Raw genomic sequence first — 56,615 nt, forward strand, 5'->3', positions numbered from 1 at the left:
CGCGGCTGGCTCGAACAAGGGTTGCGCTGGTATCACGGCGCCGGTTCGGTCACCGCCCGCGGCCCGCTCGACACCGACCTGCGCGGCCTGCCTCCGATGCTCGTCCAGGCCGGCGACCAGGAGGTGCTGCTGTCGGATGCGCAGCGGCTGGCCCGTCATGCGCGGGCCTGCGGCGTGCCGTGCCGGCTGGAGGTTCATGCGGCGCGCTGGCATGTGTTTCATCTGCAGGCGTTTTACCTGCGGTCGGCGCGGGATGCTTTGCGGACGCTCGCGGGGTTTGCGGCGCAACGGGTGGCGATGACGGCGTGACGACGAAGCAGTCACGCGCCGCGATCGCGGCCGTGGTTCGCGGCCTCCCCGGTCGGGTGCGCAGTGCATGCGCCGTCACCGGACCCGTTTGCCACGAAGCGACGTCGTCTTGCAAAAACCGGCCGTTTATTTTTTTCCGTCGCAGGCGGCCGTCATGATCTCCCGCAAGCCCCGGCGCGCCGCCGGGGTTCCCCACCCTCGCGGAGACATCATGAAAAGAAGGCACACCCTCAACACGCTGGCACTGCTTTGTTGCGTCGGCATCCAGTGCGCGACGTCTGCATTCGCCGACGAGCCGAAGAAGGTCGCGTTCGTCGACACCGGCAACACCGGGCGCAGCGTGATGGCCGAAGCGATCGCCGGCCAGTTGATCGCGCAGCGCCACGCGCAGATCGCGGTGATTTCACGTGCGGTCGACGAAGATCCGTATGACGAAAAGCCCGAAGAAAACGGCGTGATCCTGATGAAGCGCCGCGGCATCGACACGTCCGCGCACCGTTCGGTGCAGTTGAACGCGAACGACATCAAGCATTCCGATGTCATCCTGACGATGACCGACAAACACAAGGAGAAGGTGCTCGCGCTCTATCCGTCGGCCGCCGGCAAGGTGTTCACGCTGGCCGAGTATGCGTCCGGGAAGCACGTCGACGTGCCCGACGCGTGGGGCAAGCCGATCGATTTCTACGAATCGGTCACGGCGCAGCTCGACACGTACATCCCGGCGGCGCTCGACAAGATCGCGACGGCCGCGCCGGCGAAGCAGTAATGTCAGGAGGCCTGTCGGCTCGCCAGGCGCGACGCGCCGGCGCCGACAGGTTTGCTGTTCACATACCGCCTCCTTACCCCATTTTGTAACTTATAAGCTACAATTGCGACCAAGGTCGAACTGGACACGGAGGTAAGCATGAAGCGGGTCAAATCTGCGGTATCGCACCACGACGCGGAAGTCGCCGAACTCGGCGCCGACCGCGAACTCGCGGTGGCCTATCTGCGCGTCGCGATGGAATCTCTCGACGATCCCGACAACCGCGCGGCCGGCCTGCTCGCGCTGCGTACGGTCGCGGAAGCGTATGGCGGCCTCGGCGCCGTCGCGGCCGAAGCCGGCATCAGCCGCGAATCGCTGTATCGCACGCTCTCGCCCAACGGCAACCCGACACTGAAAACCCTGCTCGCGGTGCTCAAGACCGTCGGCCTGCGCCTGTCCGTCGTCCCTGCACAGCCGGTGCACGCGTAAGCGGCACACCGCCCGCTCACGGCCGCACCATCCACACCAGCAGCATCTCCGCCGGCGCGTTCGCCATCCCCGCCGGCGGATGCTCGATCGCCGGCTCGACCGCCAGCGCCTTCGCCATCGTCGCCGCATCGTCGATCGTCGTCGTGCGCACGATCGTCATCAGTCGCGCCGGCCGATGCAGCGTCTCGCGATACAGCGCGCCGTACCACAGCGGCCGCGTGCCGAGCGCGTCCTGCAGCACGTACGGATAACGCCACAGCCGCAGCACGAGGCGGCTGGCCGGCTGCCCCGGATCGACGCGCACGAACACGCGGCGCGTACTTTCGCCGTGCGTGTAGCGCGGCAGCACCGGCAGCGCATCGGCCGGCGCCTGCGGCAGCAGCCAGCGCAGCGCGGTGGCCGGCGACCACGGCGTCGCGCGCTGCCAGCCCGCCTGCGCGAGATGCCGGTCGAGCGTGTCCGACGTCGCGCTCCATTGCAGCGGCAGATATTCCTCGCGGTCGCCGCCGATCTCGGTGCGCCGCACCGGCACACGCTGCCACCCGCCGCGCAGCCACTGGTCGACGGTCATCGCGACCACGTCGCCGACATGCGGGCGCGCCGCGCGGTCGAGCTGCCATTGCGCGGGCACCGTCCAGACGCCAGCCGTCGCGAGCACCACCGTCACCGCAACGAGCGCGCCCCTCGGCTGCACGTGCTCGCGCACGCGCCAGTACGCATACGCGCCGGCCAGCAACGCGAACCAGGCGAGCCCGAGACTCCAGCCGCCCAGCAGGCCCGACAGCCACGTGTCGCCCACATACAGCCGCGCGAAGCCGCCGAGCACGATCCACAACACCACCGCCGTCACGACCGGGATTTGCCACCGCGCGGGCCGGTCACGCGCGAGCACCCAGCCGAGGCCGCTGCTCGCGAGAATCGCGAACGCCGCTTCGGCATCGGGCAGCGGCACGTGCGGCGCACCGGGCGGCAGGCTCGCGGGCGTCGCGCCGGGTATGCCCGCGCCGAACACGGGCCCGAGCACGACGGCGACGCCGACCGTCGCGAGCCACCACGCGGCCGTCAGCCAGCAGCGATGGATCATCAGCCAGACGAGAAACGCGGCCGCGACGATCAGCCCCGTATCGTGCCCGTGCAGCACGGCAAGCGCGCGCATCGTGGCGTCCACCGGTGGCGTGCGCAGGTTCTGCAGGAACGCGTACAGCGCGATGTCCGCGTGCATCAGCGGATCGTTCGCGACGACATCCTGCACGAGGCCCGCGAACAGCCACACGCAGCCGATGAACAGCAGCGCGAGCACGGGCACCGCGCCGGGCAGGCCGCGCACGTAAGCGATCGCGTCGTGCAGCCGCGCACCGAACCGCGGCCAGCGGCGCGCGCAGGCGTGCACGCCTTCAACGAGCGCACGGCGCAGCAGCGGCCAGCCGCGCCGCAACGCGACCCGCACGCCGATCCACACGAGCGCGACGAGCGCCGCGACGACCAGCAGGATCACGGCGACCCGCACGCTGATCGCCGCGGCCAGCGCGGCCGACGCGCCGAACAGGATGCCCGGCGCGACGTGCACGGGCGCCCAGATGAGCGCCGAGACGACGTTGACCGGATAGAACGACCGGCGCGGCAGCGTCGCGCAGCCGACCACGACCGGCACGACCGCGCGCACCGGCGCAAGAAAACGCGCGAGCACGATGCTCTTCATGCCATGGCGCAGCACGAACTCCTCGCCGCGCGCGAAGGCGGCCGCATAGCCGAAGCGCGCCCATGCGTTGCGGATCACGCCGCGGTAGTGCCGCCCGAGTTCATAGCTGATCCCGTCGCCGATCACGGCGCCGGCCGCCGCGACACCGATGGTCGTCCAGGCGTCGAGCGCGCCCGCGCCGATCAGCGCACCGGCCGCGAACATCACGGCGCCGGCCGGCACGACCGTGCCGATCAGCGCGATCGCCTCGGCGCAGGCCGCCATGAACACGATCGCGAGCACGAGCAGCGGATGTGCGCCGATCGCGCCGATCCATGCGTGGATCGTGCCGCTCATCGCGCGCGCCTCGGCGGAGCGCCCCGGTGTGCGAACACCGGGCCGGTGGTGGCAGCGTGAAGGTTCATCGGGCGGTGCGCGCGGTCGCGCCGGCGGGGCGGGTCAATCGAACTCGTGCTGCCGCGCGTCGGCCTCGAGCGGCGCGTCGTGGTAGCCGACTGTCGCGATCTCCTGCAGATAGCGCGCGAGAAACGCGCCGATCGAGCCGGCAGCCTCGTACTGATGCACGTGGCGGAATTCGTGGGTCAGCAGGCGGCGCGTGTCCTGCCCGCGCAGCACGTACACCGCATGGCCGAGCGTGAGCCCGATCGTCCCCGGCGCCAGGAGCCCCGAGTCGCGGGCGATCGCGGCCAGCGACGGCACCTCGGGGAACGGCATGCGCTCGACGATCACCACGCGGATCCGCTCCGGCTGGGCGACGCCCACCGTGCGCGCGTCGTCGGCTTGCTCGGGCGTCAGCGGCGCCCCCTGCGCGATCCCGCGCGCCGCCTCGGCTTCCGCCCATGCAACGGCAGCGGGCAGTGCGGACGGCAGGATATCGGCAAGATCGATCATCGCGGGGCTCCTCGGGGGGTGTAGTGGCATCGGGCACCAGTTTAGTCCCGAATCGGGAGGGTTCGCGGGGTGGTTCGCGACGCGCCGCGCCGCCTCTTCACCGTCTCAATAATAATCAGGGAATACCCTGAATCCCGCCTGCTCTGACACGTACTTTCTCCCTGGGATTGTTTCGTTTCAGTACACATTCCACGTTCGGCTATCTCGAAAATTTCCCGGATGTGTATCGTTTTCGGATTCGGCGGAATATATTGGTCAGAAGAACAGTCGCGGCGAACACCGGACAACAGTGCGCGGCGTCATCCCGAAGAGGATCGCTAGATGATCAGGGTAATTCTGGCTGACGATCACGCAGTCATGCGGGACGGACTGCGTCACATCCTGGAAACGGCCGGCGGTTTCGAAATCGTCGGCGAGGCGAGCGACGGCTCGGCCACGCTTGCGCTCGTCGAGCGCGGCGCCGCGGACGTGCTGCTGCTCGACCTGTCGATGCCCGCGCCGACCGGCATCGAGCTGATCCGGCTGGTGAAACACCACGCGCCGTCGCTGCGCACGCTGGTGCTGACGATGCATGCGGAGGCGCAGTACGCGGCGCGCGCGTTCAAGGCCGGCGCGACCGGCTACCTGACGAAGGACAGCGCGACCGCCGAGCTTGTCGAGGCGGTCGGCAAGGTGGCCGCGGGCGGCGTCTACGTGAGCCCGTCGGCGGCCGAGAGTCTCGCGCTCACGCTGCGCACACCGGCCGCCGCGCTGCCGCACGAGCGGCTGTCCGCGCGCGAGTTCGACGTGATGCGCCGCATCGTCGCGGGCCAGACCGTCACGCAGATCGCGACCGAACTCGCGCTCAGCGCGAAAACGGTCAGCACCTACAAGACGCGGATCCTCGAGAAGATGGACCTACCGCACGAAGCCGCGCTGGTCCGCTACGCGGTGCGCCACGAACTCGACCCCGGCGGCGACGCATGACCGCCGCCTTCCGCGTCCCGCCCTCATCCCCGCCCTCGCCCTCACCCGCAGACGACGACCCGGACGCGTCGCGCCTGTTCATGTCGTCGCTGCCGCCGGGCCGGCGCGAACGGCGGCTCGCGCTCGCGACCGTACTCATCTCCGCAGTGATCTTCACCGCGCTTGCGCCGTTCGCGGGCAGGCCGCTTGCGCCGGGCTGGGCGTTCATCCCCGTGTACCAGTCGGCGATCGTCGTCAACGACATGGTGACGGCCGGCCTGCTGCTCGGCCAGTACGCGATCCTGCGCCAGCGGCCGCTGCTCGTGCTCGCGGGCGGCTACCTGTTCACGGGTTTCATGGCCGGCACCCACATGCTGACCTTTCCCGGGCTGTTCGCACCGACCGGCCTGCTCGGCGGCGGCGACCAGACCACCGCCTGGCTGTACCTGTTCTGGCACGGCGGCTTTCCGCTGGCAGTCGCCGCGTACGCGCTGCTGCGCGCGAAATCGCGTGCGCCGGGGCCGATCCCGGCCCCGCAGCGCCGCGCGGCGATTCCTGTCGGGCTGTGCATCGCGGCCGCGATCGGCGCGACGGTCGCGCTCGCGCTGCTTGCCACGGCCGGCCACGACCTGCTGCCGCGCATCATGAACGGCAACCGGATGGCCGCGACGATGACGTACGCGATCACGGTCGTCTGGGGGCTGAACCTGGTCGCGCTGATGCTGATGTGGCAGCGGCGGCGGCGCCATTCCGTGCTCGACCTGTGGGTGATGACGGTGCTCGTCGCGTGGCTGTTCGACATCGCGCTGTCGTCGATGCTGAATCACGGGCGCTACGACCTCGGCTTCTACGCGGGGCGCGCGTACGGCCTCGTCGCGTCCGGTGTCGTGCTGTTCGCGATGCTGTTCGAGAACGGCCGGCTGCATGCGCAGACGGTGCGCGCGCTGGCCGGCGCGCGCTACCAGCATCTGCTCGTCGTGCAGAAGAGCGCGCAGCTGAACGACGCGAACGAACGGCTCGAACAACGCGTCGCCGCGCGCACCGCGCAACTGAGCGCGTCGAACCGCGACCTGCGGCGCGAAGTCGAGGACCGCGTACGGGCCGAGCGGGCGCTGCAGGCGTCGCGCGAGGAGTTGCGCGAGATCGCCGCGATCAGCGCGAGCGCACGCGAAGCCGAGCAGCGCCGCATCGCACGCGAGCTGCACGACGAACTCGCGCAGACGCTCGCGACGCTGAAGAACGATCTCGAATGGCTGCTCGACCGCGTGCCGCAGGACGATGCGCATTTGGCGCGCAAGATCGCGGCGATGCACGCGCTGGCGCGCGGCGCGGTGGCCGCGACGCGCCGCATCGCGTCGGACCTGCGCCCGCTGATGCTCGACGATCTCGGCTTCGCCGCGGCGATGCAGTGGCTCGTGGAGGATTTCCGGCACCGTCATGGCATCGCATGCACGCTGCGCGTCGAGCCGCCCGAGCTGCAGCTCGACGAGCCTTACGCGACGGCGGTGTTCCGCATCGCGCAGGAGGCGCTCGCGAACGTCGCACGGCACGCGGCCGCGTCGCACGCGAACGTCGAACTCGTGCATGCGAACCATGCGATCGAGCTGACGATTCGCGACGACGGCGCGGGGTTCGATCCCGGCGTGCCGCGCAAGTCGGGATCGTTCGGGCTGGTCGGGTTACGCGAGCGCGCGTATCTCGTCGGCGGCACGCTGCAGATCGCGACGACGCTCGGCGAAGGGACAACGGTCGAGGTCGAGATTCCGCTGGCGCCTGCGCAGGTGACGGTCGCGCATGGCGGGGATGGGGCGCCGCGCGGGTAGGTTCCCGGCGAAGGCGGTGGTGCGTTCGTCGGAAACTCGTCGATGAGGCGATAACACCGCGCCCCCTCACGCGCGCGCCGCCACCATCCCCCGTTCCGAGCGCGTCCACGCGACCAGCGCGCCGATCCCGAGCAGCGCGAGACACACGATCGGCACGATCATCGGGCCGAACGCCGTGCCCGTCACCTTGCCGGCAAACGGCATCAGGTTCTGGCTGAAGAAACCGCCGAGGTTGCCGATCGAGTTGATCGCCGCGACGCTCGCCGCCGCCCGCGCACCGGTGAAGTAGCGCGGCGGCATCGACCAGAAGCACGGGTACAGCAGCGGGATGCATGCGCCACCGAGCACCAGCGCGATGAAGCGCAGCGGCGTCGACGGCAGCACGAGGCTCAGCAGGAAGCCAAGCGCACCGAGCGCGGCAACGATCGCGATCGTGCGCAGGATGCTCTTCGCGCGACGCAGTTTCGCCGGCAGCCACAGCAGCAGCAACACCGCGAGCGCCCACGGCAGCATGCTCAGGAAGCCGTTCATGCTGCTCGACACGCCGAACGATTTCACGAGCGTCGGCAACCAGTACGTCACGCCGTACAGCGACGTCGACATCAGCATGTAGGTGGCCGCGAACAGCATCACGCGCGGATCGAGCAGCGCCTTCCACGGCTGCCCGTGCTCGGCCCGCGCGGGCTTCTCGCGTTCGAGCGCGGCCTCGACGATCTGCTTCTCGCGGTCGTCGAGGAAACGAGCGTCGCGCACCGACGCGGGCAGCACGCGGAACACGACGACCGCGACGATCACCGCCGGGATGCCCGTCGCCACGAACACCCACTGCCAGCCCGCCAGCCCCCACACGCCGTTCAGGCTCAGCAACACGCCGCCAACCAGCGAGCCGAGCATGTTCGCGAGCGCGCTGCCGAGCGTGAAGATGCCGAGCACCTTCGCGCGATAGCTCTGCGGGAACCACAGCGTCAGGTAGTAGATCACGCCCGGATAGAAACCGGCCTCGGCGATGCCGAGCACGAAGCGCAGCGCGCAGAACGCGGGCATCGACGTCGTGAAGCCCATCAGCACGGTGATGAGCCCCCACGTCAGCATGATCCGCGCGAGCCACACGCGTGCGCCGTAGCGATGCAGCGCGAGCGTGCTCGGCACCTCGAACAGCAGGTAGCCGATGAAGAACAGCGACGACGCGAGCCCGAACGCGGCCTCCGTCATCCCGAGGCTGTGCACCATCTGCAGCTTCGCGAAGCCGACGTTCTGCCGGTCGATGAACGCGATCAGGAACATCACGACGAGGATGGGCAGCAGGCGCCGCGCCATCTTCGACATGATGCGCTGCTCTTCGGCGGACGCGGGGTCCAGGGTTTCAGTGGCGTTCACTTGAGGCTCCTTGCGTGAAACGGTTGCATAGCGGTTGCGTATCGGTTGAATCGGCGCTGCGCGCGACAAGCGCACGGGCACAAGGTGTTTCGATGAAAGGGCGCGGCGGCATCAACCCGATCGATAGTCGTCGAGCATCGGCGCGAACATCTCGTGCCACGCACGCGGCTTCGCCTTGATCGTGCCGGCGAGGTACAGGAATTCGACGTAGTCCATCAGCTGGTTCGGCAGCACCGAGAAGCGCGTGTCCGGTGCGGCGAGCATCCGCATCACGTCGTCGTGCGACACGCCGACGCCCGACGACGCAGCATAGAGCGCGGCCGCCGCGCGCGGGTCCTGCGCGATCAGGCGGTTCGCTTCGTCGAGCGCGCCGAGAAACGCGACGGCCAGCGCCGGCTCCGTATCGACGAGCCGCTTCGGCGCGAACACGACATCGAGCGTCAGCGGGCCGAGCACGTCGACCGAACTCACGACGCGGTGGATGCCCGGCTGCCGCAGCTCGAGCGTCGAGAACGGCGGCGACGTGAAGTGCGCGGTGACGCCGTTCTCGCGGCGGATCAGCGCCTGCATCGCCTGCGGGTGCGGCAGGTTCACGGTGATCGAATCGAGCTGCGCGAAATGCTTCGGGCCGAGCTGCCGGCTCGCGACCATCTGCAGCACGACCGCCGACAACGACGTGCGGATGCCCGGCACCGCGATCCGGTCGGCCGGCGTGAAGTCGCGCAACGACACGAGCGCCGGCCGGTTCGCGTTCAGCGACAGCGACGTGGTCGACAGCCCGCTGATACCGATCACCTCGACGTTCGGAATACCGCGCGCCCGTGCCCACAGCTCGATGAAACCCGGCGCGCCGGCCCCGGCGAAATCGAGCGTGCCGGCCATCATCGCGTCGTTGACGGAATTGCCGCCGTCGAGCAGCACCCAGTCGACCGCGACGTCGCGCACGCCGTGGCGCGCCGCGTGCAGCTCGAACAGCCGCTGCTTCTCCATCACGAGCAGCGGCAGGTACAGCACCCCATAGCCTTTGGAAATCCGCACTGTGCGCGGCTTCGCGCGCACGAGCGCAGGCGCGGCGAGCACGCCGAGGCCGGCGGCGATCAACGCGCGGCGGCGCGGCGACGTCGTCATGCGCCGGCCTTCCCTGCACGCGCGGCACGCGCGGCACGAGCGGCACGAGCGGCAAGCGCCAGGCGGCCGGGGCCCGCGTCGCCGCACCGGCGAGCGCCGGCCGGCGACGCGCTGCACCGCGCGTTCGGCGCACCCGTTTGCTGCTGCATGTTGCCGTCTCCTGTGGTTCTGGTATTAATGGCCGTCCTTGCATCGTCCGGCTCGACACAGGTTATCGACCGAGTCTGAGAAAATGCTGACATCCCGGCCCCGGGAAAACCCCTAACCCACCCACCTGCGAAACGGCACCATGCGCATTCTCGTCGTGGAGGACGATGCCGAAATCGGCGCGGCGATCCGCAACCGCCTGGCGCGGCTCGGCCATGCCGTCGATCTCGAAACCGACGGCGCGACCGCGCACGGGCTGTTGCGCGTCGAGCGCTTCGACCTCGTCGTGCTCGACGCGAACCTGCCCGGCATGGACGGCTTCACGGTGCTGCGCCACCTGCGCGCATCGGGCAGCACGACGCCCGTGCTGCTCGTCACCGCGCGCTCGGCGATCGACGACCGCGTGAGCGGCCTCGGCCTCGGCGCCGACGATTACCTCGTGAAGCCGTTCGACTACCGCGAGCTCGATGCGCGCGTGCAGGCGCTCCTGCGCCGCAACAGCGGCCACGCGAACGACGTGCTCACGCTCGGCGGCCTCGTGATCGACCGCAGCAGCCGCCTCGCGGAACTCGACGGCCAGCCGCTGTCGCTGTCGCGCCAGGAATTCGCGCTGCTCGAGATCCTCGCGAGCCGCCCGCAGCGGATCTTTTCGAAGGACGAACTGCTGAACCAGCTGTTCAGCTTCGGCAACGAGCCGACCACGAACGCGGTCGAGCAGTACGTGACCCGCGTGCGCAAGAAGCTGCAGGGCAGCTCGGTCGAAATCCGCACCGCGCGCGGGATGGGGTATCAGATTGCGGCGCACTGACTGGTTCCCGAAGACGCTGTTCGGGCGCACGCTGCTCTTCATCGCGCTCGTCGTCGCGACCGGTGCACTCGCGCTCGCGGCGATCGCCCGCTACTACGCGGGCGTCGCGGCCGAACGCGCGTATGACCAGTTGCTTGCGGGCGCATCGATCCAGGTCGCGGAAAACCTCTACGTGCAGGGCGGCGTGCTCGCGCTGAATCCGCCGGTGGCCGCGCTGTCGACGCTGTCGCGCTACGACCTCGTCTACTACAAGGTCGTCGATTCGCGCGGCATCGTCGTGGCCGGCTACAACGATCTCGCGAGCCCCGCGACGCTCGCCGCCGCGAAACAGGGCCCCGCGTTCGCGAATGCTGTCTACCAGGGGCACCGGATCCGCACCGCGACCATCGCGCGCTACATGCCCGAGGAAAGCACGCCGGGCTGGGCGCTCGTGACGGTCGCGCAAACCACCAACGCCCGGCAGCAACTCACGAATGACATGAGTTTCAAGGTATGGACGCTGATCCTGCTGATGAGCGTGCTCGCGATCGGCGCAAGCGGCCTCGCGATCCGGCGCGGCCTGCGCCCGCTCGCGCAGATCGGCACGATCATCGCCGCGCGCGACCCGGCCGACCTGCGGCCGGTGGCCGTCGATACGCCGAGCGAGATCGACGCGATCATCGGGTCGATCAACGGGCTGATGCACCGCCTCGCCGAGCGGATCAACGCGATGCAGCGCTTCATCGCCGATGCCGCGCACCAGATGCGCACGCCGCTCGCGCGGCTCGACGCGCAGATCGAGCTGCTCGACGGCGAAGCCGATCTCGCGCGCCACGCGGCACGGCTCGATGCGCTGCGCGCGACCTCTTCGGACGTCGGCCGGCTCACCGGCCAGCTGCTCAATCATGCGATGGTGATTCATCGCACCGAGGCCGTGCCGCTGCAGCCCGTCGACCTCGTCGCGCTTGCTAAGGACGTGCTCGGCCGCGCGATTCCGCTCGCCGGCGAGCGCGACGTGGCCGTCGCGTTCGCGAGCGATGCGCCGCTCGCGTGGATCGACGGCGACGCGATCAGCCTGCAGGAAGCGCTGTCGAACGTGCTGCACAACGCGCTGCTGCATGGTCATGCGGACGACATCGTCGTGTCGGTCGCGACGCAGGGCAACGTGGACGATGCGGTGACGCTGACCGTCACCGACAACGGCCGCGGGATTCCGCGCGAGCACTGGGATGCCGCACTGCAACCGTTCGTGCGGATCGCACCGGACGGCAGCGAGCGGCGCACGGGGTCCGGCCTCGGGCTCGCGATCGTGCAGGAAGTGATGAAGGCGCACGGCGGGCGCGTCGGGTTTGCGTTTCCCGAGGCGGGCGGGTTTGCGGTGGTGTTGACGTTTCCGCGCGCGGCGGGGAGCGGCGAGGAGAAGGCATGAACCGACGGGCCCGGGCCGGTTCATGCACGTGCACGGCAGGCACTCAATCGTCGCTGCCGTCATCGAAGCGGGTGCGCTCCGCATGCCGCGCCACCGCCCGATCCAGCTCGTCATACTGACGATCGCAGAACAGCCGGCACAACGTATCGACATCCGCGCGCGTGTCGACGTCGATCGTATCGACGTGCTGCTCCAGCTTACCTTTGCCGATCCCGAACAGCCCCTTTTTCATCCGCATCGAGACGGCATTCAACTGGAAGCCGTCCGCATGCGCATCGCGCAGCGCGGTCACCCACAACTCCCGCTGATCGTCGGCATGCTGCAGCACGAGGGCCGGCAACGGGCCGTCCTGCGTGGTGTCCCATTCGGCATGCTGCGCCGCCCACGGAAACGCATCGAACGCCTGCATGAACGACGCGTAATCCGTCGCGCCCTGCGGATCCAGTTGCTTGAAATCGTAGCCGACTTTCTGAACGGAATAGGTCAACATGGTGCGGCGCTCCCGGTGGCGGTGATGGCGACTGAGCGCCAATCTACCTGACAATCCGGCGTCTATCACCGTTTTTTGCCCCACCGCCCCACCCGCTACGCCGCCACCGCCTCCCCGCCGAGATACGCATCGCGCACACGCTCGTCGTCGAGCAGCGCCTTCGCGGGCCCTTCGAGCACGACGCGCCCCGTCTGCAGCACGTACCCGTAATGCGCGATCTCCAGCGCGAGGCTCGCGTTCTGCTCGACCATGAACACGGTCACGCCCTGCCGGTTGATCGCGTCGATCAGTTCGAGCACCTTGTCGACGTAGAGCGGCGACAGCCCCATCGTCGGCTCGTCCATGCAGATCAGCTTCGGCCGCGCCATCAGCGCGCGCGCCATCGCGAGCATCTGCTGCTCGCCGCCCGACAGCGTGCCCGCGCGCTGCGTCAGCCGCTCGCGCACACGCGGAAACAGGTCGAGCACACGCTCGTAGTCCTCCGCCACCGCCGCGCGGTCGCCACGCGTGTACGCGCCCATCAGCAGGTTCTCGCGCACGCTCATGTCGCCGAACAGCCGCCGCGCCTCGGGCACGGCCGCGATCCCGCGCCGCACGCGCTGCGGCGTCGCGAGCGCCGTCACGTCGTCGCCGTCGAAACGCACGACGCCGCGGCGCGGCCGCATCAGTCCGAGGATCAGCTTCATCGTCGTCGACTTGCCGCTCGCGTTGCCGCCGAGCAGGCTGACGATCTGCCCGCGGCCCACTTCGAAGTTCACGTCGAAATGCACCTGCACCGGCCCGTAGAACGTGTCCAGGTGTTCGAGTTTCAGCAGCGCGTCGGTCATGGTCGTGTCGGGTCCGGAAGAAAGTGCCGTCATGCGGCCGCCTGTGCCGTGCGGTCGGCCGGCGCGCCGCCCGCATGCCGGCGGCCGAGGTACGCCTCGATCACGCGCGGATCGTGCCGCACGTCGCGCGGCGCGCCTTCGGCGATCTTCACGCCGTTGTCGAGCACCATCACGCGGTCGGACACGCGCATCACGAGTTCGAGCTTGTGCTCGATCAGCAGGATCGTCAGGCCGCGCGCCTTCAACGACTGGATCAGCTGCAGCATCTCGGCCGTCTCCGTCTCGTTCATCCCGGCCGTCGGCTCGTCGAGCAGCAGCAGGCGCGGATGCAGCGCGAGCGCGCGGCCGATCTCCACACGCCGCCGGTTCGCATACGACAGGCTGTGCGCCGGATGATCGATGCGCGGCGTGAGGCGCTCGCCGAACCCGGCGACGATCGCGCGCGCCTCGTCGCGCAGCGCGGCTTCCTCGCGCCGCACCGCCGCGGGCCGCACGAGCGCGCGCAGCACCTCGGCCGCCGCACCCAGCGCGGGCCAGCCCGGCCGCGCCGCGCGCAGCCGCGCATGCGCGCCGATCAGCACGTTGTCGAGCACGCTCAGGTTGCCGAACACGCGGCCGTGCTGGAACGTGCGCGCGATGCCGAGCGTCGCGAGGCGTTCCGGCGCGGTGCCCGTGATGTCGCGGCCGTCGAACGTCACGCGGCCGGCATCGGGCCGGTCGGCGCCCGCGATCAGGTTGAACAGCGTCGATTTGCCCGCGCCGTTCGGGCCGATCACGCTCAGCAGTTCGCCTTCTGCGAGTGACAGGCTCGCGCCGTCGAGTGCGGTCACGCCGTCGAAGCGGCGCGTCAGGCCCTGCACGTCGAGCAAGGGTCGGTTGGTGGTCATCGCATTCCTCCTCACACCGTGCCGAGCAGGCCCTGCGGCCGGAACCGGACCAGCAGCAACAGCACGAGGCCGTAGATCAGCATCCGGTAGTCGGCCGCCCAGCGGAACAGCTCGGGCAACCCGATCAGCGCGATCGCACCGACGATGCCGCCGAGCACGTTGCCGAGCCCGCCGAGAATCACCATCGTCAATGCGAGGATCGACACCTGCGAATCGAAGGTCTGGTGGTTGATATAGCTGTACAGGTGCGCGGCGATCCCGCCGCTCACGCCGGCCGCGACGCCGCCGACCGCGAACGCGATCGCCTTGTATCGGTTCGGTGCGATGCCGTGCGCACGCGCGGCGACGTCGTCCTCGCGCACCGCGCGCAGCGTGCGGCCGAGATGCGAGCGCAGCAGCCGCACCTGCACGAGCGCGAACCCGACGAGCACCGCGAACGTGAACCAGTACGCGGCCCGCGCGGTCGTCGCCCACGGCAGCGGCGCGATGCCGGTGATGCCGAGCGGGCCGCGCGTGAGGCCGTCCCAGTTCAGGATCACGAGGCTCACCACTTCGCCGATGCCGAGCGTCGCGATCGACACGTAGTGCCCGCGCAGCCGGAACGCCGGATAGACGAGCAGCGTGCCGAGCACGGCGGTGATCACGCCCGCGCACGGAATCGTCACGGCCGGCGACCAGCCGAGATCCGACGACAGCAGCGCCGACGCATACGCGCCGATCACGAGCAGCGCCGCGTGGCCGAGCGAGATCTGCCCGACCGTGCCCGCCACCAGCGTGAGGCTCAGCGAGAGCAGCCCGTACAGCCACGCATTGGTCAATGTCTGCAACACGTACGGCGATGCGCCGAGCCACGGCAGCACGGCCGCCGCCACGACCAGCGCGACGAGTACCGGGCGCGGCACGCGCACGGCCTTCGCGGCCGCGAGGAAGGTGCCCGTCATCGGCTCGGGCGGCAGCGCGCGGTTCGCGCTGAACAGCCCGTTCGGCCGCCACACGAGGAACACGATCAGCAGCCCGAACGCGAACAGGTCGCGATAGCTGGTGCCGAACAGCGCGACGCCGTAGCTTTCGACGAGACCGAGCAGCAGGCTGCCCGCGATCGCGCCCGGCACGTTGCCGAGCCCGCCGATCAGCAGCGCGACCACGCCCTTCAGCGTGGCCTGGAAGCCCATCGCCGGATCGATGCTGTTGTAGTACATGCCGACCAGCAGCCCGCTCACGCCGCCGAGCGCGCACGCGATCGCGAACACGGTCTGGTTCACGCGGTCGACGTCGACGCCCATCTGCAGCGCCGCGTCGCGATCCTGCGCGGTCGCGCGCACGGCCCAGCCGAGCCGCGTGAAGCGCAGGAAGCCGTACAGCAGCGCGGCCGCCGCGATGCCGATGCCCGCGATCAACAGGTCGAGCGAGCCGAGCGTCGCGCCGGCGATCCGCACGTGCCAGTCGGGCAGCGGCGTCGGCACCGCGCGCGGGTCGGCGCCGAACGCGAGCTGCGCGAGCTGGTCGAGGATGAAGCTGATGCCGATCGTCGCGAGCAGCGGCGCGATGCGTGCCGCATGGCGCAGCGGCCGCAGCCCGATGCGCTCGATCGCGATGCCGAGCGCACCGCAGCCGACGACGACCGCCGCGAGCGCCGCCGGCAGCGGCAGCCCGAAGCGCGTCAGGCACAGCCAGCCGATGAACGCGCCGACCATGTAGACCGAGCCGTGCGCGAAGTTGATCAGGTGCGACACGCCGAAGATCAGCGCGAGTCCGACCGCGAGCAGCGCGTAGATGTTGCCGACGATGAGGCCGTTGAGCGTGTAGTCGAGCCAGGAAGCCATCACGATGCGTCCGTTACATGCATGCTGTTCAGGGCCGGGCTCAACGCGCGGCGAGCTGCGGTTTCGCGCCGTCCCACAGCGCCCACTGCCCTTGCTTCACGACCAGATACACGGTGCGTGCGCCCGCGACGCGACGCGTCTGCGGATCGAAGCGCACCTTGCCGAAGATCACGCTCGGCACGTCGCTGATTTTTGCGAAGCCGTCGTGCGCGGCCTGGCGCGTCGTGCCGTAGCGGCGCAGCACTTCCGCCGACAGGATCAGCGCATCGTATGCACGCGCGACGAACGAATCGGGATCGGCGTGGAATTTCGCGCGATAGCGCTGCACGAATGCCTGCACCTCGGGGCGCGGTTCGGCCGGGAAGAAGTTCGATTCCGTATAGACGCCTTCGACGGCCGTGCCGCCCAGTTCGAGGAACTTCGGCGAGTACACCGAACCGACCGCCGCGATCGGCAGCGTGAGCCCCGATGTACGCGCCTGGCGCACGATCTGCGCACCGTCCGCGTAGTACGAGATCAGCACGATCGAATCGGGCTTCGATTCGCCGATGCGCACGAGCGTCGAGCGGAAATCCTTCTCCGCCGGCTGATAGCCTTCGGCCGCGACGACCTGCGCGCCGAGCCCCGTCACGGCCTTCGCGAAGATGTCCTTGCTGGTGCGGCCCCAGTCGGTGTTCAGGTACAGCACCGCGATCCGCTTGAAGCCGAGTTCCTTCACCGCGTAGCGCGCGAGCAGCGGCTGCTCCTCGGCCTGGCTCAGCGCGGTGCTCCACAGATAGTCGCCGCCCTTCGTGAAATCCGGATGCGAGTTGGTGAAGCCGAACTGGATCAGCTGCCCGCGCTGGTAGATCGGCGACGCGGCCATCGACGTCGCGCTCGAGAAGTCGCCCAGCTCGATCGCGATGCGCGGATCGGCGACGAACTTCTGCGCGATCGCCACGGCCTGGCGCGGGTCGCTGCGGCTGTCCTGGAAGTCGACGGCGAGCGGACGGCCGTGAATGCCGCCGCTGCCGTTGATCTCGTCGAGCGCGAGATCGAAGCCGCGCTTCCATTGTTCGCCGTACTGCGCATCCTGGCCCGTGAGCGGCCCGCTCACGCCGATCACCACCGGCTCGCCCGACACGCCTGCCGCGAGCGCACCGCCCGTCGACAAGCCCCATGCGGCAGCGAGCGCCGCCACCGTGCCCAGCACGCGCCGCCATGCGCCGCGTGCGTCGTTCCCCGAAACGTTCATGCGTCCCCCAGCTTCAGTCAGTCGAAAAGAGTGAGGGCATGTAACCACCCGGTTCAGGACGATCCAACGAAGTTTTGCGCATATCGATATAGCGCGCGGCGCGAAGCGGGTGAGGCTTGCGAGCGACCTTCCGCACACCCCGCCTCGCGCGATGTATCCGCATGCAACGCATCACGTTGATTCGATTGGCGTTTCGCTCGCGGCGCCGATCGCAACCCGCGTTCAAGCACGCGCAATCGTCTATCGCAACGATCGGGCGCTTCGCAGTTTTCGCGCTGTCGATAGCAAAAATCATTATATGAATCGTGCATGCTCACACTTCTACAATGCGCAAATCGCATCATCGGAAGGTGTCATGGAGCTGCATCAACTCGAAGCCTTTTCCGCGGTCATGTCGGCCGGCAGCGTGACCGGCGCGGGCGAACTGCTCGGCCGTTCGCAGCCGGCCGTCACGCGGCAGATCCAGGAGCTCGAAGCCGATCTCGGCTACGCGCTGTTCGACCGGCACGGCCCGCGCGTCACGCCGACGCGGCGCGCATTCCTGCTCTACGAGGAAGTCGAACGCTCGCTGGTCGGCCTGCGTGCGATCGAGGCGCGCGCCCGGGCGCTCGGCGATGAAAGCGCCGAGCCCGTGCGCATCGCGGCAACCCCTTCGCTCGCGGCCACGCTCGTGCCGGCCGCGCTCGCCGCGCTGCCCGACGATGCGCAGGCGCCCCACTACCAGTTGCGCAGCGAATCGGCCGAGCATGTCGTGCACGAGGTGCTGGCCGGCACGGCCGATGTCGGCGTCGTCACGCTGCCGATGGCGCACGCGGGGCTCGACGTGCACTGGATCGCGCAGACGCCGTGCGTGGCCGTGCTGCCCGCCGGCGACCCGCTCGCGGCGCAGCCGCGCATCGCGCTGCGCGACCTCGCGCGCCGCCGCATCGTGACGGTCGCGAACCGCCACCGGCTGCGCCAGCGGATCGATGCGGCATTCGCGGCCGCGCGGGTCGATGCGCGCGTGTTCATCGAAACCAATGCGTCGCTGAATGCGGTCATGGCCGCGCGTGCAGGCATCGGGATCGGCATCGTCGATCCGGCCACGGGCGTGGCACTGCCGGTGGAGGGCGTCGTCGCGCGCCCGCTCGACGTCGACATCCCGTTCGCGTTCGGCGTCGCGACGCCCGCCGGCAAGGCACGCACGTCAGCGGTCGATGCACTGCTCGACGCGCTGCACCGTACGACGCGCGCGCTGCTCGACGACGTGATCTTCCACGACGCCGCCGCGCACGACGAATTGCTGCGCGGCGACCGGCTGCGCGCCGAGCGTGCGCCGCGTGCGGCAACCCGCACGACGCGTGCACGCCGGACCCGCCCGGAGGCGGCATGACGACGACCGATCAATTGCACGCACTCGAAGCCCGGCTCGCGCAAGACCTGCGCTGGCTCGACCTGCCCGCGCCGTCGTGGGTGCCGCCGCGCGAGGCCGACGGCACACGCGTGCTCGACGTCGCGATCGTCGGCGGCGGCATGGCCGGGCTCGCGGCATCCGCCGAACTGCGCCTGCTCGGCATCGACAACCAGTGCGTGATCGACCGCGCGCCGGCCGGCTACGAAGGCCCGTGGGTCACGTTCGCGCGGATGGACACGCTGCGCTCGCCGAAGCAGCTCGCGGGGCCCGCGCTCGGCCTGCCCGCGCTGACGTTCCGCGCGTGGTTCGAAGCGCAATACGGCCGCGACGCGTGGGACGCGCTCTACAAGATTCCGCGCACGCAATGGATGGACTACCTGCGCTGGTACCGGCGCGTGCTCGACCTGCAGGTGCGCAACGACACCACGCTCGTCGCGCTGCGCCCGCGCGACGACGGCCTGCTCGCACTCGACGTGCGCGGCAACGGCGAAGCGCAGACGCTGCTCGCCCGGCACGTGGTGCTCGCCACCGGCCGCGACGGGCTCGGCGGCCCGTACGTACCGCCCGTCGCGCAACGCGCGCCGCGCACGCGCTGGGCCCATTCGTCCGAGCCGATCGATTTCGCGGCGCTCGCGGGCAAGCGCATCGGTGTGGTCGGCGCCGGCGCATCCGCATTCGACAATGCGGGCACCGCGCTCGAAGCCGGCGCCGCACGCGTCGACCTGTTCTTCCGCCGCACGGACATCCCGCGCATCAACAAGCTGACGGGCATCGGCAGCCCGGGGCTCGTGCACGGCTACGCCGATCTCGACGACGCGACGAAGTGGCGCTTCATGCACTACGCGCTGACGTCGCAGACGCCGCCGCCGCGCGACAGCGTGCTGCGCGTGTCGCGTCACGCACAGGCGCACTTTCATGCGGGCAGCCCGATCGAGACGCTCGCGGAACACGCGGACGGACTCGACGTGACGACGCCGCGCGGCCGCTACACGGTCGACTTCCTGATCTTCGCGACCGGCTTTCATTCGGACTGGACGACGCGCGCGGAATTCGCGTCGTTCGGCGCGCAGGTGCGGCGCTGGAAGGACCGCTATCGACCGGAGCCGGGCACGTGGATCGACGAGCTCGCCGAGTCGCCCGATCTCGGCCCCGCGTTCGCGTTCCAGGAGCGCGAGCCCGGCGCTTGCGCGGCCATCACGCGAATTCACTGCTTCAACCATGCGGCGAGCCTGAGCCACGGCAAGCTGTCCGGCGATATCCCGGCCATCAGCGCGGGCGCCAGGCGGCTCGCGCACGGCATTGCGAGCCGGCTGTTCGACGCGGACCGCGATCGCCACTACGACGCGCTCGTCGCGTACGCGAACGCCGAACTGCAGGGCGACGAATGGCACGACGCCGACGCATGAGCGCGCGTCCATCGATCACATTGACGACGAAGGAAACCCGAAACGATGACTGAATCCATCACGCCGGCCGATGCGCCGGACACGATCGACGCGGTGGCCGGCCTGCGCGATGGCGACGCCGTCGCCGCGCTGCGTCGCGCACGCGACAAGGTGCTGCGCCATACGCGGCTGAGCGAAGCGGCGCTGTTCGATCCCGCGTTGCCCGATCTTTCGTTGATCGAACGACTGCACGCGGCGCGGTATGTTGCTGAAAAATCGAACGCTCGCGTGCTGGCCGACACCTATCGCGCACGACTGCTCGACGCAGGCGGCACGCTCGACGATATCGCCCGCGCAGACGCCGAGGCGTTCGACACCTTGCCCCGCCGCCTCGGCGCGATCCTGTCGCATGCACGCCTGCTGACGCACTCGCCGGTCGATGCACGGCCGTCCGATCTCGACGCGCTGAAGTCGGCCGGGCTCACGACGCCCGCGATCGTCGCGCTGTCGCAGCTCGTGGCGTTCGTCGCGTATCAGTTGCGCGTCGCGGTGGCCGCGCAAGCGCTTCAGGCACGTGCTGCAACGGAGGCCGCATGACGACGACCACTCACGGCTTCACGTCCGACACGCTCGGCTGGCGTGCGTGGCTCGACACCGTTTCGCTCGATGCCGCGACGCCCGACCAGCTGGCCGTGCTCGAAGCAAGCCACCCGCAAGCGAAGACGTCCGACTATTACCTGCTGCTCGTCCATCTTCCCGAGATCCTGCGGCAACGCTCGGGCGTATTCAACGCGATCATGTACGGCCCCGGCGGACTGTCGCGCGCGGAGCGCGAACTGGCGAGCACGGCCGTGTCGCGCGTGAACGGCTGCGTGTACTGCGCGTCCGTGCATGCGCAGCGCTTTACCCAGCTCGCAAAGCGCACCGACGCGATCGAGCAGGTGTTCGACGATCCGGCGACGGCCGGCACGACGGCGCGCGAACGCGCGATCATTCGCTATGCGATCGCGCTGACGGAGCGGCCCGACACGGTCGACGCGGGCGATATCGCCGCGCTGGAAGCCGAAGGGTTGACGCATGAGGAGATTCTCGACCTGTCGCACGCGGTCGCGATCTTCGCGTGGGCGAACCGGTTGATGCTGACGCTGGGCGAGCCGGTGTTTGCGGAATCGGCGGCCGGCGCCTGACCCTTCCGGGGCGCTGACCTGACGTGAACCGGCGGGCAAGGCTGCGCCGGGTCTCACGCTCAGGCGCGTCGCCTAGGGTCGGGCATGGCGCGCTTTCGGCATGCCCGTCAGAACACGCCCGGAATCAGTCGATATCGAACCTGCGACTTGTACGCACGATAAGCTTCGTCTTCCGACAGCACACGTTCCTCCAGCACGATTCTCCCGATCTGCAACAGCATCCAGGCGCCGATCGTGACCAGGTTTCGGGTACTGAAATTGCTGAGCAGGAAACCGATTTCAGACAGCAGGTAACCGGCATAGATCGGATGACGCACGAAGCGGTACGCACCGGACGACACGACCCCGCGGTTGGCCGGCAGCAGACCGAACGAGCGCCCCAGCGACAGCTTGGCGAACAATTGCCACACAATCCCGATAATTTGAAAGCCGCCCCCGGCCCACTCCGGAATCAGGTGGGTACTGGCGGTCAGTTGATAGGCGAGGCAATAGAACGAACCGCCGATCGCAGAGCACACCGAGACGGGATGCCAGTCGCGTCGTCTCGGCAATTTTGCAAAAGCCGAGAATCCGACGGTCAGTACGGCGGAAACCAGCAGCAGGATCAGCGTGATCCGGCCCGGGTTCACTCGCCACTGCAGATAGATCGCATAGGCAAACAGGCCCAGCACCGTCACCGAACACACGCGAGCGCCGAGCTCGATCAGATTGATCCGCTCCGATTCGTCGCTGGCCGTCGCGTGCACTGCCGGCGTACCTGGCGCGCACGTTCCTCGTCCCCTTGCATCCCGTATCGCTTGTGCCATGTTATTGATTTGTAATTTATTAAGGACTTTTGCATTACCTCGCATTACCGTTTCAGACTAGCACGCCCGATCGACTACCGAGTGGCAAAGTTTTGACTTTCTGACATTAATTAGCGTATTTCCCGAGCCATGGGTCAAACCTGGATGCCGAAGCCGGACAGCGCGCCGCGCGGACAGGATCATCTCCGTCGTGCGCAAACGATTGGCTGTTACGCCGGGTGAAACCGGCCCGCTTTCAGCTCGCGATGTCGTGATTGAAATCGAAATCGGACAACGGCGCGTCGCGGCACATGTCGCCCCGACCGCCCTGATTCGCCACCGCTACGTGGCCGATCCAGCCGCGGCCGGGCGCTTTGGCGGCAACGCAGCCAGCTCGCCCCGCGCCCGCGTCACGCCTTGTGCGTCGACAGCAAAATACTCGTCTCGGTATTCGCGATCCCGTCGATCAGCCGGATCGCGCCGAGCACGCGATCGAAGTGCTCGAGCGAATCGGCATGGAGTTCGGCGACGAGATCCCAGCGCCCGTTGGTGCTGTGGATCGACGCGACGTTCGGATGCCCGCGCAGCACCTTCACCACTTCCGCGCCGCGATTGCCCTGCACGGCGATCGACATCAGCGCGCGGATCCGGTGCCGTTCGGCCGCAGGCTTGAGCCGCACCGTATAGCCGACGATCACGCCGTGCTTCTCCAGCCGCGTCAGCCGGTTCTGCACGGTTGCGCGCGCGACGCGCAATTCCTTCGCCAGCGCGACGACGGGCAGTCGCGCGTTGTCGCGCAGCAGCGCGATGAGCTGCCGGTCGACGTCGTCGAGCGTGATCATGAACGAGCCTTCCTGTTGAACGTGAACCGGCCGCCAGCGTGCCGGAGCCTTCGCCTATCGACCAGTGCAACTTGGTCAAACTGCCATATCTGGCCAGCAATTTGCAAAGTCTATCGATAAATCTGCCACTTTTGCCGTCTTTTTGTTGGCTCGACTCGCCGAAATAATGACGCTATCGACCGGCGAGATGTGCCGCAGCGCCGCTTCCAGCAAGCCGGGACGCGCGCCGAAGCACCGCGCGGTCGACCAGAACGCCAGGGACACCCGTACCGGCACTGAGCATTTGCAAAGCATGGGACCCGAGTAAGCGCTAAAGCGCTAACTCGGGTCGACAGGAGACAAACGCATGACCCGCTTCCTCGACGTTCCCGCCACCGCCCGACTGATCGCCCAGACCGGCGTCACGACGTTCCTCCGCGAGCTCGTCGACACGCTGCGCGCCGATTACCTGCACTGGGCCGACTTCGACAAGTCGCCGCGCGTCGCGTGCCACTCGCGCGACGGCGTGATCGAACTGATGCCCGTCGCGAACGCGTCGCTGTTCGCGTTCAAGTACGTGAACGGCCACCCCGTCAACGCCGCGCGCGGGATGCACACGGTGATGGCGTTCGGCGCGCTCGCCGAAGTCGATACCGGCTACCCGCTGCTGCTCGCCGAACTCACGCTGACCACCGCGCTGCGCACGGCGGCGACGTCGGTGCTCGCCGCGCAAGCCCTCGCCCGCCCCGATTCACGCACGATGGCGCTGATCGGCAACGGCGCGCAGAGCGAATTCCAGGCGATCGCGTTCCACACGCTGCTCGGCATCGACGAAATCCGCGTGTTCGACGTCGATCCGCACGCGACCGACAAGCTCGTGCAGAACCTCGCCGCCTACCCGGCGCTGCGCGTGGTGCGCGCCGCGTCGACCGCCGACGCCGTGCGCGGCGCCGACATCGTGACGACCGTCACCGCCGACAAGGCCTACGCGACGATCGTCACGGCCGATATGATCGAACCCGGCATGCACCTGAACGCCGTGGGCGGCGATTGCCCGGGCAAGACCGAACTCGAGGCCGGTGTGCTGCAGGCGGGCCGCGTGTTCGTCGAATTCGAGCCGCAGTCGCGCATCGAGGGCGAGATCCAGCAGATGCCGGCCGACTTCCCCGTCACCGAGCTGTGGCGCGTGCTGCAGGGCGAGACGACCGGCCGCGAACGCGCGGATGAAGTCACGGTGTTCGACTCGGTCGGCTTCGCGCTCGAGGATTACTCGGCGCTGCGCTACCTGTATGCGCTCGCGCAGCAGCACAACGCGGGCGTCGAGATCGCGCTGATTCCGCCGGCCGTCGACCCGAAGAACCTGTTCGCGCTGATCGACGACCCGGCCGCGATCGCGCAGGGTCACGCGGCGTACGTGACCGAAGCCGTCGCCGCATTCGCGCGCTGACCGTCATCCCCGGGCGCCCCGTGCGCCGCCCGGCCCGTTGCCTTTCGTTCCTGCCTTCCATGAATCTCGTATCGATCCAGGCACCGGCCGCCGTCGTGATGATCCGGCCGCACCGCTTCCTGCCGAACCCGCAGACCGCGGCCGACAACGCGTTCCAGCGCGCGGCGACCGGCGGTGGCACACCAGACGCATCGTCGGTATCGGCCGCCGCGCGCGACGAAGTCACGGCCGCCGCGCGGACGCTCGCCGATGCGGGCGTGCGCGTGCACGTGTTCGACGACCACGGCGAGCACGACACGCCCGACTCCGTGTTCCCGAACAACTGGTTCTCGACGCATCCGGGCGGCCACGTCGCGCTCTATCCGATGTTCAGCGCGAACCGGCGCCGTGAGCGGCGCGCGGACGTGATCGAGATGCTGAAGGCCGAGTACCGCGTGCAGGACGTGATCGACTACTCGGGCCTCGAATACGACGACGTGTTCCTCGAAGGCACCGGCGCGATGGTGCTCGACCACGTCGCGCGGATCGCGTACACCGCGCGTTCGCGCCGCGCCGATCCGGTCGCGCTCGAGCGCTTCTGCACGAACTTCAATTTCGAGCCGATCTGCTTCGATACGGCCGATGCGAACGGAAAGCCGATCTATCACACGAACGTGATGATGAGCGTCGCGACCGAGTTCGCGATGGTCGGCCTCGAACTCATTCCCGACCGCCGTCGCCGTGACGAGATCGCGCAACGGCTGGCCGAAACGGGCCGCACGGTGATCGCGCTCGATGCCTCGCAGATCGCGAATTTCGCGGGCAATACGCTGGAATTGTCGGGCAAGGAAGGGCGTGTGCTCGCGCTGTCGCGGCGCGCGTACGACTGCCTCACGCCGGTGCAGCGCGCGACGATCGAGCGTTCGGCACGGCTGCTGCCGCTCGACGTGCCGACGATCGAACTGGCCGGTGGCTCGGTGCGCTGCATGCTGGCGGGGATTCATCTGGCGCGGCGGGCGGCCATTCAGAACGCACCGGACGTGCCTGCAATCGAATTGGCCAAACCGCAGCGTGGGCGGGAACCGCAGGCCTGACATCGAGAGGCGAAAAGCCCGCAACGTTCGTTGTTTGATACGCCAGCGCGGAGCAGTTTCGGTACGGCTGCCACCGAGCGCAGCAAATGGCGCTGCCACGGGTACCGACACGCAAGTCTGGGCGGCCGTCGCGGTCAGTTGGTAGAGCAGGTGGGCATATCAGGCTCCGTCCTCGGCAGGCGTCATGTCGATCAGCCGGAGCACGCTAGTACGCAATGCCATGGTCGGTCGGGACATGTTCGATGCGCGCTCACGTCAACGACGCGCGCAAATCGGTCAGTGTGATCATGACTGTCATAGGGTCAAGCGGCGACGGCTCGAATCCGACCTGCAGATAGAAGCGCTGCGCGTCGGCCGACAGTGCATGTGCGAGCAGCCCGCGAATCCCGATGGTGTCGGCCGCCTGCATGACCCGTAGCCCGGCGTCACGCAGCAGCCCGCGGCCCAGTCCGCGGCCCTGCCAGGCCCGGTCTACCGCGAGCCTGGCCAACACGACGACCGGTACGGGGTCCGGCATGTTGCGGCGAAACCGTCCGGGTGCGGCCGCGACATCCACCGCACCCGACGCTAGCGCGTAGTAGGCAACGACGCGCTGGTCATCACACACCACGAAGGTACGTGACGCGCCGCTCACGTGGTTACGCAGGGCTCTCCGCTTGAGCCAATCGTCCAGGTTCGGCTCACCCGAATCGAAGGCGTCCAGGGCGCCCGCCTGCGCATGTTCGAGCGTAATCGGGGTGGGCGCGCGCAGCGTCATGCGACGGGGTCGGCCGAGCCGTCCCACGGCGCGGGCGTCCGCATCGTGCGCCGCAACTGGGGATTCGGCGCCGGTGGCGCGTCGAGCCGCGCGACGAACGCGGCATACGCGTCGGGACTGGCGCGCACCAGCGTCGCCTCGAGCAGGGTTTCCTCAGCGGCCGCGCGGGCGGCGGACAGGATGAAGTCGGTGCGGTTCTGCCCGCGTGCGGCGGCCGCGCGATCGATCAGGTCGCGTTCGTCAGGCTGCACGCGCAAGTTCAGGGTGTCGCGCTTGGTCGGGGGGCTATGGGTAGCGGACATGGAGGAGCCTCCGGTCAACAACAGTGCTTGGATACCCATATTGTACTGACATTGTCAGTACAATTCCACCGACTATCAAGGTCCAGAACACCGGCCGGAGGCATACAAGGCGGGAACAGAATCCGTCTGCGACTATCGCGCCCTGTTCAGGCGCATAGTCGGCTAGCGGCTAGGCGGTCGGATCCGCCCAACGAAGTTGCTTGTATCTCCACTACCCGCTCCGAACGGTGCCTAAACGCGGGGCAGTACGCGCTCACCCCGCCAGCAACTTCAACCCCGCCGGCAGCGTTTCGCCGAACACGCGCACCGTGTCGGCTTCGTCGAACGCGATCGCCTCGCGCACCATGTCGATCCACGCCGTCGATGCATTCGCGGCCGACAGGCGCTTGATCACGGCCTGGCGTGTGTCGTCCGGCAAATCGCGCGAACGGTCTCCGGTCATCCGCGCGATCTGCGCGGCCGCGAACGCCGCCGGCTCGACCTGTTTCCAGTCGAGCGCGAACAGCGCATCGAGCCAGCCGGTGGCGACTTCCGCCGGCACGACGCTGTGCGCGCTGCCGTAGAACGGCCGGCGCGCACCAATGCGTCCGAGTGCCCACGCGCACAGCGTGCGCTCGGCCGGCTTCTGCAATTGCGCGATCAACCGCTCGGCCAGCTCGACCTTGCGTTCGACGGGAAGTCGTTCAAGCGACGCGGACAACCGCGTCATGTCGGCCGGCCCGACCTTGCCTGGATCGAACGGCAGCTTGCGCCGCTTGTCGTCGGTCGGTTCGAGGAACGCGATCGCGTCGCGCACCTGCGTCTGCGCGTCGTCGTCGAGGCCGCCGGCCACGCGCCGCCACAACGTCCACCACTCGGACCACACCTGAGCGTCGGTCACATACTGAATCCCGTCGTCGAACAACGGCCACAGCTGCTCGATGCGCCATGCATCGAGCGGATGCCCGAAGCCCGGACGCAGGCAATAGCCGGCCAGGTTCAGCCACGCACGTTCGTGATCGGCCGAGCGCCGGCGGCGCCGCGCGCGTGCAAGCAACGCGTCGAACAATTCACGCGCGAGCGCGACGTCCCACTCTTCGCGCGCACCGAGCACCTGCTCGAGCTGCGCGCGCAGCCGGCGCGTGTCTTTCGGCGTGACACCGGCGGCCTTGCTGCCGAACGAGCGCTCGATCAGTTCGAGCGCCTGGTCGAGCCGCGGATGGCGCGCGAGCGCAGCGTCGTCGCCCTGCGCGGGCGCATCGCCGCGCAACTGGAATTCGAGCCGCCAGCGGCGCGACGCATCGTCGGTCGCGATGCAGTGCATTTCGAGCGTGCCGACTTCCGTCAGCGACGCGGTGAGCTTCACCGGGGTTTCGCGCGCATCACCGCCCGCTTTCGCGTCGACGACCGTCGCGATCGGCGGCAGCCGCACGAAATCGCCGCCGTCGAGATCGACGAGATCGCCGGGCCGATACGCGGTGTCGGCCACCGTGGATACGAGGTGGAAACGCACCGGCTGCCCGAGTTGCAGCGCGAACGTGCGATCGTCGAGCCGGATCTCGTGGCCCTCCTCTGTGCCGCGCGGCAGCAGGCACACGCCACGCGCGGCCGCGCCTTCGACGCCATCGTCGAGCACGAGGAAATAGCTGCGCGCGGAACCGCCACCGATGCGCGGCGCATGCCCGGCGCGCGCGAGCCCGTAGGCCACCGCGCCGCGCGCGACCGCGACGTCCGGATGCGCGTTGTGCAGCACGTCGAGCGGCGCACCGCGCCACGCGCCGAGCGTCTGCGCGAGACGGCCGGCGAGCGCGCCCGCGCGGAACACGCCGCCGTTGAGCAGCAGCGTGTCGGGCAGCGGGCCTTCCGCATGACGGCTCAGGAACGCGGCGACGTGCCGCGTGACGGCCGCGTCGCTCGCATACGGCAGCCCGAATTCGACGATCGCGGCACGCGCACGGCGCGGCAGTTCGCCGGCTTCGACCTGCGGAAAGAAACCGTCGACGACGATCTGCTCGACTTCCTGCCGCGTCAGCTCGGCCGAACGCGCGCCACCGACGAGCTTGCTGCCCGCGCCGAGCAGCGTGACGTTGACGGACTCGGGGGCATCGTCGCCGAGCAGCCGCTCCTTCGCGGCACGGCAACGCTCGACGAGCTGCGACAGGCTCGCGGCGGACAGCCGCGTGCCGGGCTCGGTCAGCCGCGACTCGACCAGGCGCGCGAGCGCGAGGTCCATGTTGTCGCCGCCGAGCATCAGATGGTTGCCGACGCCGACACGCGTGAACGTCGGCTCGCCGTCGCCGCCCGGCGCGACATCGACGAGCGTCAAGTCGGTCGTGCCGCCACCGACGTCGCAGATCAGCACGCGGCGCGCAGCGGCAAACGACTCGCGCAGCGTGTCGCGCTGCCCGTACAGCCAGTCGTAGAACGCGGCCTGCGGCTCTTCCAGCAGCCGCAGCGCGGGCAGCTTCGCACGTCGCGCGGCCTCGACCGTCAGCGCACGCGCGCCATCGTCGAACGATGCGGGCACCGTCAGGATCACGTCCTGCTTCGCGAGCGGTGCATCGGGAAAGCGGGCGTCCCACGCGTCACGCACATGCGCGAGATAGCTCGCGCTCGCATCGACCGGCGACACCTTGTCGACGCCGTCGGCCGCGCCCCACGGCAGGATCGCCGCGAGCCGGTCGACCGACGCGTGCGACAGCCAGCTCTTCGCGCTCGTTACGAGCCGGCCCGGTACCTGCGCGCCGAGCGTGCGCGCGTAGCGGCCGATTACGGCCGGCGTCGCACCGGCCGCGCTCGCTTTCTTCTGGGCCGCCCACGGCAGCCGCAGCGTGTCCGGCGGCAGCTCGCCCGCCGCCGGGTGATAGCGCACCGACGGCAGCAGCGGCTGCGCGGCCACCGCGCCGGGGCCGACCAGCTGCTCGACGTCGAACACGCGGATCGCGTCGGAACCGGCCTCGACGTACGCGACGACCGTATTGCTCGTGCCGAGGTCGATCCCGACCGTATAGCGCTTCATCGCGCTCAGGCGGCGCCGCGCACGTCGAACTCGACCTTCCAGCGCTCGTCCGTACCGCTCGGGATCGCCTCGAGTTCGAGCGTGCCGGCTTCGGTCACGCGCGCATGCAGCTTCACGGGCACGACTTCGCCGACGGTGCGGCCTTCGGCGGGCAGCGTCGCCTGGATTTCTTCCAGCTCCTGCAGCTCCTCCGGCGACCAGTAGTCGAGCAGCGTGCCGACCTGGTCCTGGCGGCGCACCGACGAACCGAAGAAGCGGAACTGCACCGGTTCGCCGACGACGAGGCCGAACTCCTGCGGCGGTAGCGCCGCGTCCGAGCCTTCCTCCATCCCGAACGGCGCGACGCACAGCGCCTGCACCGGCGGTTCGAGCCCCGGCACGGCCGGCATCGCCGATTCGATCGCGACGTAGTACGCACGCGCCGTGCCGCCGCGAATGCGCACGCCACGGCCGCGCTTCACGTAGCCGTAGTAAGCGGCGCCGCGCGCGACCGCGAGATCGAGATCCGCGCCTTCGAGCAGGCGCGCGGGCGGCGCACCTTCGGCGGCGAGCCAGCTGTTGAGCGTATCGAGCACGCGCTGCGTGAGCAGCGTCGACTTGAACACGCCGCCGTTGAACAGCACGGCGGTCGGATGCAGGAACGTCGCGCCCTGCGGCAGCGTGCGCTGCACGCCTTCGAGCGAATCGAGCGCCGCGACCTGGCGGCCGAGGAACGCCGCGAGATGGCGCGTGATGCCCGCGTCCTGCGCATACGGCAGCCCGAGCTGCGTCAAGCCGACACGGGCGCGGCTCACCGGGCGCGCGGCCGCGTCGACTTGCGGGAAGAAGCCTTCGAGGATCGTCTGCGTGAGTTCCGCGCGCGTCAGCTCCGTGCGGATCGAGCCGCCGATCAGCTTCGAGCCGCGGCTCGGCACGACGAGCGGCACCGCGTCGGTCGTCGGGTCGGACAGCAGCGTTTCCTTCGCGGAACGGCATGCGTACGTGAGCGCGCGCAGTTGCCACGGATCGGCCTGCGTGCCCTGCTGCGCGAGCTTGCGCGCGACGACATGCGCGAGCGCGAGGTCCATGTTGTCGCCGCCGAGCAGGATGTGCTCGCCGACCGCCACGCGATGCAGTTCGAGATTGCCGTCGCGCTCGACCACCGCGATCAGCGACAGGTCGGTCGTGCCGCCGCCGACGTCGACGCACAGGATCAGGTCGCCGACCTGCACCTGCTTGCGCCAGCCGCCCTGGCTCTTCTGGATCCAGCTGTACAGCGCGGCCTGCGGCTCCTCGAGCAGCGTCATCCGCGAGTAGCCGGCAGCGCGGGCGGCCTCGGCCGTCAGCTCGCGCGCGGCCGGGTCGAACGACGCGGGGATCGTGACCGTCACGTCCTGGTCGGCGAACGGCGCGTCGGGATGCGCGTGGTCCCATGCTTCGCGCAGGTGCGTCAGGTAGCGGATCGAGCTTTCGAGCGGCGACACGCGCGCCACTTCCGGCGGCGCATCGCTCGGCAGGATCGCCGCGCGGCGATCGACGCCCGGGTGGCACAGCCAGCTCTTCGCGCTCGACACGAGGCGGATCGGCGTGCCGGCGCCGCGCGTGCGGGCCATCTCGCCGACCGCGAAGCCGCGCGAGGCCGTCCACGGCAGCGTCAGGTCGCCCTGCGTGAGTTCGCTTTCATGCGGCAGGTAGAGGAACGACGGCAGCAGGTCGCGCGACTCCAGCGCGCCGGGCGCGGTGAGCTGCGCGATCGGCAGCACCTGCTGCGTGATGGTTTCGCCGTCGCTCGCGGCGCTGTCGACGTACGACAGCGCGCAATGGGTCGTCCCGAGATCGATACCGATCGAATAGCGCGGATCGCTCACAGTTCCACCTCCGCCGGAGCGATGACCGACGCGTCATGGCTGCCCGTCAGCTTCGGCAGGCGCACGTCGGCGACCCGCCAGCCGCGATGGCTGACGGTGCCCGTGAACGGCGCGGCGCCGACCACGTTGCCGGTCACGCGCACGGCCGTCGCGTCGAAGCCGGCCGGCAGCGTCACGCGGCTGCCTTCGGCTTCGTCGCGCACCGGCACGATCGTGAAGTGTTCGCGCAGCGCGGCACGGCAGCCGTCGTGCACGAGGCGCGCGGCCGCGCCGATGTCGGCGTCCGCGTAGCCGGCGATGTCTTCCTCGACGAAGTCGATGAAGCGCGCATCGCGCTGCAGCAGGCCGAGCAGTTGCAGCGCAGCCTGCGGGCTCGCTTCGCGCAGTTCGGGCGCCGGCGCCTTCACGGGCGCGGCGGCAGGCGCCGGGGCCGGGGCCGGGGCGGGGGCCGGCGCGACCGGTGCCGGGGCGCCATCGCGCACGCGCAGCACGCCGGCCGCGAACTCGCGGTTGCCGAGCACGGAGAAAAACGTGCCGACGGCCAGCGATAGCCGGCCGAAGAAGGACAGGTTGGATTCGGGCATGGGGTCTGGACTCCTGTGGGCTCGCGACATGGCGAGCGTTTCTTGCCTGGGCGCCCGGCGACGGCGTGCGGATGGCGCACCGCCGCCGCCCGGCGCGTGATTCGGTCGCGCCCTCGCGGGTGCGGAAAACCCGTATTTTGCCCTGTGGCGGGCGAACCGGGCAGAAGTTGGGGGACAGAACATCGCGGTGCAGCGTTTTCGGCCACGTCGGCGCGGACCTGGGGCGACGCCCGGCCGCGATGCTGCGGCGCGTCAGCGCGGCTTGCGCCGCTTCGCGTGTTTCGCCTCGAAATCGCGCGACAGCATGCCGAGCGTGACTTCGCCGAAGCGGGCGAGCAGCGTCGTCTCGGCCTCCTTCAGCGTGGCCGACAGGTGCGCGTTGACGGCCTGCTCGACCAGGCATTCGGCCTCGTCGTCGGTCACCAGATCGGAGAACAGCGGCGGCTCGCCCACCGCGCGATAGACGTCGAGCAGCGTGATGTCGTCGAGCGCAACGCTCAGCACCCAGCCACCGCCATGCCCCTTCCCCGACTGCACGTAGCCGCAGTCGCGCAAGCCGCCGAGCAGGCGCCGCACGACGACCGGGTTGGTGCCCAGCATCGTCGCGATCGCTTCGGACGTCATCGGGCCGTCGGCCTGATCCATGTGGATCAGCGCATGCAGCATCCGCGACAAGCGGCTATCGGTTCTCACGAGCGGCGCTCCCCTCTCTCGAAACTTTTGAAGTTGCGTGAATGATACCATCGCCCTATCATGCAACTTCTCGTGTTTCGTGAGTTGGGTTGAATTGCGTTTGAGTCGACCACCGTCGGAGCACGTCCGTCATTCACGCAGGTTCAGGAAAGGAGTCGGTGCATGCAGGACCATCATGAAGTGATCGTGATCGGCGGCAGCTTTGCGGGGCTGTCGGCCGCGATGCAGCTTGCGCGGGCGCGCCGCCGCGTGCTCGTGATCGATGCCGGCCGACCGCGCAACCGCTTTGCCGCGCACGCGCACGGTTTTTTCGGGCAGGACGGCAAGCCGCCCGCGCACATCGTCGAGGAAGCCGCCGCGCAGCTCGCCGCGTACCCCACCGTGCAGCGGATCGCAGGCGACGTGCTCAAGGCCGAGCGCGATGCGGACGGCCGCTTCCACGTGACGCTCGCCGACGGCAGCCGTGCGAGCGCCGACCGGTTGATCCTCGCGACCGGTATCCGCGACGAACTGCCCGCGCTGCCGGGGCTTGCGGAACGCTGGGGGATGAGCGTGCTGCATTGTCCGTACTGCCATGGATACGAGGTGAGCGGCCAGCGGCTCGGCGTGCTCGCCACGCATCCGCTGTCGGTGCATCAGGCGATCCTGATTCCGGACTGGGGCCCGACGACGTGGTTCACGCAGGGTGTAGTCGAGGCGAACGAAGAAGAAGCCGCGTTGCTCGATGCGCGCGGCGTGCGCATCGAACGGTCGCCGGTCGTGGAAATCCTCGGCGATGCGCCGCGAATCGATGCGTTGCGGCTCGCCGACGGGCAGGTCGCGCCGATCGATGCGCTGTTCGTCGGCGCACGCACGGCGATGGCGAGCGATCTCGCGCAGCAGCTCGGCTGTGCATTCGACGACGGGCCGCTCGGCCCGGTCGTGCGCGTCGATGCAATGAAGCAGACGAGCGTCGCCGGCGTGTTCGCGGCCGGCGACGCGTCGACGCCGATGACCAACGCAACGTTCGCATCGGCGTCGGGCGTGATGGCCGGGGTCGCCGCGCACCGGTCGCTGATTGTCGGGCTCGGCCGGTAACGGTGCGTGGCGTCGCGGGCCGTGTGATTCGAAGCGGCCGGGCAATCCGATTCGATGCGCGACCGACGCGATCCACCGCCGCATCGATGGATTCGCGTCGCGATGTGCGGTTTAATGCTCGGCACACCCAGCATTAAGAGACACGAAATGCTCGACCTCGACGACCTTCGACTCGTCCGCGCGATCGGCACGTCGCGCTCGCTGGCCGCGGCGGCGCGGCTGCTCGATCTCACGCCGCCCGCGGTCACGATTCGCCTGCAGCGGATGGAAGCGCGACTGAACGCCCGGCTCGCCGTGCGGCAGCCGAAAGGGATCGCGTTGACCGACGAAGGGCAGCGTCTGTACCAGGAAGCCGTCGACATCCTCGAGCGCGTGGAGGCGCTGCCGGTCAGCATCTCGGGCGACCACGGCGACGTGCGCGGCACGCTGCGCGTCGTCGCCCCGCTCGGCTTCGGCCGCAAGTACGTCGCGCGGATCGTGCGCGACGTGCAGCGCGCGCATCCGAAGCTCGACATCGCGCTTCACCTGTCGGAGAGCCCGTTGACCAGCGCGCCGGGCGCCGACGTGGTCGTTCACGTCGGCAGCCTCAAGTCGTCGTCGTGGATCGGGTATCCGCTCGCGCCGAATGACCGCTTTCTGTGCGCGAGCCCCGCCTATGCGCGCCGCATCAAGGAATTGAACCATCCGTCCGACCTGGCCCGCTACGACTGCCTGTGCCTGCGCGAGAACGACGAGGACATCCCGCGCTGGCGCTTCTCGCAAGGCGGCGACGTCAAGGGCGAACCGCGCCGGTCCGCCGTGATCCGCGTCAGCGGCGCGCTGTCGTCGAACGACGGCACCGTCATCACGGAGTGGGCGCTGGCGGGGCTCGGGATCGTCGAGCGCTCCGAGTGGGACGTCGCGCCGCTGCTGGCGAACGGCAAGCTCGTGCGGTTGCTGCCGGACTGGCACCTGCCGCCCGCCCCCGTGACGGCGCTGCTGCCGTCGCGCACCGGCCGTTCCGCGCGGCAACGGGTGTTCCTCGAAGCCGCGACACGGTTTCTCAGCCCGCCGCCGTGGCGCGGCAACGCGTGAGCGGCGCCACGGTCCACGCGGTCTTTTCGATTAAACAGTCTTTAATGGCAGATTAGCAGCGCGTTAAACCCGAGACTCATCGACAGCCCTACAGTGTCCACATCGGCAACCCTCCGAGGCAACGCATCGTGGACCTTCAAACCCTCAACACCCCGGCCGCCCTGATCGACGTCGGCCGCATGCAACACAACATCGGCCGCATGCAGGCCCATCTGGACGCACTCGGCGTCAGGTTCCGGCCGCACGTCAAGACCACCAAATGCACACAGGTCGTCGATGCCCAGATCGCGGCCGGCGCGCAGGGCATCACGGTGTCGACACTCAAGGAAGCCGAACAGTTTTTCGCGCACGGGATCCGGGACATCGTCTACGCCGTCGGCATGGTGCCCGCGAAACTGGGCCAGGCGCTCGCGCTGCGCCGGCAGGGTTGCGACCTGAAGCTCGTCGCCGACAGCCTGCCGGCCGCGCACGCGATCGCCGAATTCGGGCGGGCACACGACGAGCGCTTCGACGTGTGGATCGAGGTCGACGTCGACGGCCACCGCTCCGGGATTCCGCCCGACGCCGACCTGCTGATCGACGTGGGCCGCGCGCTGGTCGACGGCGGGATGGTGCTCGGCGGGGTGCTCGCGCACGCGGGCTCCAGCTACGAATACAACACGCCCGACGCACTGGCGGCGATCGCCGAGCAGGAACGCAGCCGCACCGTGCAAGCCGCGGAGCGCCTTCGGGCTGCCGGGCTGCCTTGCCCGGTCGTGAGCATCGGCTCGACCCCCACCGCCCTCGCGGCGGAACATCTCGAAGGCGTCACCGAAGTGCGCGCCGGCGTGTACGTGATGTTCGACCTCGTGATGCACAACATCGGCGTGTGCGACCTGTCCGACATCGCGCTGTCGGTGCTGACCACCGTCATCGGGCACCAGGAAGAAAAAGGCTGGGCGATCGTCGACGCCGGCTGGATGGCGATGAGCCGCGACCGCGGCACGCAGCGTCAGGCGCACGACTTCGGCTACGGGCAGGTTTGCACCGAACAAGGCGACGTGCTCGGCGACTACGTGATGAGCGCCGCCAACCAGGAGCACGGAATCGTGTCGCGGGCAGGCACGCCCGACGCTGGCATCGCGCAACGGTTTCCGATCGGCACCCGCCTGCGCATCCTGCCGAATCACGCGTGCGCCACCGGGGCGCAACATCCCGAGTATCAGGCGATCGGCGCTACAGGCGGCGCGCAGACGTGGCCACGCTTCTACGGGTGGTGAGCACAACCGCGCACCCGCGACGCCCCTTCGACGAATTGACTATTTGTCCAAATCTGGACAAACTTTAAACCAACCCGATTTGCCTGGCGCCGAGAGCGCTTGCCCGAACATGCCGACCGACGCCCGACTCCTGCTTCTCGACCGCGACACCGTCGCGCCCGCCCTTCAGGCCGCGCAAGTGACGGCGGCCGTTCGCGAAGCCTTCGTGCTGCACAGTCAGCGTGCCGGGCGCGTGTTCCCGGTGGTGCGCGAGAAGCTGCACACCGGCGGCGTGTTCGGCATCAAGTCCGGCGACGTCGCGAATCAGGACCTGCTCGGTTTCAAGGCGGCCGGATTCTGGCCCGGCAACCGCGGGCTCGGCGGCGAACCGCATCAGGCCACCGTCGCGCTGTTCGACCCGGCCACCGGCCGACCGCTATGCATCATGGACGGCAATGCGATCACCACCGCGCGAACCGGCGCCGCCGGCGGCCTCGGTTTGCAACTGCTCGCGCGACGCGACAGCACGCGAATCTGCGTGTTCGGCACCGGCGTGCAGGCGCGCGTCCAGCTCGACTATGCACTCGGGCTGCTGCCGCAACGGTGCACCGTGCAGTACGTGAGCGCCAGCGGCGAGCCCGACCCGGTGTTCGAATCGGCCTTCCGCGAACGATGCACGATCGGCGTGGCGCGCGACCTGAACGACGCGGTGGCCAACAGCGACGTGGTGATCACGGCAACGCCCGGCGGCGGCCCGCTGTTCGATGCGGATGCGGTGCAGCCGGGCACCCACCTGACCTGCGTGGGCGCCGACACCGCCGGCAAGCGCGAGTTGCCGGCTGGCGTGCTGGAACGCGCGCGGATTGTCGTGGACGATCACGACCAGGCGCGCAGCATCGGCGAGTGCCAGTGGGCGCCGGATTTGCCACGCACGGAAATCGGTGACATCCTCGCGGGAACCGCGACGGTCGACCGCGCGCCGCACGAGATCACCGTCTTCGACATGACCGGGCTCGCGCTGCAGGACCTGACCGTCGCACGCTTCCTGTATCGGCAGGCCCTCGAAAACGGCACCGGAATCGCCATTCCGTGGCCCTGGTAAACAAAACGCCCCGTCAACCTCCATGCGTCTCACCCAAGTTTCCGCGCTCTCGTTCGACCTGGACGACACCCTGTGGCCGTTCGGGCCGTCCGTCGTACGGGCCGAAGGGGAGCTTCGCACGTGGCTGATCGAGCACGCGCCCGGTACCGAACGCGTGCTGCCCACGCAGCAGGCGCTCAGCGACTTGCGTGAGGAATACGAACGATTGTGCCCCGACCTCGCCGGCGACTTCCGCGCGATGAGAATCGGCTCGATCCGGCTTGCGCTGGAGCGCGCGAACGAAGATGTCGCGCTCACCGACCGTGCGTACGCGGCCTTCTATGCCGCACGCAACCGGGTCGAATTCTATGAGGACGCGTTGCCGGCGCTTGCGTGGTTGAGTGCGCGGTTTCCGTTGATCGCGGTGACCAACGGCAACGCGGATCTCCAGCTGACCGGCGGCGGCGAATTCTTTCGTGCGACGCTCAGCGCGCAGGCGTTCGGCGTCGCGAAGCCGGAGCCCGGGATCTTCCATGCGGCAGCGGAAGCACTCGATGTGCGGTCGGCGGAACTGCTGCATGTCGGCGACGATTACCACCTCGATATCGTCGGCGCATTGAATGCGGGGCTTCAGGCGGCGTGGGTGGTGCGCGATACGCACCGGGAAGCGGAGCGCGTGCAGCAGCAGGCCGCGACGCCGCACGTCACGCTCAGCGACCTGTCGATGCTGTGTCGCATGCTGGGTGGGCCTGACGACGTGGTGTGAGCACCTGCGTGCGCCGCGTTCGCGACGCACGCTTCCCCCTCCTGAAACGCGGCAAGACCGGCGCTCGCCGAACGCACCAACGTAGCGGTCGACCATGCCGATCCAACGCATGACCGGCCGCTGCCCGTTCACGCCGCCTTGCGCGCGTCCGCGATCCGCTGCGGTGCCTTCGGCCGCGCATACAGCCGTTCGAGATACGCCCTCAACTGCGGAAACGATTCGATCAGGTTGCACTCGCCGGCCCAGTCGATCAGGTAAGCCGTCACGCAATCGGCCACCGTCAGCGTGTCGCCGACGATGAATTCGCGCCCTTCGAGATGCTTGTCGAGGATCGCCGCCATCGTCCTGAAATCCTCGCGCGCCAGCTCGATATCGGCCGGCGAACGCTTCTCCGGCGGATAGATGAACGAGTGCCGCGTGATCCGCCACAGTGGCTGCTCGAGCTCCGTCACCGCGAACATGACCCACCGGTAAGCCTCGGCCCGCAGCGCCGGATCGACCGGCAGCAGCGCCTTCTCCGGGTACTTGTCCGCGAGATACAGCACGATCGCGGCCGATTCGGGAATCACGAGGTCGCCGTCCACCAGCACGGGCACCTTGCCGGCCGGATTGAGGCGCAGGAATTCGGGCCGCTTGTGCTCGCCCCGGAGCAGGTTCACCGAGATGAACTCGAAATCGGCATCCAGCTCCTTCAGCCCCCACAGCGCGCGTTGCGAGCGGGTGCCGGCAAATCCGTAAAGCTTCATCGCCAGTCTCCATCCAGAATGTCGGGAAAACGTCCCCCTGCCGGCCACGGCGCATCGCCGATACACGGCGCCGGGCCTCGCGCGTCGTTCACGCGCCGGGAATCGGCAGTATCGGCATCACGTCGATCGCCACGCCCGGGAACAGCGTGAAATGCGGATGACCTTCGAACAGCGCGGCCGCGGCTTCATGCGAGGCCGCCCGTACGACGGTGAAGCCGCTCATCGCGTTCGCCGTGTCCGTGACGCCGGCGGCATCGATGGTTTTCGTCTTGCCCAGCGGGCCGCCCATCTCGACGATCGCGTCGCGATGCCGGTCGACCCACGCATGCCATGCGGCGATGCCGTCACGCTCGCGCGTGCGTCGCGCCTCGTCCGGCAGCGCCATCCACGCCTTCATCGCCGGACTATCCTTGGTCCCGAGCAATACCGCGAGATACAACTGCTGTTGCGCACTCATGCTGTCCCCTTCGGTGACGGACGCGACGGGCTGCCGCGCCTCGACCTTGACACGATAGGTTGATATCAACACAATTGCAACATGGCACGAAAAGAACCGCTCCCTTTCGAAACGACGCTGATGGTGCGCGATTGCTGCCTGTGCCTGCACATGCAGCGCGCGGCGCGCAATCTTGCGCGGATCTTCGACGATGTGCTGCGCCCGCTGGATCTCACCAACGGCCAGTTTTCGCTGCTGATGTCGCTGAACCGGCCGCAGCCGGCGTCGATGAAATCGGTCGCGTCGCTGCTCGCGATGGACCGCACCACGCTCACGGCCGCGCTCAAGCCGCTCGAGCGGCGCGGCCTGGTCACGATCATCCAGGATCCGGACGACCGGCGCAGCCGCCTGCTCGAACTGACGCCGGCCGGCCACGACCTGCTGGCCGCGGCGTTTCCGCTGTGGCAGCAGACGCATGCCGAGATCGAGCGGCCGTTCGCGCCGGGGGAAGTCGATCAGTTGCGCGGCCAGTTGCGCGCGCTGTCGGTCGATCCGGCCGCGCGCGATTGAACTGACCGAACCGGCGCGCGGATCGCCGCGGCCACGCGGCTTACTTGCGGCCCTTCTTCGGCAACAGCAGTTGCGCGAATTCCTGCAGGAAGGCCACGGGCCCATGCGCATGCAGCGCCTGCCCGCTGCTCAGCGCGCCGTCGATCACGGTCGCGAGCCGCAGCGCGAAGGTTTCCGGCTCGTCGACACCGATCGCCTCCGCCAGCTCGGCCAGCCGGCGCCGCAATTCCTGCTTGTGCGCGACGGCCACCTTGCGGGCCGGATGGTTGCCGTCCGCGTATTCGGCGGCGATGTTGATCTGCGGACAGCCGCGATAGCCGGGGCGCGCGATGCGCTCGCCGATCCATTGCAGCTGCGCATCCAGTTCCTCGCGCGGCGTGCGCCGGTACTGCGCGGCCACCGCATCCCAATGCGCCCAGAAATCGGCGTCCTCGCGCAGCAGGAACGCTTCGATCAGGTCGTCCTTCGTCGCGAAGTGACGATAGAGGCTCGTCTTCGCGACGCCCGCCTGCGCGACGATCAGGTCCACGCCGACCGCGCGCGTACCCTCCCGGTAGAACAGCTCGCTCGCCGTCTGCAGAATGCGTTCGCGCGTATCGGGCGCGCTCCCTGGTGTGCCTGTTTCCTTTTTCATCCCGACCCGGCCTGGCTGGCCGCCCACTCCCGCAACAGTGAACCGATCATAGCACCGCGTGCTTGACGACGCTACAGGTCTGTACTATAAAACAGACCGTTCTGTAGCGGAGTAGATCATGGATGATCGAATGACGGTTGCAGTCTATGGCGCCACAGGTCATACCGGGCGGTTCGTCGTCGCGGAGCTGGCCCGGCGCGGCCTGCGCGCGATCCGCATCGGGCGCGATGCCGCGCGGCTCGCGGAACACGGCGGCGATACGGCGCTCGCGCTCGCACGCGTCGCCGCGATCGACGATCCGGCCGCGCTCGACGCCGCGTTGCACGGCGCGGCAGCGGTGATCAACTGCGCGGGCCCGTACCTCGATACCGCGCTGCCGCTGGCCGATGCCGCGCTGCGGGCCGGCATCCCCTATCTCGACCTGACTGCCGAGCAACCGTCGGTGCTGGCGCTGGCCGAACACCGCGATGCGCGGGCGCGCGCCGCGGGCGTGACGCTCGTGCCGGCCGCGGCGTTCTACGGCGGCCTGGCCGACCTGCTCGTCACGGCCGTCGTGGACCCGCACCAACCGATCGAACGCGTCGATGTCGCGACCGGCCTCGACCGCTGGCACCCGACGCGCGGCACGCGCGTGACGGGCGAGCGCAATCGCGCGGTGCGGCTCGTGCAGAAGGACGGGAAGCCGACGCCGGTGCCGTCGACCGCACGCGAACGCGCATGGCCGTTCCCGCCGCCGATCGGCCGCGTCGACGTGACGCTGCTGCCGTTTTCGGAAGTGATGACACTGTCGCGTCACCTGCGCATCGATACGATCGAATCGTGGCTCGCCACCGTCGCGCTGCGCGACGTGCGCGATGCCGCCACGCCGCCGCCCGAGCCGACCGACGCGCTGGGCCGCTCGGCGCAGCAGTTCGCGATGGACGCGATCGTCGTGCAGGGCGGCACGACGCACCGCGCGACGGCGTCCGGGCAGGACATCTACGCAGTCAGCGCACCGATCATCGTCGAGGCAGCCGTGCGGCTGATCGCGGGCGACACCGTGGTGTCGGGCGGCGTGCGCAGTCTCGGCGAGCTGTTCGACGCACGTGATTTCCTCGCGGCGCTCGATACGGTGGCAGTATCGTTCGGCACGACAACCGATCCGGTTTTCAACCAGGGGACGCAAGCATGAGCAGCAATGAGAAGGGTGCATATTTCCGTTCGCTTCACCGTGCGGGCCAGCCGCTGGCGCTGTTCAACGTATGGGACGCCGGCAGCGCGCGCACGGCGGCCGACGCGGGCGCCGTCGCGCTGGCGACCGGCAGCTGGTCGGTCGCGGCGGCCAACGGTTTCGGCGACGGCGAGCAGATGCCGCGCGCGCTGATGATGGACGTGCTCGAGCGAATCACGCGCGCGACCGACCTGCCCGTCACCGTCGATCTCGAAAGCGGGTACGGCGAGCGGCCGGAAGATGTCGCCGAGACGATCGCGCTCAGCATCAAGGCCGGCGCGATCGGCTGCAACCTCGAGGACAGCTTCCCGGCGACGGGCGAATTGCGTGACGTCGACGCAGCGGCGGCTCGTCTCGCGGCAGCCCGCCAGGCCGCGGATCGCGCGGGCGCCGACTACTTCATCAACGCGCGATCCGACGTGTTCTTCAAGGCGCCGGCCGAGACGCACGACGAGCGCCTGCTCGACGCCACGCTGGCCCGGGCGCGTGCTTATGCCGCAGCCGGTGCCGATGGGCTGTTCGTGCCGGGGCTGCGCTCACCGGCGCTCATTCGCGCACTGACGGCCGCATCGCCGCTGCCGGTGAACGTGATGCGCGTCACGGAGACGCCGACACTCGCCGAATTCGCGGAATACGGCGTGGCCCGCATCAGCCACGGGCCGTATCCGTACCTGCAGGCGATGAAGGCGCTGGCGGAGATGGTCAGGCAAGGCAGCTGACCGCTTCGCGCGCATCGGACGATTACATCGCATGTAATTGGCGCGCGACACGGCCGCTCCTACGCTTCGGGTGTCGCGCCGCCAATCCGGCGGCGCTCATCCCCGGAGACATCATGTCCGCCTATCCGCTTCACACCATCGACTCGGCACCGGCCGCCTCAAAACCCGTCCTCCAGCAGCTCCAGCACACCTTCGGCATCGTCCCGAACATCGCGGCGGCCATGGCCGCGTCGCCGGTGCTGATCAACGGCTTCATCGGCCTGTTCGAGCGCGTGCACGCGAGCAGCCTCACCGAGCCGCAGATCCAGACGCTCCTGCTCACCAACGCGGTCACGAACGCGAGCGAATGGCCGGTCGCGTTCCACACCGCGCTTGCGCTGAAACAGGGTGTGACCCACGCCGACGTCGATGCGATCCGCCATGGCGCGCTGCCCGCCGATGCGACACTGGCCGCACTGTCGGCCACCGCACGCAAGCTGATCGAGACCCGCGGCCGCCTGTCCGATGCCGACCGGCAGGCGTTCCTCGATGCCGGCTTCAGCGACGAACAGTTGCTGGAAGTGATCGCGGTGGTCGCCGCATCGACGATCACGAACTACGTCGGCAGCGTGACGCAGCCCGCGCTCGAAGCGCCGTTCGACGCATTCGCGTGGCATGCGAACGCCGCGTGAGTCCGATATAGTCGATCGCGTCGCTCACGGAACGCCCAGGGAGGCGCGATGAACGCCAGCCGCCGCGAACTGCACGCGCCGCCGCACGAACTCGGCCAGTTGCTGCGCTACTGGCGCGACGTGCGCGGCGTGAGCCAGCTCGACCTGTCGCTCGACGCGGGGATCTCGCAGCGCCAGATCAGCTTCATCGAAAGCGGGCGCAGCGTGCCGGGCCGCGACACGCTGCTGACGCTCGCGCAAACGCTCGACGTGCCGCTGCGCGAGCGCAACGCGCTGCTGCTCGCGGCCGGGTATGCACCGGTGTATTCGGAAGCGCCGTGGGATGCGCAGGAGATGCAGGGTGTGATCGGCGCGCTCGAACGGGTCGTGCGCCAGCACGATCCGTTTCCGGCGATCGTGATGGATCGCCACTGGAACGTGCTGATGACCAACGACGCGGCGCCGCGCTTCTTCAACTGCTTCATCGACATGGCCGCGCGCGACGGCCCGCGCAACCTGCTGCGCCTGATGTTCGATCCGCACGGCATGCGGCCGTTCCTGGCCGACTGGGAGACGGTGTCGCGCAGCCTGCTGCAACGCGTGCAGCGCGAAGCGGTCGGCCGCGTGATCGACGACGACACACGGCGGCTGCTCGAGGACCTGCTCGCCAGCCCCGATGCGCCGCGCGACTGGAAGACGCCGCCGGCGCCCGCCGCCGCGCCGTCGCTGCCGGTCATCCCGATCGGCTTCGTGCACGAAGGCGTCGTGCTGCGTTACTTCTCGCTGGTCACGACGGTGGGGACACCGCAGAGCGCCGCCGCACAGGAGCTGCGCATGGAGTGCATGTTCCCCGCCGACGACGCGACCGAAGCGCGCCACCGGCAGTTGCTCGACACGCACGCACCGGTGCGCTGAGCGGCGGGCCGGGCGGCCCGCCGGTACAACGTCATTCCGCCAGCGCGGGCCCCACGCCGACACGTTTCGGCACGCCGGTCACGATCGTTGCGACCGCAACGGCCAGCACGACGGCTGCCGCGACGAACACGCCGGCCGCCCCGTTCGCGTCGAACACGACGCCGCCCGCTGCCGCGCCGGTCGCGATCGCAAGCTGGATCGCCGCGACGATCAGCCCGCCCGCGCTCTCGGCTTCATCGGGCACGGTGCGCGTGACCCACGTCGACCACGCGACGGGCACGCCGCCGAACGCCATCCCCCACAACGCGACGAGCACCGCGTCGATCATCGGCGCACGGCCGAGCGCGACGAGCGCGACGCCGAGCACGACCATCAGCGCGGGCATCCCGATCAGCATCGGCCGCAACCGGTGTTCGAGCACGCGGCCCGCGAGCGACGTGCCGACGAAGTTCGCGATGCCGTAGCCGAGCAGGATCGCCGACAGCCCGTTGACGCCGACACCCGCGACCTGCTCGAGGAACGGCCGCAGGTACGTGAAGAACGCGAAGTGCCCGGTGAACACGAGGATCGTCGCGAACATGCCGAGGCCGACGGTCGGCCGGCGCAGCACGTCGATCAGCGTGCGCAGCCGCGTCGTACCGCTCGGCGGCATCGACGGCAGCGTGAGGATCTGCGACACGAACGCAATGCCGCCGAGCGCGGCCGCGATCAGGAACACGTTGCGCCAGCCGATCAGGTGGCCGAAGTAACTGCCCATCGGCGCGGACGCGATCGTCGCGACCGCCACGCCGCTGAAGATGATCGACAGCGCACGCGGCACCATCGCCGTCGGCACGAGCCGCATCGCGGTAGCGGTGGCCATCGTCCAGAAGCCGCCGAGCGCAATGCCGAGCACGACGCGGCCGACCAGCAGCATTGCCAGGTTCGGCGCGAACGCGACCGCCAGGTTCGACGCGACGAGCAGCACCGAGAACACGAGCAGCACGCGCCGCCGGTCGATCGTGCGCGTGAGCGCCGAGATCAGCAGGCTCGTGACCAGCGCGACCGCCGCGGTGGCCGTGACGGCCTGACCGGCCACGCCTTCGGTCACGCCGAGGCTGTCGGCCATCGGCGTCAGCAGGCTGGCCGGCAGGAATTCGGCCGTGACGAGCCCGAACACGCCGAGCGTCATCGCGAATACCGCGCCCCAGGCCGGTTCGCGGGGGGCCGCCGTCGAGGCGGCCGTGGAGGTTCCGGGATTCATGCGTGGTTCCGTGTCGGTTAGGGAAAGTACTGATGAGGGCGTATCGTAAGGAACCACGTCAGGACGGTCTATGACATACAATCCGTTCTTGTTGATCGATCGTCCGTATCTCGCTATGTCCGAGTCCCTTCTCCCCCCTATTCCCGATGTGCACGACCTCGTCAGCGAGCTGCTGCTGGGGATGCGCCTGAGCGGCGTCCAGTACCGCCGCATCCAGGTCGCGCGGCCGTTCGGGCTGAACTTCGGCCACGTGACGGGCCGCGCGCAGTTCCATTTCGTCGGGCGCGGGCCCGTGCTGCTGCGCGACGCGTCGGGCGCCACGATGCGGCTCGAAGCCGGCGACGCAATCCTGCTGCCGCACGGCGGCATGCACGCGCTGGTGTCGGACCCGGATGCACCGTGTCGCGAGATCAACGGCTTCGAGGTCGCGAAGATCTGCGACACGGTCGCGTCGGTGGCATCGGCCGGCGTGTCGCCCACCGGCTGCGCGACGACCGAGCCGGGCGCCGGCGATGCGCTGATCTTCAGCGCGTGCATGGAGCTCGATCTCGGCGGCATGCAGCCGCTGGTCGGCACGATGCCGGAGTTCATGCACGTCGGCACGCTGCTTGCGCGCTACCCGGAAATCCGCCCGATGCTCGATGCGATGGAGCGCGAAGCGTGCTCGGCGCGCGCGGGCTTCGCGGGCATCCTCGCGCGGCTCGCGGATGTGGTCGCGGCGTTCATCGTGCGCGGCTGGGTCGAATGCGGATGCGGTGATGCGACGGGCTGGGTGCAGGCGCTGCGCGAACCGAAGCTCGGCCGCGCGATCGTCGCGCTGCATCGCGATCCGGGCCGCAACTGGAGCGTGGCGGAACTCGCGACCGAAGCGGGCGTGTCGCGTTCGGTGTTCGCCGAACGCTTTCTCGCGGCCACCGGGATGACGCCGGTGCGCTACCTGACCGAGCTGCGGATGCGGCTCGCCGCGCAATGGATCACGCGCGACCACGAGACGATCGAGGCCGTCGCGTACCGGCTCGGCTACGGCTCGCTCGCCGCGTTCAGCCGCGCGTTCAAGCGCGTGGTGGGCAAGCCGCCGGGCGCCGTGCGCGCGGACGGCGAGGTGCGGGTCGAGGCCTAATGCGTGACGGGGCGCGCGTCACGCTTCACGCGTGATGCCGGCCGCGGCCGCCAGGCGTCGCTCCCATCGCTTTCACACGTGACAGCAGCGTCGTTCAGTCGCTGCGCGCTTCCAGCCTGTCGACCAACGCCGTCGCGCACTGCACGGCAAGCGCCGCGCATTGCTCCACATCGACGACCGCGCCGCTCGCCACGGTGCCTTGCACGATCCGGCCCAGCAATTCCTTCGAGAGATCGGCGATCTCGTGATCCCGTTCCGTCATGATGTCCCTCCTGCGCATCGACCGATCGCATCGGTGCGTTCACCTTCCCTGCCCGTTCAACGCCCGTTCGCCCGCACGACGATCTGCGCCTGCGTGTCGCGTTCGATGCGTTCGAGCGACGCGCGCAGCGCCGTGAATTCGTCCGCCGTACACACCTGACGGCCGAAATCCGCGGTCATGCGCCGCGTGACCTGCACGACGCGCGCGGCCGCGTCGAATACGTAATGCGACGTGAAGTCGACGAAGCGGTCGTGCACGGCCGTATCGGCCGGCAGGTCGGTCACCGCGACGTCGGCCGGCAGCGCGATCTGGCCGGTCTCGTCGAACGTGCCGCCGATGCAGCCCCACGGCTGCGTGCGCACGGGCTCGGCGAGCCAGTTCTCGACCTGCGTCGCGATGCCGCCCGTCAGGCTCGACAGCGCGGGCAACGCGGTCGTGCCGTCAGGCCACACGAAATGATCGAGCGTGCCCGACATCGTCACGTCGAATGGCCCGTCGGTCACGCGCCGGTCGCTGGTCGACAGCTGCGCGCGGCCGCGCAGGCCGCTTTGCCGCAGCCGGTTGTTCGCGAGCTGGGCGACGGAGTCGGGCGTCGCGCGGCGAAACAGGTTGCGTTCGAGTTCGGCCGTCCAGCCGTCGTCCTCGACGAACGCATGAAAACGCGCGGCGCCCGGCCCCGCGGCGTCGATCTCGACCCGCGCGATGCGGCCGCGCGGCTGCGTGGCCGGCGTACGCGACAGCACGCCCGAATCGACCAGCAGCGCGGGACGGTCCATCACGATCGGCGGCAGATAACCGAATGCGATGCCGGCCGTCGTCGTGTCCGCGTAGCGCGCGAGATCGGGCAGCCACGTGATCGCGTGATTGATCGCCCCGCCGCCGTAGCCGGGCACCGACGGCAGCGTGTAGACGGACCCGAGATTGAGCAGCACCGGCTCGCTGCGGATGCCGACCGCCGCGAGCAGCGCGCCGAACAGCGCGACATGATCCTTGCAGTCGCCGTAGCGGTTGCGCAGGATGTCGGTCACGCGATGCGGCGCGGCGGCCGTTTCGCCGAGAAACAGCCCGACGTAGCGGATGTTCGCCTGCACCCAGTCGTACAGGATGCGCGCCTGGTCGTGCGGATCGGCGACACCCGCGGTGAGCGTGCGCGCCAGCTGCGCGACGGCCGGATCGTCCGCGCCCGGATCGACGGCCGCGTTGCGGTAGCGCGCGGCGAACGCCGCGTAGTCGGGCAGCGTCGACACGACGAGCCGGTCACCGTAGGTCGCGTAGCCGACCGCGCCGCTTTCGATGCGGTCGTACGGGCCGTGCCGGTAGTCGAATTCGTAGCGCGTGCGGCCGTTCGCGGTGACCGGCGGCAGCGCGACGTAGCCGCGCGCATCCGCATACAGCGGCATGTCGGCCGGCACGTCGAAGATCAGCCGCTGGCGGTCGACCGGCTCGCGCGACGGCTCCACGGTATAGCCGAAGTAGCCGCGGTTGACCGGCTTCGTGCGGGTCTTGCGGAACGCCACGCGCGTGCTCGATCCGGCTTCGACGCCGGGAAACACGACGGTGCGCAGCAGCCCGTCCTGGAACGTCGGCGCGCCGGCCGAGCGCGGTTCCTGCACGTCGCGGATGCCGTCCGCGCCGACCGGGTGCGCGACGCCGTCGCGGCCGATCGTCTCGGCCGCGAGCAGGTCCACCTTCTCGAGATTCTTGTCGAACCACACGTAGCGCTGCGCGATGGCATCGATGCCGTTCGCGTCGTTCGCGCGCAGCGTCGAATCGTCGTGCTCGTCGAGCGAGCCGTCGTGCTGGATCACGAATTCGTGGACATCGCTGACGATCGTGACGGGCGCGCCGCCGGCCGTGTCGGCGGCCACGTCCGCGCGCTGTGCGGCGCCAGGCGATCCGGCATGCGCGTCCGGCAGGCCGAGCGCGAGCGCGATCGCGCCGGCAAGCGTCCAGGCGAACACTCGGGGATAAAAGGGCACCACATCGCACCTCGTCGCGCCATGCGCGTGAAAACGCGGCCGCGCAACCCGGACCGGCGCGGCACGCTCACGTGCCGGCCAGTTTGTGCGCCCCGCGCGCGAGCGTCAAGCGGCGTACGAGGCGGCAACGCCGGCGAGCGCGACGGTAATCAGCGCGCCCGGGCCGTGACGCAGGAAACGGGTGGCAGTCGTGGCGATGGACGTCATGAAGTCTCTCGGAAAGGAGTTGTTGTTGATTCGAAGCGCGCGAATCTTACCCAAGCTTTCCGACGAAACCAGCGAATTGTTTTCCACTGCTTAATATCTGACGCAACACGTCAGGTTGAATCGTTTTCACCATCCGGGCGAGCCGTTTCGCCCGCCCGCTACCCGACGTTCATCGGCAGCAACACCATCTGCTTGCCCTCGACGTGCAGCCGCGCCTGCAGCTCGACGGGCGTCTGGTTGTGCAGCCAGGCCGTGAGGAAATTCACGCGGCGGAAGATCAGCTTGCTCGCGAAGCACACGGCGTTCGGGTATTCGTCGAGCGTCGACGAAGCCAGGTTCATGAACTCGACGACGGGGTTCGTGCCGAACGCGATCCGGTAGTCGGCCGCGATGCCGTGGCGGCGGCAGTGCGCGACATAGTAGTCGAGCGATTCGGTGATCGTGTGGCGCAGCCGTTCGAGATGCTCGTGACCGTCGTAGGCCTTCGCGTCGACTTCGCCGACCGCGAGGAAGATCACGTTGCGGAAGTGCCCGGGAAACAGCCGGTTGACCCACAGCAGCGCGTGCATGCTCGCGCCGCGATGCTTGCCGACCAGCAGCACGGCCGTCGGCTGCGACGGGTCGGGCTTGCCCGGCGCGGTGGCCTCGTCGACTTCGGGCGGCTTGCCCGAGAACAGCGCGTCTTCCTTCGCGAGCTGCGCGCGCGTATAGGCGTAGTGGCGGTTGATCATGAAGCACAGCGCGATCACCGCGCTCGTCACGAGCACCGTGAGCCAGCCGCCCGCCGTGAACTTCTCGATCAGCGTGATGACGAGCACGGTCGCCGTCACGCTCAGCCCGAGCGCCGACAGGAAGAAGTGCTTGAACCAGCCCTGCTGGCTGCGATGGCGCCACCAGTACGTGCACAGCCCGAGCAGCGACAGGCTGAACGTGAGGAACACGTTGATGCTGTACAGCACGACGAGCACGTCGACGTTGCCGTGCGTCCACAAGAGGATCAGCAGGCTCGACAGCCCGACGACGATGATGCCGTTCTGCCGCACGAGGCGCCCCGACAGGTCGCGGAAATGGCGCGGTACCCACGAATCCGATGCCATGTTCGACAGCACGGCCGGGCCGTCGAGGAAGCCCGTCTGCGCACCGACCAGCAGCAGCCCGGCCTCGAACGCGAGCACGGCCGCGAGCAACGCGTGGCGCGCGAAGGCCGAGCCGAGCCCGAGATGGTCGATCACGCTGCCGAACACGACCGCGTTGAGCGTCTGGCCGTCGACGGGCCGGGCGTGCCACAGCATGTACAGCAGGATGATGCCGCCGGCCGTGAACGCGAGCGACGTCGACATGTACCACATCGTCACCTTGCCGTTCGGCACGCGCGGATCGGCGAGCATGTTCACGTTGTTCGACACCGCCTCGAGGCCCGTATAAGTCCCGCCGCCGAGCGAGAACGCGCGCATCAGCAGCGCGAGCAGCACGAACAGGCCGAGCGACTGCGACATGCCGTGCGCTTCGTGCACGGCGTCGGGCACCACCATCGCGAGGCTGCTGCCGTGCACGGCGACGCCGTACACGATCAGCCCGAAGTGCAGGATCACGAAGCCGATGAAGATCGGCAGCAGCACCATGATCGATTCGCGCATCCCGCGGAAGTTGAGCCCTGTCATCATCAGGATCAGCACGATCTCGGTCGTGAGCTTGAACGCCTGCGCGCTCACCGGCAGCAGGCTGAAGAATGCGTCGACGCCGCTCGCGAGCGACGTCGCGACGGTCAGCACGTAGTCGACCAGCAGCGCCGCGCCGGATACCAGCCCCGGTTTCGAGCCGAGCAGCGACGTCGCGACGCGGTAGCCGCCGCCGCCGGTCGGGAACAGCTCGATCACCTGGTTGTAGCCGAGCGCGATGATGAACACGGTCGCCGCCGTCGCGAGCGCGAGGAACAGCGCGAGCGCATGGTGCTGGCCGAGCGCGAGAAACGCCTCCTCCGGGCCGTAGCACGACGACGACAGCCCGTCGGCGCCGAGCCCGACCCAGGCCAGCAGCGGCGTGACGGCGATCGCATGCCGCGTACGCGGATCGAGCGGGTCGAGCGGCTTTCCGACGAGCAACTGCCACACTTTCTGGAACGTGGTCATGGTCCCCTCCCGGCACGCCTGGCGCGACGCGCGGCGTGATCCTTTAAAGCTAATCGACGCACGGGCGCAACGCCAGTCCGCATCTTCCATAGGGGCCGCACGGCGGCCCGGCAGCGCTTTCAGCATGTAAGCGGACAACGCCGGCGGCCGCGCGCCGGATCGGCTGTTTACACGCATTCGCGCAACGCGGCGAACCTGCACGGCTCCCTTTCCGGCCGCGTTCGCATGCCTGGCGGCCCCGTCCGGCGCACCAGCCGACGCGCCGCCCAGGTTCGCCCGAAAGCGGCCGGCGGTGCGCGCCGCCCCCTTCCCCGCCCATGCCGATGCGACCGCCCCCCCGCGTCCCGGTCGTGCGTGGTTCCTCGCAATTCGACTTTTGTGCGCGCGCAACAATGGCGATGCCTCGCGCCCGGCGCCCTGCGGGAAACCCGTCTCCCGCTCGGCACCGGGCGCGACGGTTTTCAAAAACCACATCTCACGAGGACATACCATGCAACTCCAATCCCATCCCGCGTGCCGCCCGTTTTATGAAGCCGGCGAACTGACGCAACTGACTGCCTTTTATGAGGAGGGACGCAATGTCATGTGGATGATGCTGCGATCGGAGCCGCGGCCGTGCTTCAACCAGCAACTCGTTACCGACATCATCCATCTCGCACGCGTCGCACGCGATTCGGGCCTGCCGTTCGACTTCTGGGTGACGGGCTCGCTCGTCCCCGAGCTGTTCAACGTCGGCGGCGACCTGAGCTTTTTCGTCGACGCGATCCGCAGCGGCAAGCGCGACCTGCTGATGGCCTACGCGCGCTCGTGCATCGACGGCGTGTACGAGATCTACACGGGCTTCGGCACCGGGGCGATCTCGATCGCGATGGTCGAGGGCAGCGCGCTCGGCGGCGGCTTCGAGGCCGCGCTCGCGCATCACTACGTGCTCGCGCAGAAAGGCGTGAAGCTCGGGTTTCCCGAGATCGCGTTCAACCTGTTCCCGGGCATGGGCGGCTATTCGCTCGTCGCGCGCAAGGCCGACCGGGGCATTGCGGAGCAACTGATCTCGACCGGTGAAGCGCACGCGTCCGAGTGGTACGAGGATCGCGGGCTGGTCGACCAGACGTTCGACGCGGGCGACGCGTATCTCGCGACGCGCACCTTCATCGACGTGACGAAGCCGAAGCTGAACGGGGTGCGCGCGATGCTGCGCGCGCGCGAGCGGGTGTTCCAGCTGACGCGCTCCGAGCTGATGGACATCACGGAAGCCTGGGTGCATGCGGCGTTTACGATCGAGCCGAAGGATCTCGCGTACATGGAACGCCTCGTGATGCTGCAGAACCGGCGCGTGTCGAAGCTGCGCACGGTGTAATGCGACGGGCGCCGCCGGCGAGCGGCGGCGCCCGTTCGTGAACGAGGCTCAGGCGATCAGCCTGAGCTTCCTCGTCTCCGCGAGCCACGCCTCGAACGCCTGGGCCGGCATCGGGCGGGCGTAGTAGTAGCCCTGCGCATGATCGACGTCGAGCTGCTTGAGGAATTCGGCTTCCGCATGCGTTTCGACGCCTTCGGCGACCACCGCGAAATTCAGCGCCTTCGCGAGCGACACGACCGAGCGCACCAGCGCCTGCGAGCGCGGATTGCGGTCGATGCCCGTGATGAAGGTGCGGTCGAGCTTGATCGCGTCGAGCGGCAGGCGCGACAACTGCGACAGCGACGAATAGCCGGTGCCGAAATCGTCGAGATGGATCTGCGCGCCGAGCTGGCGGAACTGTCGCATCAGCCCGTTGGCCGCATCCTCGTCCTCGATGAAGCAGCTCTCGGTCAGCTCGATGTCGAGCAGGCCGGGCTTGAGCCCCGCGGCGTCGAGGATCGACGCGAGCTGGTGCACGATGTTCATGTCCTGCAACTGCCGGGCGGACACGTTCACCGCGATCCGGATGCCGAGCCCCTTCGCCTTCCACGCAGCGGCCTGCGCGGCCGCGGTACGCATCACCCAGCGCCCGAGCGGCGCGATCAGGCCCGACTCCTCCGCGAAGCGGATGAACTCGACCGGCGCGACGAGCCCGCGATCGGGCGACTGCCAGCGGATCAGCGCCTCGACGCCGTGCACGTCGCCGGTCGCGATATCGACGACCGGCTGGTAGTGCAGCACGAACTGCTCCTCTTCGAGCGCCTTGCGCAGGTTCGTGTCGAGCCACATGTACTTCGCGACCTTCTGGTTCATCTCCAGCGAGAACACGCGATACGTATGCTTGCCCTCTTCCTTCGCGACGTACATCGCGGTATCCGCGCTGCGGATCAGCGTCTCGAGCGAATCGCCGTGCTGCGGATGCATCGCGATGCCGATCGAGCAGCTCGTGTAGACCTCCATCAGCCCGAGATGAATCGGCGTGCGCAGCCGCTCGAGAATGATCTGCGCGGTCGCTTCGAGCAGCGGCCGCGTGCCGTGCTCGAACAGCACGAGGAATTCGTCGCCGCCGAGCCGCGCGAGCGTCGCGCCGGACGGCAGGCAGCCGCTGATGATCGCCGACACGTCCTGCAGCAGCCGGTCGCCGGTGATGTGCCCGTAGTGATCGTTGACGCGCTTGAAGTTGTCGAGATCGAGGAACAGGATGCCGACCTGCCCGCGCGTCGCGGCGGTCTCGGCGGCGATCGCCGCGTGGATGCGCTCGTTGATCGCATGGCGATTCGGCAGGCCGGTCAGCACGTCGGTGTTCGCGAGCTCGATGAGCCGCTGCTGCGCGCTGCGCTCCTCGGTGATGTCGATGCCCGAGCAGATCAGGAACTGCTCGTCGACGCCGCTGCCGCTCTGCACGAACTTGTTGCGGAACTGGAACAGGCGCGGCCCGTTGACCGTGTTGATGTAGCGCTCGACCGCGAACGAATGGTTACTCGCGAAAAATCCCGTGATGTTGCTGCGCGACTGCGCGCCCTGCTCGGGGGTCATGAACAGCTCGAACGCGCTGCGGCCGATCACGTCGACCTCGCGCTTGCCCGTCACTTCCTCGCACAGGCGGTTGAAGCGCTGCACCATCCCGTTGCGGTCGAGGATCACGACGAGCGAATTCACTTCGGACACGACCTGCTCGGCGAATGCGAGCCCGTGCGCGAGATCGCCCGCGACGGACTCGGCATCGGAATAGGCGGACGCCGTGCCGGCCCAGTTAGTCGTGTCGACCTTGCGACCGACGAGATGGAGCTTGACCGGCTCGCCGAACAGCGTGATGTCGAGCACCAGGTGCGACGTGACCCCGGTCAGCGCGCGGATGCACGCGGCCTGTTCGACCGTCAGCGCGACGGCCACGTTGGTCAGGCCGCGGACGGCCGCCAGTTCGAGTGCATTGCTGTCGCTGCCGAGACGCCAGCAGGGGCTGCGCGTACCGACGTGCGCCTCGAGCACCGCGCTATCGTTTTCGTCATCCATGGAGACGCCCCGATCCAGAAAAAACGCACAGTGTAGACGGAGGCGAGCCGGCCGGCCGCCCTGCCGGGCCGCGCGTGATGCGCGCCCGGCAGGGCGGCCGTAAGTGCCGTGATGATGGGCCTCGTCCCGTACTTGTTTCCCGCTAATGCGACCCGGCGTTCGCGCGTCATGCGCGCAGGTGCTGCCTAACGAATGATGAGAGCCATCTTATCAAATGACGATCAGGATTGGCACTCACATTTAGAGCAGAGTGTCAAGGAATTGGGACTCGATTGGCAAGCCGGATTTTTCATGATGGGCAACCGGCTCAATGGGGGTGGCGGCGCCGCGAAGCGGGTTCGGCGGGTGGGCTGAGCGCCCCGCCGGGCGGGCGTTTGCGGCTGATGCCGGCATTCGGGGAGCGCGCGATGAAGCGACTGCGGCGAAAGGGTCGGATCGCCCTCCGGCGACCCGACTTTCCGTCGAATTTGATTCCTTGGGTGCGTTAATGCGCGGATTTATTCCACAGTCCGTTGCAATGTCGGTCGAGCACCGGCGCGGCGCGCCGGCACCGGCTGCCCGGCTCAGCCCGCCGCGCCGTAGCCGCCGCCGCCCGGGGTTTCGACGACGAATACATCGCCCGGCGCCATCTGCGCGCGGGCGATATGGTCGAGCGCCTCGACCGTGCCGTCCGCGCGCTCGATCGTGTTGCGGCCCAGCGCGCCGGCCTCGCCGCCCGCCGCGCCGAACGGCGCGTGGATCCGGTTGTTCGACAGGATCGACGCGGTCATCGGCGCCAGGAAGCGGATCCGCCGCACCGCGCCGTCGCCGCCGCGCCAGCGCCCGCCGCCGCCCGACCCGGCGCGGATCCGGTGCGAGTCGAGCCGCACCGGGTAGCGCCATTCGAGCACCTCGGGATCGGTGAGCCGCGAGTTCGTCATGTGCGTCTGCACCGCGCCGACGCCCGCGAACCCGTCACCGGCGCCGCTGCCGCCCGCAATCGTCTCGTAGTACTGGTACTGATCGTTGCCGAATGTGAAGTTGTTCATCGTTCCCTGGCTCGACGCGACGCAGCCGAGCGCGCCGTACAGCGCGTTGGTGATCGCCGACGACGTCTCGACGTTGCCCGACACGACCGCCGCCGGATACTCGGGGTTCAGCATCGAGCGCGCGGGCACGATCACCGTGAGCGGCTTCAGGCAGCCGGCGTTCAGCGGGATGTCGTCGCCGACCAGCGTGCGGAACACGTACAGCACGGCGGCCATGCACACGGCCTTCGGCGCGTTGAAGTTGTTGTCGAGCTGCGCGGACGTGCCCGTGAAGTCGATTTCCGCGCGCCGCGCCGCCCGGTCGACGCGAATCGCGACGCGAATCTCCGCACCGTTGTCGAGCGGGTAGCGGTACGCGCCGTCCTGCAGCGCGCCGATCACGCGCCGCACGGCTTCTTCCGCGTTGTCCTGCACGTGCCCCATGAACGCGAGCACGACGTCGCGGCCGAACTGCGCGACCATCCGGCGCAACTCGTCGACGCCCTTCTGGTTCGCGGCGACCTGCGCGCGCAGGTCGGCCATGTTCTGCTCGACGTTGCGCGCCGGGTAGCGGCCCGATGCGAGCAGCGCGCGGGTGTCCGCGTCGCGCAGCGTGCCGGCCGACACGAGCTGCCAGTTGTCGATCAGCACACCCTCCTCGTCGATGTGGGTCGAATCGGGCGGCATCGAGCCCGGCGTCGTGCCGCCGATGTCCGCGTGGTGGCCGCGCGAGCCGACGTAGAACAGCGGCGTGTCCGAACCGTCCGCGAACACCGGCGTGATGACCGTCACGTCCGGCAGGTGCGTGCCGCCGTGATACGGGTCGTTCAGCATGAACACGTCGCCGTCGCGCATGCGGCCGCGGTTGCGCTCGATCACCGTGCGGATGCTCTCGCCCATCGACCCGAGGTGCACGGGCATGTGCGGCGCGTTCGCGATCAGGTTGCCGTCGCCGTCGAAGATCGCGCACGAGAAGTCGAGGCGCTCCTTGATGTTCACCGAGTACGCGGTGTTCTGCAGCCGCAGCCCCATCTGCTCGGCGATCGACATGAACAGGTTGTTGAAGATCTCGAGCCGCACCGGGTCGGCGTCGGTGCCGAGCGAGCGGCGCGTCGGCAGCGGCGTCGTGCGCGTCAGCACGAGGTTGCCCTGCGCGGTCATCTGCGCGCGCCAGCCGGGCTCGACGACGGTCGTGCCGTTCTGCTCCGCGACGATCGCGGGGCCGTCGATCGCGTCGCCAGCCCGCAGCGTGTCGCGCACGTAGAGCGCCGCGTCGTGCCATTGGCCGCCGGAATGAAAGCGCACCGCGGAATGGGCGCGCAGCGCGGCATCGTCGCCGTCGCCCGCGTGGCGCGGCGCGAGCGGGGCGATCTCCACCGGCGCGTCGGAGCGGCCGATCGCCTCGACCGACGCGAGCTCGGCGACGAGCGGCGTGCCGGGCATCAGGAACGCGTAGCGCTGCCGGTACGCGGCCTCGAACGCCTGCTGCATCTCGGCGACGCTGCCGGCCGGCACGTCGAGCGCCGAATCGGTGCCCTGGTAGCGCAGGTGCACGCGCCGCTCGGTCGCGATCCGCTCCGGCGGCACGCCCTGTTCGAGCAGCGCGCCGACGGCCTCGTCGGCCAGCCGGTCGAGTGCGGCATTCAGCGCCGGCAGCGAATCGTCGGACAACACGGCCTCGACCGCGCGCTCGCGCATCGCGGTCTGGTCGGCGAGGCCCATCCCGTATGCGGACAGCACGCCCGCCAGCGGATGCGCGAACACCTGCGTCATGCCGAGCGCATCGGCCACGCCGCACGCGTGCTGGCCGCCCGCGCCGCCGAACGTCGTCAGCACGTAGCGCG

Annotated in this window: 51 protein-coding genes (2 of these 51 cut by a window edge); 25 read left to right on the forward strand and 26 right to left on the reverse strand. The window is 69.0% G+C overall.

The window, feature by feature from the left end; translation table 11 throughout:
• The 3 genes from CFB34_RS00795 to CFB34_RS00805 all read left to right on the forward strand — a co-directional run.
• Positions 1–309, forward strand: the end of a protein-coding gene (locus CFB34_RS00795; protein ID WP_089443195.1) for an alpha/beta hydrolase fold domain-containing protein. The gene continues 2,142 nt to the left of window position 1, outside the view; the window shows 309 of its 2,451 coding nt (coding positions 2,143–2,451); its start codon lies beyond the left edge, outside the window; it ends in the stop codon at positions 307–309.
• A 211-nt stretch (positions 310–520) separates the two neighbouring features.
• Entirely contained in the window at positions 521–1,075 is a 555-nt protein-coding gene (locus CFB34_RS00800) for a protein tyrosine phosphatase (RefSeq protein ID WP_089443196.1), read from the forward strand.
• A 138-nt stretch (positions 1,076–1,213) separates the two neighbouring features.
• The gene (locus CFB34_RS00805) at positions 1,214–1,543 is read left to right on the forward strand and encodes a transcriptional regulator (RefSeq protein WP_089443197.1); all 330 of its coding nucleotides are present in this window, start codon (positions 1,214–1,216) and stop codon (positions 1,541–1,543) included.
• 16 nt (positions 1,544–1,559) lie between these two features.
• Here the strand turns inward: CFB34_RS00805 and CFB34_RS00810 are convergent, their stop codons facing one another.
• Entirely contained in the window at positions 1,560–3,578 is a 2,019-nt protein-coding gene (locus tag CFB34_RS00810; protein WP_089443198.1) for an LssY C-terminal domain-containing protein, read from the reverse strand.
• 102 nt (positions 3,579–3,680) lie between these two features.
• Complete coding sequence (locus CFB34_RS00815) at positions 3,681–4,133, reverse strand: hypothetical protein (RefSeq protein ID WP_089443199.1); 453 nt, start codon at positions 4,131–4,133, stop codon at positions 3,681–3,683.
• A gap of 321 nt (positions 4,134–4,454) precedes the next feature.
• Here CFB34_RS00815 and CFB34_RS00820 point away from each other — a divergent pair, with 321 nt between their 5' ends.
• Together CFB34_RS00820 and CFB34_RS00825 are read left to right on the forward strand one after the other, a co-directional pair.
• The gene (locus CFB34_RS00820; RefSeq protein ID WP_089443200.1) at positions 4,455–5,099 is read left to right on the forward strand and encodes a response regulator transcription factor; all 645 of its coding nucleotides are present in this window, start codon (positions 4,455–4,457) and stop codon (positions 5,097–5,099) included.
• Positions 5,096–6,901: a sensor histidine kinase gene (locus CFB34_RS00825; RefSeq protein ID WP_089443201.1), complete on the forward strand. Its 1,806-nt coding sequence runs from the start codon at positions 5,096–5,098 to the stop codon at positions 6,899–6,901. Before CFB34_RS00820 ends, CFB34_RS00825 begins: the two co-directional genes overlap by 4 nt.
• 66 nt (positions 6,902–6,967) lie before the next feature.
• Here CFB34_RS00825 and CFB34_RS00830 read toward each other — a convergent pair whose 3' ends face one another.
• Entirely contained in the window at positions 6,968–8,278 is a 1,311-nt protein-coding gene (locus CFB34_RS00830; RefSeq protein WP_089443202.1) for an MFS transporter, read from the reverse strand.
• A 111-nt stretch (positions 8,279–8,389) separates the two neighbouring features.
• Positions 8,390–9,406: an ABC transporter substrate-binding protein gene (locus CFB34_RS00835; RefSeq protein ID WP_089443203.1), complete on the reverse strand. Its 1,017-nt coding sequence runs from the start codon at positions 9,404–9,406 to the stop codon at positions 8,390–8,392.
• Between the two features lie 289 nt (positions 9,407–9,695).
• On the opposite strand from CFB34_RS00835, the gene CFB34_RS00840 reads away from it, so the two are divergent.
• Complete coding sequence (locus CFB34_RS00840; protein ID WP_034188331.1) at positions 9,696–10,361, forward strand: response regulator transcription factor; 666 nt, start codon at positions 9,696–9,698, stop codon at positions 10,359–10,361.
• Entirely contained in the window at positions 10,348–11,769 is a 1,422-nt protein-coding gene (locus CFB34_RS00845) for a sensor histidine kinase (RefSeq protein ID WP_089443204.1), read from the forward strand. Before CFB34_RS00840 ends, CFB34_RS00845 begins: the two co-directional genes overlap by 14 nt.
• Before the next feature lie 43 nt (positions 11,770–11,812).
• Here the strand turns inward: CFB34_RS00845 and CFB34_RS00850 are convergent, their stop codons facing one another.
• The 5 genes from CFB34_RS00850 to CFB34_RS00870 all read right to left on the reverse strand — a co-directional run bounded on the left by CFB34_RS00850 (position 11,813) and on the right by CFB34_RS00870 (position 17,030).
• On the reverse strand, positions 11,813–12,259 hold the full coding sequence (locus CFB34_RS00850; RefSeq protein ID WP_089443205.1) for a hypothetical protein: 447 nt from the start codon (positions 12,257–12,259) through the stop codon (positions 11,813–11,815).
• A gap of 95 nt (positions 12,260–12,354) precedes the next feature.
• The gene (locus CFB34_RS00855) at positions 12,355–13,119 is read right to left on the reverse strand and encodes an ABC transporter ATP-binding protein (RefSeq protein ID WP_039354526.1); all 765 of its coding nucleotides are present in this window, start codon (positions 13,117–13,119) and stop codon (positions 12,355–12,357) included.
• Entirely contained in the window at positions 13,116–13,973 is an 858-nt protein-coding gene (locus CFB34_RS00860) for an ABC transporter ATP-binding protein (protein WP_089443206.1), read from the reverse strand. Before CFB34_RS00860 ends, CFB34_RS00855 begins: the two co-directional genes overlap by 4 nt.
• 11 nt (positions 13,974–13,984) lie before the next feature.
• Positions 13,985–15,796 (reverse strand): ABC transporter permease, encoded by a 1,812-nt coding sequence (locus CFB34_RS00865; protein WP_089443207.1) that lies wholly within the window; start codon positions 15,794–15,796, stop codon positions 13,985–13,987.
• Positions 15,797–15,836: 40 nt separating this feature from the next.
• On the reverse strand, positions 15,837–17,030 hold the full coding sequence (locus CFB34_RS00870) for an ABC transporter substrate-binding protein (protein ID WP_089443208.1): 1,194 nt from the start codon (positions 17,028–17,030) through the stop codon (positions 15,837–15,839).
• Positions 17,031–17,385: 355 nt separating this feature from the next.
• Between CFB34_RS00870 and CFB34_RS00875 the strand changes: the two genes are divergently transcribed.
• The 4 genes from CFB34_RS00875 to CFB34_RS00890 are packed head-to-tail and all read left to right on the forward strand — an operon-like array spanning position 17,386 to position 20,995.
• A complete protein-coding gene (locus tag CFB34_RS00875; protein ID WP_089443209.1) occupies positions 17,386–18,402 on the forward strand; it encodes a LysR family transcriptional regulator in 1,017 nt (338 codons plus the stop codon).
• Entirely contained in the window at positions 18,399–19,829 is a 1,431-nt protein-coding gene (locus tag CFB34_RS00880) for an NAD(P)/FAD-dependent oxidoreductase (RefSeq protein ID WP_089443210.1), read from the forward strand. Before CFB34_RS00875 ends, CFB34_RS00880 begins: the two co-directional genes overlap by 4 nt.
• 45 nt (positions 19,830–19,874) lie before the next feature.
• Positions 19,875–20,405, forward strand: a complete 531-nt coding sequence (locus CFB34_RS00885) for a hypothetical protein (RefSeq protein ID WP_089443211.1) — start codon at positions 19,875–19,877, stop codon at positions 20,403–20,405.
• The gene (locus CFB34_RS00890) at positions 20,402–20,995 is read left to right on the forward strand and encodes a peroxidase-related enzyme (protein ID WP_089443212.1); all 594 of its coding nucleotides are present in this window, start codon (positions 20,402–20,404) and stop codon (positions 20,993–20,995) included. Before CFB34_RS00885 ends, CFB34_RS00890 begins: the two co-directional genes overlap by 4 nt.
• A 107-nt stretch (positions 20,996–21,102) precedes the next feature.
• Here CFB34_RS00890 and CFB34_RS00895 read toward each other — a convergent pair whose 3' ends face one another.
• Positions 21,103–21,741, reverse strand: coding sequence for an isoprenylcysteine carboxylmethyltransferase family protein (locus tag CFB34_RS00895; RefSeq protein WP_242808531.1), 639 nt, complete (start codon positions 21,739–21,741; stop codon positions 21,103–21,105).
• A gap of 449 nt (positions 21,742–22,190) precedes the next feature.
• Entirely contained in the window at positions 22,191–22,622 is a 432-nt protein-coding gene (locus CFB34_RS00900; protein ID WP_039354504.1) for an Lrp/AsnC family transcriptional regulator, read from the reverse strand.
• 346 nt (positions 22,623–22,968) lie between these two features.
• Between CFB34_RS00900 and CFB34_RS00905 the strand changes: the two genes are divergently transcribed.
• Positions 22,969–24,048, forward strand: a complete 1,080-nt coding sequence (locus tag CFB34_RS00905) for an ornithine cyclodeaminase (protein ID WP_089443214.1) — start codon at positions 22,969–22,971, stop codon at positions 24,046–24,048.
• A 59-nt stretch (positions 24,049–24,107) separates the two neighbouring features.
• Positions 24,108–25,121, forward strand: a complete 1,014-nt coding sequence (locus tag CFB34_RS00910) for an arginine deiminase-related protein (protein ID WP_089443215.1) — start codon at positions 24,108–24,110, stop codon at positions 25,119–25,121.
• 250 nt (positions 25,122–25,371) lie between these two features.
• On the opposite strand, the gene CFB34_RS00915 is transcribed toward CFB34_RS00910, so the two are convergent.
• The 6 genes from CFB34_RS00915 to CFB34_RS00940 all read right to left on the reverse strand — a co-directional run bounded on the left by CFB34_RS00915 (position 25,372) and on the right by CFB34_RS00940 (position 32,302).
• Positions 25,372–25,878, reverse strand: a complete 507-nt coding sequence (locus CFB34_RS00915) for a GNAT family N-acetyltransferase (RefSeq protein WP_071333118.1) — start codon at positions 25,876–25,878, stop codon at positions 25,372–25,374.
• Positions 25,875–26,180 (reverse strand): DUF1778 domain-containing protein, encoded by a 306-nt coding sequence (locus CFB34_RS00920; RefSeq protein WP_089443216.1) that lies wholly within the window; start codon positions 26,178–26,180, stop codon positions 25,875–25,877. Before CFB34_RS00920 ends, CFB34_RS00915 begins: the two co-directional genes overlap by 4 nt.
• Before the next feature lie 253 nt (positions 26,181–26,433).
• On the reverse strand, positions 26,434–29,178 hold the full coding sequence (locus tag CFB34_RS00925; protein ID WP_089443217.1) for an Hsp70 family protein: 2,745 nt from the start codon (positions 29,176–29,178) through the stop codon (positions 26,434–26,436).
• 5 nt (positions 29,179–29,183) lie between these two features.
• Positions 29,184–31,025: an Hsp70 family protein gene (locus CFB34_RS00930; protein WP_089443218.1), complete on the reverse strand. Its 1,842-nt coding sequence runs from the start codon at positions 31,023–31,025 to the stop codon at positions 29,184–29,186.
• On the reverse strand, positions 31,022–31,609 hold the full coding sequence (locus CFB34_RS00935) for a DUF2760 domain-containing protein (protein WP_089443219.1): 588 nt from the start codon (positions 31,607–31,609) through the stop codon (positions 31,022–31,024). Before CFB34_RS00935 ends, CFB34_RS00930 begins: the two co-directional genes overlap by 4 nt.
• A gap of 252 nt (positions 31,610–31,861) precedes the next feature.
• The gene (locus CFB34_RS00940; RefSeq protein WP_089443220.1) at positions 31,862–32,302 is read right to left on the reverse strand and encodes an Rrf2 family transcriptional regulator; all 441 of its coding nucleotides are present in this window, start codon (positions 32,300–32,302) and stop codon (positions 31,862–31,864) included.
• 162 nt (positions 32,303–32,464) lie between these two features.
• On the opposite strand from CFB34_RS00940, the gene CFB34_RS00945 reads away from it, so the two are divergent.
• From CFB34_RS00945 to CFB34_RS00965, 5 genes are all read left to right on the forward strand, one after another.
• A complete protein-coding gene (locus tag CFB34_RS00945; RefSeq protein WP_089443221.1) occupies positions 32,465–33,379 on the forward strand; it encodes an NAD(P)/FAD-dependent oxidoreductase in 915 nt (304 codons plus the stop codon).
• A 147-nt stretch (positions 33,380–33,526) separates the two neighbouring features.
• A complete protein-coding gene (locus CFB34_RS00950) occupies positions 33,527–34,453 on the forward strand; it encodes a LysR substrate-binding domain-containing protein (protein WP_089443222.1) in 927 nt (308 codons plus the stop codon).
• A 128-nt stretch (positions 34,454–34,581) separates the two neighbouring features.
• Positions 34,582–35,712 carry a DSD1 family PLP-dependent enzyme gene (locus CFB34_RS00955; protein ID WP_089443223.1) on the forward strand — a complete coding sequence of 377 codons (1,131 nt, stop codon included), beginning with the start codon at positions 34,582–34,584 and terminating at the stop codon, positions 35,710–35,712.
• 109 nt (positions 35,713–35,821) lie between these two features.
• Positions 35,822–36,793, forward strand: a complete 972-nt coding sequence (locus tag CFB34_RS00960) for an ornithine cyclodeaminase family protein (protein WP_089443224.1) — start codon at positions 35,822–35,824, stop codon at positions 36,791–36,793.
• Positions 36,794–36,815: 22 nt separating this feature from the next.
• Positions 36,816–37,538 carry an HAD-IA family hydrolase gene (locus tag CFB34_RS00965; RefSeq protein WP_089443225.1) on the forward strand — a complete coding sequence of 241 codons (723 nt, stop codon included), beginning with the start codon at positions 36,816–36,818 and terminating at the stop codon, positions 37,536–37,538.
• A gap of 128 nt (positions 37,539–37,666) precedes the next feature.
• On the opposite strand, the gene CFB34_RS00970 is transcribed toward CFB34_RS00965, so the two are convergent.
• Both CFB34_RS00970 and CFB34_RS00975 read right to left on the reverse strand, forming a co-directional pair.
• Entirely contained in the window at positions 37,667–38,284 is a 618-nt protein-coding gene (locus CFB34_RS00970) for a glutathione S-transferase family protein (protein WP_089443226.1), read from the reverse strand.
• Positions 38,285–38,372: 88 nt separating this feature from the next.
• Positions 38,373–38,741 carry a hypothetical protein gene (locus CFB34_RS00975; RefSeq protein ID WP_089443227.1) on the reverse strand — a complete coding sequence of 123 codons (369 nt, stop codon included), beginning with the start codon at positions 38,739–38,741 and terminating at the stop codon, positions 38,373–38,375.
• 81 nt (positions 38,742–38,822) lie between these two features.
• Between CFB34_RS00975 and CFB34_RS00980 the strand changes: the two genes are divergently transcribed.
• A complete protein-coding gene (locus CFB34_RS00980; protein WP_089443228.1) occupies positions 38,823–39,290 on the forward strand; it encodes a MarR family transcriptional regulator in 468 nt (155 codons plus the stop codon).
• A gap of 40 nt (positions 39,291–39,330) precedes the next feature.
• Here CFB34_RS00980 and CFB34_RS00985 read toward each other — a convergent pair whose 3' ends face one another.
• Positions 39,331–39,924, reverse strand: coding sequence for a TetR/AcrR family transcriptional regulator (locus CFB34_RS00985; protein WP_089443229.1), 594 nt, complete (start codon positions 39,922–39,924; stop codon positions 39,331–39,333).
• A gap of 118 nt (positions 39,925–40,042) precedes the next feature.
• Between CFB34_RS00985 and CFB34_RS00990 the strand changes: the two genes are divergently transcribed.
• From CFB34_RS00990 to CFB34_RS01005, 4 genes are all read left to right on the forward strand, one after another.
• Positions 40,043–41,095, forward strand: coding sequence for a saccharopine dehydrogenase NADP-binding domain-containing protein (locus CFB34_RS00990; protein WP_089443230.1), 1,053 nt, complete (start codon positions 40,043–40,045; stop codon positions 41,093–41,095).
• Positions 41,092–41,853 carry an isocitrate lyase/phosphoenolpyruvate mutase family protein gene (locus CFB34_RS00995; protein WP_089443231.1) on the forward strand — a complete coding sequence of 254 codons (762 nt, stop codon included), beginning with the start codon at positions 41,092–41,094 and terminating at the stop codon, positions 41,851–41,853. The genes CFB34_RS00990 and CFB34_RS00995 overlap by 4 nt, the downstream gene beginning before the upstream one ends.
• 113 nt (positions 41,854–41,966) lie before the next feature.
• Positions 41,967–42,524: a carboxymuconolactone decarboxylase gene (locus tag CFB34_RS01000; RefSeq protein WP_089443232.1), complete on the forward strand. Its 558-nt coding sequence runs from the start codon at positions 41,967–41,969 to the stop codon at positions 42,522–42,524.
• 48 nt (positions 42,525–42,572) lie between these two features.
• Positions 42,573–43,418 carry a helix-turn-helix transcriptional regulator gene (locus tag CFB34_RS01005; protein ID WP_089443233.1) on the forward strand — a complete coding sequence of 282 codons (846 nt, stop codon included), beginning with the start codon at positions 42,573–42,575 and terminating at the stop codon, positions 43,416–43,418.
• A gap of 31 nt (positions 43,419–43,449) precedes the next feature.
• Here CFB34_RS01005 and CFB34_RS01010 read toward each other — a convergent pair whose 3' ends face one another.
• Entirely contained in the window at positions 43,450–44,661 is a 1,212-nt protein-coding gene (locus tag CFB34_RS01010; protein ID WP_089443234.1) for an MFS transporter, read from the reverse strand.
• 70 nt (positions 44,662–44,731) lie between these two features.
• On the opposite strand from CFB34_RS01010, the gene CFB34_RS01015 reads away from it, so the two are divergent.
• Positions 44,732–45,781, forward strand: a complete 1,050-nt coding sequence (locus tag CFB34_RS01015; protein WP_089443235.1) for an AraC family transcriptional regulator — start codon at positions 44,732–44,734, stop codon at positions 45,779–45,781.
• A gap of 94 nt (positions 45,782–45,875) precedes the next feature.
• On the opposite strand, the gene CFB34_RS01020 is transcribed toward CFB34_RS01015, so the two are convergent.
• From CFB34_RS01020 to CFB34_RS01030, 3 genes are all read right to left on the reverse strand, one after another.
• Entirely contained in the window at positions 45,876–46,043 is a 168-nt protein-coding gene (locus CFB34_RS01020) for a hypothetical protein (RefSeq protein ID WP_179243703.1), read from the reverse strand.
• 56 nt (positions 46,044–46,099) lie between these two features.
• Positions 46,100–48,022 (reverse strand): DUF3857 domain-containing protein, encoded by a 1,923-nt coding sequence (locus CFB34_RS01025; RefSeq protein WP_242808532.1) that lies wholly within the window; start codon positions 48,020–48,022, stop codon positions 46,100–46,102.
• Positions 48,023–48,387: 365 nt separating this feature from the next.
• Positions 48,388–50,358 (reverse strand): APC family permease, encoded by a 1,971-nt coding sequence (locus tag CFB34_RS01030; protein WP_089443237.1) that lies wholly within the window; start codon positions 50,356–50,358, stop codon positions 48,388–48,390.
• A gap of 490 nt (positions 50,359–50,848) precedes the next feature.
• Here CFB34_RS01030 and CFB34_RS01035 point away from each other — a divergent pair, with 490 nt between their 5' ends.
• A complete protein-coding gene (locus tag CFB34_RS01035; RefSeq protein WP_089443238.1) occupies positions 50,849–51,712 on the forward strand; it encodes a crotonase/enoyl-CoA hydratase family protein in 864 nt (287 codons plus the stop codon).
• A 48-nt stretch (positions 51,713–51,760) separates the two neighbouring features.
• Here CFB34_RS01035 and pdeR read toward each other — a convergent pair whose 3' ends face one another.
• Together pdeR and CFB34_RS01045 are read right to left on the reverse strand one after the other, a co-directional pair.
• Positions 51,761–53,764: a cyclic di-GMP phosphodiesterase gene (gene pdeR / locus CFB34_RS01040; RefSeq protein WP_089443239.1), complete on the reverse strand. Its 2,004-nt coding sequence runs from the start codon at positions 53,762–53,764 to the stop codon at positions 51,761–51,763.
• A 563-nt stretch (positions 53,765–54,327) separates the two neighbouring features.
• Positions 54,328–56,615 carry the 3' portion of a hydantoinase B/oxoprolinase family protein gene (locus CFB34_RS01045; RefSeq protein ID WP_089443240.1) on the reverse strand. The gene runs 1,363 nt beyond the window's last position, so only the last 2,288 of its 3,651 coding nucleotides appear in the window; its start codon lies beyond the right edge, outside the window; the stop codon is at positions 54,328–54,330.

The organism is Burkholderia sp. HI4860 (assembly GCF_002223045.2).
In the GTDB taxonomy this organism is placed as follows: domain Bacteria; phylum Pseudomonadota; class Gammaproteobacteria; order Burkholderiales; family Burkholderiaceae; genus Burkholderia.

What these genes read in the sequence shown, in the direction of transcription:
- CFB34_RS00855 (WP_039354526.1), bottom strand. Translation starts at nt 13,119, where the DNA reads ATGACGGCACTTTCTTCCGGACCCGACACGACCATGACCGACGCGCTG.
- CFB34_RS01000 (WP_089443232.1), top strand. Translation starts at nt 41,967, where the DNA reads ATGTCCGCCTATCCGCTTCACACCATCGACTCGGCACCGGCCGCCTCA.
- CFB34_RS00805 (WP_089443197.1), top strand. Translation starts at nt 1,214, where the DNA reads ATGAAGCGGGTCAAATCTGCGGTATCGCACCACGACGCGGAAGTCGCC.
- CFB34_RS00865 (WP_089443207.1), bottom strand. Translation starts at nt 15,796, where the DNA reads ATGGCTTCCTGGCTCGACTACACGCTCAACGGCCTCATCGTCGGCAAC.
- CFB34_RS00815 (WP_089443199.1), bottom strand. Translation starts at nt 4,133, where the DNA reads ATGATCGATCTTGCCGATATCCTGCCGTCCGCACTGCCCGCTGCCGTT.
- CFB34_RS00800 (WP_089443196.1), top strand. Translation starts at nt 521, where the DNA reads ATGAAAAGAAGGCACACCCTCAACACGCTGGCACTGCTTTGTTGCGTC.
- CFB34_RS00990 (WP_089443230.1), top strand. Translation starts at nt 40,043, where the DNA reads ATGGATGATCGAATGACGGTTGCAGTCTATGGCGCCACAGGTCATACC.
- CFB34_RS00960 (WP_089443224.1), top strand. Translation starts at nt 35,822, where the DNA reads ATGCCGACCGACGCCCGACTCCTGCTTCTCGACCGCGACACCGTCGCG.
- CFB34_RS00915 (WP_071333118.1), bottom strand. Translation starts at nt 25,878, where the DNA reads ATGACGCTGCGCGCGCCCACCCCGATTACGCTCGAACATGCGCAGGCG.
- CFB34_RS00975 (WP_089443227.1), bottom strand. Translation starts at nt 38,741, where the DNA reads ATGAGTGCGCAACAGCAGTTGTATCTCGCGGTATTGCTCGGGACCAAG.
- CFB34_RS00810 (WP_089443198.1), bottom strand. Translation starts at nt 3,578, where the DNA reads ATGAGCGGCACGATCCACGCATGGATCGGCGCGATCGGCGCACATCCG.
- CFB34_RS00945 (WP_089443221.1), top strand. Translation starts at nt 32,465, where the DNA reads ATGCAGGACCATCATGAAGTGATCGTGATCGGCGGCAGCTTTGCGGGG.
- CFB34_RS00890 (WP_089443212.1), top strand. Translation starts at nt 20,402, where the DNA reads ATGACGACGACCACTCACGGCTTCACGTCCGACACGCTCGGCTGGCGT.
- CFB34_RS00835 (WP_089443203.1), bottom strand. Translation starts at nt 9,406, where the DNA reads ATGACGACGTCGCCGCGCCGCCGCGCGTTGATCGCCGCCGGCCTCGGC.
- CFB34_RS00825 (WP_089443201.1), top strand. Translation starts at nt 5,096, where the DNA reads ATGACCGCCGCCTTCCGCGTCCCGCCCTCATCCCCGCCCTCGCCCTCA.
- CFB34_RS00920 (WP_089443216.1), bottom strand. Translation starts at nt 26,180, where the DNA reads ATGTCCGCTACCCATAGCCCCCCGACCAAGCGCGACACCCTGAACTTG.
- CFB34_RS00970 (WP_089443226.1), bottom strand. Translation starts at nt 38,284, where the DNA reads ATGAAGCTTTACGGATTTGCCGGCACCCGCTCGCAACGCGCGCTGTGG.
- CFB34_RS00980 (WP_089443228.1), top strand. Translation starts at nt 38,823, where the DNA reads ATGGCACGAAAAGAACCGCTCCCTTTCGAAACGACGCTGATGGTGCGC.
- CFB34_RS01010 (WP_089443234.1), bottom strand. Translation starts at nt 44,661, where the DNA reads ATGAATCCCGGAACCTCCACGGCCGCCTCGACGGCGGCCCCCCGCGAA.
- CFB34_RS00935 (WP_089443219.1), bottom strand. Translation starts at nt 31,609, where the DNA reads ATGCCCGAATCCAACCTGTCCTTCTTCGGCCGGCTATCGCTGGCCGTC.
- CFB34_RS00820 (WP_089443200.1), top strand. Translation starts at nt 4,455, where the DNA reads ATGATCAGGGTAATTCTGGCTGACGATCACGCAGTCATGCGGGACGGA.
- CFB34_RS00995 (WP_089443231.1), top strand. Translation starts at nt 41,092, where the DNA reads ATGAGCAGCAATGAGAAGGGTGCATATTTCCGTTCGCTTCACCGTGCG.
- CFB34_RS00860 (WP_089443206.1), bottom strand. Translation starts at nt 13,973, where the DNA reads ATGACCACCAACCGACCCTTGCTCGACGTGCAGGGCCTGACGCGCCGC.
- CFB34_RS00905 (WP_089443214.1), top strand. Translation starts at nt 22,969, where the DNA reads ATGACCCGCTTCCTCGACGTTCCCGCCACCGCCCGACTGATCGCCCAG.
- CFB34_RS00840 (WP_034188331.1), top strand. Translation starts at nt 9,696, where the DNA reads ATGCGCATTCTCGTCGTGGAGGACGATGCCGAAATCGGCGCGGCGATC.
- CFB34_RS01030 (WP_089443237.1), bottom strand. Translation starts at nt 50,358, where the DNA reads ATGACCACGTTCCAGAAAGTGTGGCAGTTGCTCGTCGGAAAGCCGCTC.
- CFB34_RS01015 (WP_089443235.1), top strand. Translation starts at nt 44,732, where the DNA reads ATGACATACAATCCGTTCTTGTTGATCGATCGTCCGTATCTCGCTATG.
- CFB34_RS00885 (WP_089443211.1), top strand. Translation starts at nt 19,875, where the DNA reads ATGACTGAATCCATCACGCCGGCCGATGCGCCGGACACGATCGACGCG.
- CFB34_RS00900 (WP_039354504.1), bottom strand. Translation starts at nt 22,622, where the DNA reads ATGATCACGCTCGACGACGTCGACCGGCAGCTCATCGCGCTGCTGCGC.
- pdeR (WP_089443239.1), bottom strand. Translation starts at nt 53,764, where the DNA reads ATGGATGACGAAAACGATAGCGCGGTGCTCGAGGCGCACGTCGGTACG.
- CFB34_RS00880 (WP_089443210.1), top strand. Translation starts at nt 18,399, where the DNA reads ATGACGACGACCGATCAATTGCACGCACTCGAAGCCCGGCTCGCGCAA.
- CFB34_RS01035 (WP_089443238.1), top strand. Translation starts at nt 50,849, where the DNA reads ATGCAACTCCAATCCCATCCCGCGTGCCGCCCGTTTTATGAAGCCGGC.
- CFB34_RS00950 (WP_089443222.1), top strand. Translation starts at nt 33,527, where the DNA reads ATGCTCGACCTCGACGACCTTCGACTCGTCCGCGCGATCGGCACGTCG.
- CFB34_RS01005 (WP_089443233.1), top strand. Translation starts at nt 42,573, where the DNA reads ATGAACGCCAGCCGCCGCGAACTGCACGCGCCGCCGCACGAACTCGGC.
- CFB34_RS00875 (WP_089443209.1), top strand. Translation starts at nt 17,386, where the DNA reads ATGGAGCTGCATCAACTCGAAGCCTTTTCCGCGGTCATGTCGGCCGGC.
- CFB34_RS00985 (WP_089443229.1), bottom strand. Translation starts at nt 39,924, where the DNA reads ATGAAAAAGGAAACAGGCACACCAGGGAGCGCGCCCGATACGCGCGAA.
- CFB34_RS00925 (WP_089443217.1), bottom strand. Translation starts at nt 29,178, where the DNA reads ATGAAGCGCTATACGGTCGGGATCGACCTCGGCACGAGCAATACGGTC.
- CFB34_RS00965 (WP_089443225.1), top strand. Translation starts at nt 36,816, where the DNA reads ATGCGTCTCACCCAAGTTTCCGCGCTCTCGTTCGACCTGGACGACACC.
- CFB34_RS00870 (WP_089443208.1), bottom strand. Translation starts at nt 17,030, where the DNA reads ATGAACGTTTCGGGGAACGACGCACGCGGCGCATGGCGGCGCGTGCTG.
- CFB34_RS00910 (WP_089443215.1), top strand. Translation starts at nt 24,108, where the DNA reads ATGAATCTCGTATCGATCCAGGCACCGGCCGCCGTCGTGATGATCCGG.
- CFB34_RS00850 (WP_089443205.1), bottom strand. Translation starts at nt 12,259, where the DNA reads ATGTTGACCTATTCCGTTCAGAAAGTCGGCTACGATTTCAAGCAACTG.
- CFB34_RS01020 (WP_179243703.1), bottom strand. Translation starts at nt 46,043, where the DNA reads ATGACGGAACGGGATCACGAGATCGCCGATCTCTCGAAGGAATTGCTG.